This is a genomic window from Sorangium sp. So ce1335 (assembly GCF_051521615.1).
Lineage (GTDB): Bacteria > Myxococcota_A > Polyangia > Polyangiales > Polyangiaceae > Sorangium.
The window spans coordinates 12,190,509-12,246,660 of sequence record NZ_CP150363.1 but is presented as its reverse complement, the minus strand read 5'-3'; the positions used below and the strand labels follow the sequence as shown (position 1 = coordinate 12,246,660).

At 70.1% G+C, this 56,152-nt stretch carries 52 protein-coding genes (2 of these 52 only partly in view); 23 read left to right on the top strand and 29 right to left on the bottom strand.

The window, feature by feature from the left end:
• Positions 1–839 carry the 5' portion of an extracellular catalytic domain type 1 short-chain-length polyhydroxyalkanoate depolymerase gene (locus WMF24_RS45705; RefSeq protein WP_437733776.1) on the bottom strand. It extends 478 nt beyond the left edge of the window, so only the first 839 of its 1,317 coding nucleotides appear in the window; its start codon is at positions 837–839; the stop codon falls past the left edge of the window.
• A gap of 939 nt (positions 840–1,778) precedes the next feature.
• Here WMF24_RS45705 and WMF24_RS45700 point away from each other — a divergent pair.
• Positions 1,779–3,101 (top strand): right-handed parallel beta-helix repeat-containing protein, encoded by a 1,323-nt coding sequence (locus tag WMF24_RS45700; protein WP_437733775.1) that lies wholly within the window; start codon positions 1,779–1,781, stop codon positions 3,099–3,101.
• Positions 3,102–3,160: 59 nt separating this feature from the next.
• Here WMF24_RS45700 and WMF24_RS45695 read toward each other — a convergent pair whose 3' ends face one another.
• The 4 genes from WMF24_RS45695 to WMF24_RS45680 all read right to left on the bottom strand — a co-directional run bounded on the left by WMF24_RS45695 (position 3,161) and on the right by WMF24_RS45680 (position 7,365).
• A complete protein-coding gene (locus WMF24_RS45695; protein WP_437733774.1) occupies positions 3,161–4,231 on the bottom strand; it encodes a carbohydrate-binding family 9-like protein in 1,071 nt (356 codons plus the stop codon).
• A gap of 41 nt (positions 4,232–4,272) precedes the next feature.
• Positions 4,273–5,916 carry a signal recognition particle protein gene (gene ffh / locus WMF24_RS45690; protein WP_437733773.1) on the bottom strand — a complete coding sequence of 548 codons (1,644 nt, stop codon included), beginning with the start codon at positions 5,914–5,916 and terminating at the stop codon, positions 4,273–4,275.
• 242 nt (positions 5,917–6,158) lie between these two features.
• A complete protein-coding gene (locus WMF24_RS45685; protein WP_437733772.1) occupies positions 6,159–6,809 on the bottom strand; it encodes a hypothetical protein in 651 nt (216 codons plus the stop codon).
• A gap of 10 nt (positions 6,810–6,819) precedes the next feature.
• Positions 6,820–7,365, bottom strand: a complete 546-nt coding sequence (locus tag WMF24_RS45680; protein ID WP_437733771.1) for a hypothetical protein — start codon at positions 7,363–7,365, stop codon at positions 6,820–6,822.
• A 179-nt stretch (positions 7,366–7,544) separates the two neighbouring features.
• Here WMF24_RS45680 and WMF24_RS45675 point away from each other — a divergent pair, with 179 nt between their 5' ends.
• Positions 7,545–8,234, top strand: coding sequence for a hypothetical protein (locus WMF24_RS45675; RefSeq protein WP_437733770.1), 690 nt, complete (start codon positions 7,545–7,547; stop codon positions 8,232–8,234).
• 160 nt (positions 8,235–8,394) lie between these two features.
• A complete protein-coding gene (locus WMF24_RS45670; RefSeq protein WP_437733769.1) occupies positions 8,395–9,579 on the top strand; it encodes a hypothetical protein in 1,185 nt (394 codons plus the stop codon).
• Positions 9,580–9,675: 96 nt separating this feature from the next.
• Here the strand turns inward: WMF24_RS45670 and WMF24_RS45665 are convergent, their stop codons facing one another.
• Positions 9,676–10,104 carry a type II toxin-antitoxin system VapC family toxin gene (locus tag WMF24_RS45665; protein WP_437733768.1) on the bottom strand — a complete coding sequence of 143 codons (429 nt, stop codon included), beginning with the start codon at positions 10,102–10,104 and terminating at the stop codon, positions 9,676–9,678.
• Positions 10,092–10,364: a hypothetical protein gene (locus WMF24_RS45660; RefSeq protein ID WP_437733767.1), complete on the bottom strand. Its 273-nt coding sequence runs from the start codon at positions 10,362–10,364 to the stop codon at positions 10,092–10,094. The genes WMF24_RS45665 and WMF24_RS45660 overlap by 13 nt, the downstream gene beginning before the upstream one ends.
• A gap of 726 nt (positions 10,365–11,090) precedes the next feature.
• Between WMF24_RS45660 and thiO the strand changes: the two genes are divergently transcribed.
• The 3 genes from thiO (at position 11,091) to WMF24_RS45645 (ending at position 13,368) form a co-directional block, all read left to right on the top strand.
• The gene (gene thiO, locus WMF24_RS45655; RefSeq protein ID WP_437733766.1) at positions 11,091–12,200 is read left to right on the top strand and encodes a glycine oxidase ThiO; all 1,110 of its coding nucleotides are present in this window, start codon (positions 11,091–11,093) and stop codon (positions 12,198–12,200) included.
• Positions 12,201–12,373: 173 nt separating this feature from the next.
• Positions 12,374–12,859, top strand: a complete 486-nt coding sequence (locus WMF24_RS45650) for a hypothetical protein (protein ID WP_437733765.1) — start codon at positions 12,374–12,376, stop codon at positions 12,857–12,859.
• 323 nt (positions 12,860–13,182) lie between these two features.
• Positions 13,183–13,368 carry a hypothetical protein gene (locus WMF24_RS45645; RefSeq protein WP_437733764.1) on the top strand — a complete coding sequence of 62 codons (186 nt, stop codon included), beginning with the start codon at positions 13,183–13,185 and terminating at the stop codon, positions 13,366–13,368.
• A gap of 679 nt (positions 13,369–14,047) precedes the next feature.
• On the opposite strand, the gene WMF24_RS45640 is transcribed toward WMF24_RS45645, so the two are convergent.
• Together WMF24_RS45640 and WMF24_RS45635 are read right to left on the bottom strand one after the other, a co-directional pair.
• Complete coding sequence (locus WMF24_RS45640; protein WP_437733763.1) at positions 14,048–14,275, bottom strand: ATP-binding protein; 228 nt, start codon at positions 14,273–14,275, stop codon at positions 14,048–14,050.
• Positions 14,276–14,563: 288 nt separating this feature from the next.
• The gene (locus WMF24_RS45635) at positions 14,564–15,469 is read right to left on the bottom strand and encodes a LysR substrate-binding domain-containing protein (RefSeq protein ID WP_437733762.1); all 906 of its coding nucleotides are present in this window, start codon (positions 15,467–15,469) and stop codon (positions 14,564–14,566) included.
• A gap of 356 nt (positions 15,470–15,825) precedes the next feature.
• Between WMF24_RS45635 and WMF24_RS45630 the strand changes: the two genes are divergently transcribed.
• Together WMF24_RS45630 and WMF24_RS45625 are read left to right on the top strand one after the other, a co-directional pair.
• Positions 15,826–16,281 (top strand): DUF6640 family protein, encoded by a 456-nt coding sequence (locus WMF24_RS45630; protein WP_437733761.1) that lies wholly within the window; start codon positions 15,826–15,828, stop codon positions 16,279–16,281.
• A gap of 106 nt (positions 16,282–16,387) precedes the next feature.
• Complete coding sequence (locus WMF24_RS45625; RefSeq protein ID WP_437733760.1) at positions 16,388–16,930, top strand: HupE/UreJ family protein; 543 nt, start codon at positions 16,388–16,390, stop codon at positions 16,928–16,930.
• A 162-nt stretch (positions 16,931–17,092) separates the two neighbouring features.
• Here the strand turns inward: WMF24_RS45625 and WMF24_RS45620 are convergent, their stop codons facing one another.
• The gene (locus tag WMF24_RS45620; RefSeq protein ID WP_437733759.1) at positions 17,093–17,827 is read right to left on the bottom strand and encodes an SDR family oxidoreductase; all 735 of its coding nucleotides are present in this window, start codon (positions 17,825–17,827) and stop codon (positions 17,093–17,095) included.
• A gap of 70 nt (positions 17,828–17,897) precedes the next feature.
• Between WMF24_RS45620 and WMF24_RS45615 the strand changes: the two genes are divergently transcribed.
• The 4 genes from WMF24_RS45615 to WMF24_RS45600 all read left to right on the top strand — a co-directional run bounded on the left by WMF24_RS45615 (position 17,898) and on the right by WMF24_RS45600 (position 22,911).
• Positions 17,898–18,818 carry an AraC family transcriptional regulator gene (locus tag WMF24_RS45615; RefSeq protein ID WP_437733758.1) on the top strand — a complete coding sequence of 307 codons (921 nt, stop codon included), beginning with the start codon at positions 17,898–17,900 and terminating at the stop codon, positions 18,816–18,818.
• 81 nt (positions 18,819–18,899) lie between these two features.
• On the top strand, positions 18,900–19,583 hold the full coding sequence (locus tag WMF24_RS45610) for a response regulator transcription factor (RefSeq protein WP_437733757.1): 684 nt from the start codon (positions 18,900–18,902) through the stop codon (positions 19,581–19,583).
• On the top strand, positions 19,576–21,003 hold the full coding sequence (locus tag WMF24_RS45605; protein WP_437733756.1) for a HAMP domain-containing sensor histidine kinase: 1,428 nt from the start codon (positions 19,576–19,578) through the stop codon (positions 21,001–21,003). Before WMF24_RS45610 ends, WMF24_RS45605 begins: the two co-directional genes overlap by 8 nt.
• 228 nt (positions 21,004–21,231) lie before the next feature.
• Complete coding sequence (locus WMF24_RS45600; protein ID WP_437733755.1) at positions 21,232–22,911, top strand: hypothetical protein; 1,680 nt, start codon at positions 21,232–21,234, stop codon at positions 22,909–22,911.
• A gap of 199 nt (positions 22,912–23,110) precedes the next feature.
• Here WMF24_RS45600 and WMF24_RS45595 read toward each other — a convergent pair whose 3' ends face one another.
• Positions 23,111–23,248, bottom strand: a complete 138-nt coding sequence (locus WMF24_RS45595; RefSeq protein WP_437733754.1) for a hypothetical protein — start codon at positions 23,246–23,248, stop codon at positions 23,111–23,113.
• Positions 23,245–23,379 carry a hypothetical protein gene (locus WMF24_RS45590; RefSeq protein ID WP_437733753.1) on the bottom strand — a complete coding sequence of 45 codons (135 nt, stop codon included), beginning with the start codon at positions 23,377–23,379 and terminating at the stop codon, positions 23,245–23,247. Before WMF24_RS45590 ends, WMF24_RS45595 begins: the two co-directional genes overlap by 4 nt.
• A gap of 535 nt (positions 23,380–23,914) precedes the next feature.
• On the opposite strand from WMF24_RS45590, the gene WMF24_RS45585 reads away from it, so the two are divergent.
• Entirely contained in the window at positions 23,915–25,222 is a 1,308-nt protein-coding gene (locus WMF24_RS45585; RefSeq protein WP_437733752.1) for a hypothetical protein, read from the top strand.
• A 687-nt stretch (positions 25,223–25,909) separates the two neighbouring features.
• Here WMF24_RS45585 and istB read toward each other — a convergent pair.
• The 4 genes from istB to WMF24_RS45565 all read right to left on the bottom strand — a co-directional run bounded on the left by istB (position 25,910) and on the right by WMF24_RS45565 (position 29,455).
• Complete coding sequence (istB, locus tag WMF24_RS45580) at positions 25,910–26,716, bottom strand: IS21-like element helper ATPase IstB (RefSeq protein ID WP_437730019.1); 807 nt, start codon at positions 26,714–26,716, stop codon at positions 25,910–25,912.
• Entirely contained in the window at positions 26,703–28,202 is a 1,500-nt protein-coding gene (gene istA, locus WMF24_RS45575) for an IS21 family transposase (protein WP_437730020.1), read from the bottom strand. The genes istB and istA overlap by 14 nt, the downstream gene beginning before the upstream one ends.
• Positions 28,199–28,570: a hypothetical protein gene (locus WMF24_RS45570; RefSeq protein ID WP_437730021.1), complete on the bottom strand. Its 372-nt coding sequence runs from the start codon at positions 28,568–28,570 to the stop codon at positions 28,199–28,201. Before WMF24_RS45570 ends, istA begins: the two co-directional genes overlap by 4 nt.
• A 579-nt stretch (positions 28,571–29,149) precedes the next feature.
• Entirely contained in the window at positions 29,150–29,455 is a 306-nt protein-coding gene (locus WMF24_RS45565) for a cupin domain-containing protein (RefSeq protein WP_437733751.1), read from the bottom strand.
• A gap of 290 nt (positions 29,456–29,745) precedes the next feature.
• On the opposite strand from WMF24_RS45565, the gene WMF24_RS45560 reads away from it, so the two are divergent.
• Positions 29,746–29,955 carry a hypothetical protein gene (locus tag WMF24_RS45560; protein ID WP_437733750.1) on the top strand — a complete coding sequence of 70 codons (210 nt, stop codon included), beginning with the start codon at positions 29,746–29,748 and terminating at the stop codon, positions 29,953–29,955.
• 44 nt (positions 29,956–29,999) lie between these two features.
• Here WMF24_RS45560 and WMF24_RS45555 read toward each other — a convergent pair whose 3' ends face one another.
• Positions 30,000–30,662 carry a glutathione S-transferase family protein gene (locus WMF24_RS45555; RefSeq protein WP_437733749.1) on the bottom strand — a complete coding sequence of 221 codons (663 nt, stop codon included), beginning with the start codon at positions 30,660–30,662 and terminating at the stop codon, positions 30,000–30,002.
• 92 nt (positions 30,663–30,754) lie between these two features.
• On the opposite strand from WMF24_RS45555, the gene WMF24_RS45550 reads away from it, so the two are divergent.
• A complete protein-coding gene (locus WMF24_RS45550; protein WP_436613942.1) occupies positions 30,755–31,255 on the top strand; it encodes a winged helix-turn-helix transcriptional regulator in 501 nt (166 codons plus the stop codon).
• Between the two features lie 254 nt (positions 31,256–31,509).
• Here WMF24_RS45550 and WMF24_RS45545 read toward each other — a convergent pair whose 3' ends face one another.
• The 5 genes from WMF24_RS45545 to WMF24_RS45525 form a co-directional block, all read right to left on the bottom strand.
• The gene (locus WMF24_RS45545) at positions 31,510–31,833 is read right to left on the bottom strand and encodes a hypothetical protein (RefSeq protein WP_437733748.1); all 324 of its coding nucleotides are present in this window, start codon (positions 31,831–31,833) and stop codon (positions 31,510–31,512) included.
• Between the two features lie 41 nt (positions 31,834–31,874).
• The gene (locus tag WMF24_RS45540; protein WP_437733747.1) at positions 31,875–32,024 is read right to left on the bottom strand and encodes a hypothetical protein; all 150 of its coding nucleotides are present in this window, start codon (positions 32,022–32,024) and stop codon (positions 31,875–31,877) included.
• A gap of 148 nt (positions 32,025–32,172) precedes the next feature.
• Entirely contained in the window at positions 32,173–32,589 is a 417-nt protein-coding gene (locus tag WMF24_RS45535) for a VOC family protein (protein WP_437733746.1), read from the bottom strand.
• Between the two features lie 696 nt (positions 32,590–33,285).
• On the bottom strand, positions 33,286–33,546 hold the full coding sequence (locus WMF24_RS45530; RefSeq protein WP_437733745.1) for a hypothetical protein: 261 nt from the start codon (positions 33,544–33,546) through the stop codon (positions 33,286–33,288).
• Positions 33,547–33,723: 177 nt separating this feature from the next.
• On the bottom strand, positions 33,724–34,776 hold the full coding sequence (locus WMF24_RS45525; protein WP_437733744.1) for a LacI family DNA-binding transcriptional regulator: 1,053 nt from the start codon (positions 34,774–34,776) through the stop codon (positions 33,724–33,726).
• Positions 34,777–35,436: 660 nt separating this feature from the next.
• On the opposite strand from WMF24_RS45525, the gene WMF24_RS45520 reads away from it, so the two are divergent.
• The 4 genes from WMF24_RS45520 to WMF24_RS45505 all read left to right on the top strand — a co-directional run bounded on the left by WMF24_RS45520 (position 35,437) and on the right by WMF24_RS45505 (position 42,411).
• A complete protein-coding gene (locus WMF24_RS45520; RefSeq protein WP_437733743.1) occupies positions 35,437–37,059 on the top strand; it encodes a GMC oxidoreductase in 1,623 nt (540 codons plus the stop codon).
• 70 nt (positions 37,060–37,129) lie between these two features.
• A complete protein-coding gene (locus tag WMF24_RS45515) occupies positions 37,130–38,653 on the top strand; it encodes an MFS transporter (protein WP_437733742.1) in 1,524 nt (507 codons plus the stop codon).
• Positions 38,654–38,942: 289 nt separating this feature from the next.
• A complete protein-coding gene (locus tag WMF24_RS45510) occupies positions 38,943–40,412 on the top strand; it encodes a glycosyl hydrolase family 8 (protein ID WP_437733741.1) in 1,470 nt (489 codons plus the stop codon).
• A gap of 130 nt (positions 40,413–40,542) precedes the next feature.
• On the top strand, positions 40,543–42,411 hold the full coding sequence (locus WMF24_RS45505) for an amidohydrolase (RefSeq protein ID WP_437733740.1): 1,869 nt from the start codon (positions 40,543–40,545) through the stop codon (positions 42,409–42,411).
• Positions 42,412–42,454: 43 nt separating this feature from the next.
• On the opposite strand, the gene WMF24_RS45500 is transcribed toward WMF24_RS45505, so the two are convergent.
• The 4 genes from WMF24_RS45500 to WMF24_RS45485 form a co-directional block, all read right to left on the bottom strand.
• Entirely contained in the window at positions 42,455–43,849 is a 1,395-nt protein-coding gene (locus WMF24_RS45500; RefSeq protein ID WP_437733739.1) for a serpin family protein, read from the bottom strand.
• Between the two features lie 115 nt (positions 43,850–43,964).
• Positions 43,965–45,437, bottom strand: coding sequence for a pyridoxal phosphate-dependent decarboxylase family protein (locus WMF24_RS45495; RefSeq protein ID WP_437733738.1), 1,473 nt, complete (start codon positions 45,435–45,437; stop codon positions 43,965–43,967).
• Positions 45,438–45,579: 142 nt separating this feature from the next.
• The gene (gene smpB, locus WMF24_RS45490; RefSeq protein WP_437733737.1) at positions 45,580–46,065 is read right to left on the bottom strand and encodes an SsrA-binding protein SmpB; all 486 of its coding nucleotides are present in this window, start codon (positions 46,063–46,065) and stop codon (positions 45,580–45,582) included.
• A 449-nt stretch (positions 46,066–46,514) separates the two neighbouring features.
• Complete coding sequence (locus WMF24_RS45485; protein WP_437733736.1) at positions 46,515–46,877, bottom strand: hypothetical protein; 363 nt, start codon at positions 46,875–46,877, stop codon at positions 46,515–46,517.
• Here WMF24_RS45485 and WMF24_RS45480 point away from each other — a divergent pair.
• Both WMF24_RS45480 and WMF24_RS45475 read left to right on the top strand, forming a co-directional pair.
• Positions 46,876–47,451, top strand: a complete 576-nt coding sequence (locus WMF24_RS45480) for a glycoside hydrolase family 11 protein (protein WP_437733735.1) — start codon at positions 46,876–46,878, stop codon at positions 47,449–47,451. The genes WMF24_RS45485 and WMF24_RS45480 overlap by 2 nt on opposite strands.
• A gap of 404 nt (positions 47,452–47,855) precedes the next feature.
• Positions 47,856–49,415, top strand: a complete 1,560-nt coding sequence (locus tag WMF24_RS45475; protein WP_437733734.1) for a hypothetical protein — start codon at positions 47,856–47,858, stop codon at positions 49,413–49,415.
• 510 nt (positions 49,416–49,925) lie between these two features.
• Here WMF24_RS45475 and WMF24_RS45470 read toward each other — a convergent pair.
• Complete coding sequence (locus WMF24_RS45470; RefSeq protein WP_437733733.1) at positions 49,926–51,086, bottom strand: glycoside hydrolase family 11 protein; 1,161 nt, start codon at positions 51,084–51,086, stop codon at positions 49,926–49,928.
• A 971-nt stretch (positions 51,087–52,057) separates the two neighbouring features.
• Here WMF24_RS45470 and WMF24_RS45465 point away from each other — a divergent pair.
• Positions 52,058–52,963 (top strand): hypothetical protein, encoded by a 906-nt coding sequence (locus tag WMF24_RS45465; RefSeq protein ID WP_437733732.1) that lies wholly within the window; start codon positions 52,058–52,060, stop codon positions 52,961–52,963.
• Positions 52,964–52,994: 31 nt separating this feature from the next.
• Here the strand turns inward: WMF24_RS45465 and WMF24_RS45460 are convergent, their stop codons facing one another.
• Together WMF24_RS45460 and WMF24_RS45455 are read right to left on the bottom strand one after the other, a co-directional pair.
• Positions 52,995–54,179 carry a cytochrome P450 gene (locus tag WMF24_RS45460; protein WP_437733731.1) on the bottom strand — a complete coding sequence of 395 codons (1,185 nt, stop codon included), beginning with the start codon at positions 54,177–54,179 and terminating at the stop codon, positions 52,995–52,997.
• A gap of 78 nt (positions 54,180–54,257) precedes the next feature.
• A complete protein-coding gene (locus WMF24_RS45455) occupies positions 54,258–55,664 on the bottom strand; it encodes a hypothetical protein (protein WP_437733730.1) in 1,407 nt (468 codons plus the stop codon).
• A gap of 307 nt (positions 55,665–55,971) precedes the next feature.
• Between WMF24_RS45455 and WMF24_RS45450 the strand changes: the two genes are divergently transcribed.
• Positions 55,972–56,152: the beginning of an RNA polymerase sigma factor gene (locus WMF24_RS45450; RefSeq protein WP_437733729.1), read on the top strand. Its footprint extends 404 nt past the window's final position; 181 of the gene's 585 nt are visible here — the first part of the coding sequence; its start codon is at positions 55,972–55,974; its stop codon lies off the right edge, out of view.

Below are 56,152 nucleotides of genomic sequence, written 5' to 3'. Positions count from 1 at the left end.
CCACATTCGTCCTTCCAGAACTGGCGCTCATAGGTGGTCCTGTTCGCGGTGGTCGTGCTGTCGGTCGAGGTCGGGGTCTCGCTCAGTCCCAGGACGTTCGTCCATTCCTTGATCGCCTCGGCCTGGTTCTTGTAGTTGATCGTCGCGTCGGCCGTGCCGTGGAATATCTGGAGGCGCGGGCGATGTCCCGTGTAGCCAGGATACATCGCGCGAACCAGGTCTCCCCATTGCTGCGCCGTCTTGCTCGTCCTGCCGCCCGCGCAGTTGCCGCTCCACTGGTTGCTCGGGTCGAAGCCGTCCGCCCAGCACCCTGCTGCCACGCCCGCCCTCGCCGCGCCCGCCCTGAAGATGTCCGGGTACACGGCCAGCATGGCCTGGGTCATCATCGCGCCGGACGAGCCCCCCATCACGTAGACCCGCTCCGGGTCGCCGTTGTACTGCGCGAGCGTGTACTTCACCATCTGAGCGACGGCCTGCGTGTCGCCGCCGCCGTCGTGGGTCAGGGACTTCATCGAGCCCACGTCCCAGCAGTTCCGGCCGGTGGCTTCCGGCAGGATGATGATGAACCCGTTCTGGTCGGCCCCCGCGCGGATGCCCGAGATGCTGTTGAAGAACCCGCTCACCGGCGTGCTGCAAGAGTGGCAGGCCACCACGATGGGCGGCTTCTCCGCCAGCCGGTCCGGGACGTAGATGTTCATGTTGACGTACTCAGGTACGGCGCTCGCTCCCCACGTTGCCCGGTTCACCGTCATCACGGACGCCGCGTGCACCGGTGTGGCCGCGAGCAGCCCCGAGGCGATGGACGCGACCACGAAGACGCGACACTGAAATCGACGCATATCGAGCACCTCTTGAGCTGACGTCGCCGACGACGGCGCGCACCTGGCACATTAGGCGACAGAAGACCTCCGGCGCAAGCCACGTGAGGCTCTTCCATTCCGGGGAAATTGATCACGCCCCGGCGCACCGCAGGGCCTCTCCACGATGCAGGTGGCCGTGAGCCTGCGGTCTCGCGGCGCTCCGTGGCGCGGAGCCGGGTACGACGAGGGGGAGCAACGGACGCGCGATCCTGCTCCGCCGACGCGCTGCTCGACGGACCGGCAGCGAGCCACACTGTATCAATGCAATGAGCGCGTGACGTGGGCGGCTCGATCACGAGCGCATCCCCTCGTGATCTCTTCGGCCTCGACGCGACGGGCGCACGCGGCGCCCTTGAACCCGCGCCGCTCGCGCGCCCCGCATCGCCGGCTCGAGCTCGCTCCCACTCCGAGGTTCGTGGCGCCTCGGCGCTCGCGAGAGGGCCGTTCGAGGCGCCTACGCCAGTGAACACCCCTCCTTCCGGAGCGCGCACCACGGCCGGACGCGCTCCCGCTCACCCGCCGTCGCGCACGAACCGATGCGCGTCCAAGACGTCGTGGCCTCCGCCGCGACCAGATGCATTTGCGCATTGCGACCATCCTTGCCCGGGTTTATCCTCTGCCCGTCTTTCGGCAATCTCAGGAAATTCGCACAAGAGATCTTCGCGCAGGACCGACGCGGGCGTCTCCCGTCAATGTCCCCGGCGGCGTCGATGACCGGGCTTGCGAGCCACCGTGGCGCGACGTCACGGCGGAACGGCTCGGACAAAGCGACTTCGGACGCGCTGGTCGCTCTCCGAGAGCAACGCCGATGGCGCCCAGCGCGCCGCAGGACGTCGGCGCCCCGGGACATTCATGAGAGCTCGCGCGTGTGTGTGCATTCGTCCGTGACGGCCAACATCCTTCACAAGGAGCTTGGAGATGGGTATCAACGGTGCTCTATCCCTGTTGACGTTCGCCGCGGTCGCCCTGATCCACGGGCCGGCGGCAGCGAGGACGTTTTATGTCGACGACGTCGGCAACGACGCAAACGACGGCCTGACGGCCAGGAGGGCGTGGGCGACTCTCCAGCACGCGGTCGACACCATGCGTCCTGGCGACACGACCATCGTATTGCCAGGAGTCTACGCGGGGTGTCGCATCGAACGCTCGGGCGAGGCCGGCCGGCCCAAGACCCTGCGGGCCGTGCCACCCTGGGGAGCCGTGGTGGCCACCGCCGGGCCGAACAACCAGCACGGCAGCAACATCGAGGTCGAGATGTTCGACGGCGTCGTTCGGCACTGGGTGATCGACGGCTTCGATATCCCTGGCGCTGACAGATCCGGCGTCGACCTGCGCGGCACGCGCGACATCACGGTCCAGAACTGCCACGTCCACGACAGCGGGAGAACCGGGATCTTCACGGCGTTCAGCGATTTCGTGGTCATCCAGGGCAACGAGTCCGAGTCCAACGGCGAGCACGGCGTCTACACGAGCAACAGCGGCGACTTCCCCGTGGTTCGCGGCAACCTCCTCCACCACAACCAATCGGCCGGCGTTCACATGAACGGCGACAGGAACTTCACGCCCGGCGACGGGCTCATCAGCTTCGCCACGGTCGAGGCCAACGTCATCTGGGAGAACGGCGCCGCGGGCGCCTCGGCCATCAACTGCGACGGCGTAAGCGACAGCGTCATCCGGAACAACCTGCTCTTCAGCAATCACGCGAGCGGGATATCTCTCTACGCGATCGACGGCAGCGAAGGCTCCAGCCGCAACAACGTCTACAACAACACCATCGTGATGGCGGAGGGCAGCCGCTGGGTGATCAACATCCCCGCATCGCCGGACGGCATCAAGAACCCGAGGTGCAACAGGATCGTGAACAACATCCTCTACACGCCGCGCCTCAACAGGGGCTCCATCCTGATCTATCCCGGCGGCGCGGAGGACCCTTGCTTCCACAGCGATCACAACGTGGTCGTGAACCGCTTCAGCAGGGATGGGGGGGAGACGATCATCAGCCTCGCGGCGTGGCAACGAGCTACAGGGCAAGACAGGCACTCGTTCGTCGTGGCGCCGGAGGCGCTGTTCGTCGACCCGGCGAGCGACGACTATCGCCTGAGGCTCGGCTCGCCAGCGATGAACCGTGGGGCCTTCCTCGACCTCGCCGTGCCGGACGATCTGGACGGGACCCCTCGTCCCGTCGGTGGTGCGGTTGACATCGGTGCCCACGAGGTCGACACCTCGGCCGCGCCGGATTGATCGCGGCGTGTTCGTCGCCGCGAGGTCGTCGCCGCGGGACAGGGAAAACCAGGCGCCGCTCAGCGGTCGGGCGGATCGGCCCGGTAGCCCGGCTTCGGCCCGGGCGCCGCGGAGGGCGCCGCAGCGCCCGGCCTTTCGCCCGCGGCGCTCGTCGCGCCGGGCGGCTTCGCGGACGGCGCCGCCGCGGGCGCCGGGCCCGCGTCGCGCGCGGGCGCCCCCGCACCGCCCGCCTCGCCCCCGGCCCCGACGAAGCGGACCCGACCGAACCGCCGCGCCCGGTGGAAGTTCCCCTCGCCCAGGATCGGCGACCACGCCGTCCCACCGTTGTTCTGCATGGCGTAGAAGTTCATCCGCCACGCATCCCCCGGCGACGGCGGCGCCGCCTTCGCCTTCGCGAACGAGCTCCACGGGATCTTCGCCTCGACAACGTAGCCTCGGTCCTCGTCCGAGTCGTCGTCGATCGTCCCCCTCAGCTCCACCGCGCTGGTGAGCCCCGCGCTCCATTCCTGGTGACCGAAAGGCCCGCTCGGGCCGCCCCGCGGAGCGTTGTAGCCGTCGAACTGCGAGTCGAAGACGAGGTTCTGGGGGCTTATCTGGATCTCGTAATAGTCCTTGTTGTCTCCGTCGCCGTCGGGGTCGATCATCACCTCGACGGTGTCCCGCTCCCAGAGGTGCGGATCGCGCGCGTCCACGGGGAACCCGCCGGTGATCGTCCCGTCGATGACGTCGAATCCCACGTAGAGGAACGCGTCGTCCCAGAGCAGCCGCGCCTCGCCCTGCGTGGGCAGCGACCGGTCCTCGCGGCCCGTGCCCACGTTGACGAACGGGCCTGTCCTCGCCGCCCCCTGCCACGCCGGCTCGTCGAGCCGGCCGTCGATCGAGATCGCCGCGCCCGGCGCGAGCTTGCGTACCGCGAGCTCCTTCACGGCGGCGAGCTGCCTCCGCGCCGCGGTGTCCGCGCCGCGACCCGCGCCCCCGCTGGCGGACGTCGCCGGCGCCCTCCCGGCCGATCCGGCAGGCGCGGTCCCCTGCTCGCCCCCGCCGCCCCTGGAGCACGAGGCCGCCGCGAAGGCCGCGCCGGCCAGCACCAGGGCCCGCGCGTGCGCCCGCGCCTCGCGCGCACCGTCCACAACGCGCCGCGGGCTACCGGGCCGGCGCACGCGGGCCGCCGCTACTTCCGCCCCTTCTTGCGGGCGTCGCGCTCGCGCTTGCGCTGCGCCTTCTTGGCGTTGCGCTCGCTGGCGCTGAGCGTCTTCATCTTCGTCAGGTTCGGGCCCGCCGCGCCGGCGCCGGGGAAGCCGCCCATGCCGGGCATCCCCATCCCCGGGAAGCCCATCCCCGGGAAGCCCATCCCCGGGAAGCCGCCCATGCCGGGCATCCCCATCCCGGGCATCCCGCCGCCGGCCATCATCTGCTTCTGCATCTCCCGCATGTTCTTGGCCATGGCCATCTGCTTCATGCCGGGGATCTTGCCCATCAGGCCCATGTTCTGGCCGAGGCCGCTCATCATCTGGCGCATGAAGAGGAACTTCTGGACGAGCTCCGTCACGGCCTCGGGCTTGGAGCCCGAGCCCTTCGCGATGCGCTCCACCCGCTTCGGCTCGCGGACGAGCGCGTAGGGGTCGCTCTTCTCCGTGCGGGTCATCGACTGGATGATCGCCTGGATGCGGACGAGCTCCCGGTCGTCGAGGTTGACGTCCTGCGGCAGCCCGCCCGGGAACATGCCGCCGAGGGGCAGCTTGTCGACGAGGTCCTTCAGCGACCCCATCTTCTGGATCATCCGCACCTGATCGAGGAAGTCGTCGAGCGTGAAGTCGCCCTGGAGCATCCGGGCGGCGTCCTTCTCGGCCTTCTTCTGGTCGACGACCTCCTCGAAGTCCTGCATGAGGCCGACGACGTCGCCCATGCCGAGGATGCGGCTCGCCATGCCGTCGGCGCGGAACGGCTCGAACTTGTCGGCCGTCTCGCCGATGCCGCTGAAGAGGACCGGCGCGCCGGTGACCTCCTTGATGCTGAGCGCCGCGCCGCCGCGCGCGTCGCCGTCGAGCTTCGTCAGCACGACGCCGCTGATCGACAGCCGCTCGTTGAAGCCGCGCGCCGTCTTCACGGCGTCCTGGCCGATCATCGCGTCGACGACGAGGAAGATGTTGTCCGGCGTCGTGGCGTCCTTGATCTGCGCGAGCTCCTGCATGAGCGGCTCGTCGATCGCGAGGCGGCCGGCGGTGTCGTAGATGATGACGTCGCGGCCGGTCCGCTTCGCCTCGCCGCGGGCCGCGGCGCAGATGGCCACCGGCGACTCGCCGGGGATGTTGAACACGGGGACCTTGAGCTGCTCGCCGAGCACCTTGAGCTGCTCGACGGCGGCGGGGCGCTGCATGTCGGCCGCGACGAGCAGCGGCTTGCGGCCCTGCTTCTCGAGGTAGCGCGCGAGCTTCGCGCAGCTCGTCGTCTTACCGGAGCCCTGGAGGCCGACCATCATGATGCCCGTGGGCGCGCCGTCGGCCCAGGCGATCTCGTCGCCCTCGTGGGTCATCATCGCCTCGAGCTCGTCGTGGCAGATCTTGATGAAGTGGTCGCTCGCCGAGACCTGGAGGACCTCGCCGGCGTGCTTCACGCGGGTCTCCAGCGTGCGGCCGAGCGCGGCCTGCTTGACGCGGGCGAGGAACGCCTTGACGACGCCGATCTCGACGTCTGCCTCGAGCAGGCTCAGCCTCACCTCGCGGAGCGCGGCGTCGATGTTGCTCTCGGTGAGCTCCGTGAGCCCGGCGAGGCGGTTTCTGGCCTGACGAAAGCCCCGTGTCAGCGTGTCGAACATGGCAGGGCGGTCTTAGCACAGGGGACCGCGAGCGCGGATGCCTTGCCTCCTTGAAGCGCACGTCCATGTGGACCGGCGCGGGCCCGCGGGGCGCCGGGGCGCGGGGCGGCCACCGCGGCGCCCGGCGCGGCGCGGGCGCGGCGGAGCGCCGGGGCGCGGCGGAGCGCCGGGGCGCGGCGGAGCGCCGGGGCGCGGCGGAGCGCCGGGGCGCGGCGGCCGGCGCGGTGCCGGCGGCTTCCGGGTTACATCCCGCGCCGGGCGGCGCGGCGGAGGTCCGCGAGCGCCTCGGCGCACCTCGGCATGGTCGCGGCGCTCTCCTTGATCTTGGCGTCCGCCGCGGCGAGGTCGGCGAGATCCGACAGCGCCCCGGGACCGGCGGACCCCGCGGGCGCCGCGAGCAGGGCGCGGACGCGCGCCTCGGCGGCCGTCGCGTCGAGCAGCAGGCGGTAGGCCCGGGCGCAGGTGTCCCTCGCGTTGACGGCCGGAGGGGTCGACGCGGGGTGCCGCTCGAGCTCGGCGAGCAGCGCCTCGCGCGCGGCGCGCGGCTCGCTCGGGGCGTCGCGCAGCGCGTCGATGGCGTGCAGGAGCGCGTCCGCCTCGTGCTGCTCGGCCGACCGGCCGCACCCGGAGGCACCGTGGACCGCCACGAGCGCGGCGAGCGCTGCCGCGATCCGCCGGGCGGCCGTCCCTGCTGCCGCGGCGCTCGCCGTCGCGCCGGGCGGCCTCGCCGCGTCCGACGGTGCCGCCGCGCCGGGCGGCCTCGCCGCGTCCGACGGTGTCGTCGCGCCGGGCGGCCTCGCCGCGTCCGACGGTGTCGTCGCGCCGGGGGGCGTCACCGCTCCGGGCGGCCTCGCCGCTCCGGACGGCCTCGCCGCGTCGAGCGGCCTCGTCATGGCGGGGGCCTCAGTCCGAGGCCTTCGCGGGGGGCGGGCCCATCTGGATGCGCTCGCCCAGGTAGGCGCCGATCAGCGTGAACAGCACGCCGATGAGGGCCATGATCACGTACATGAAGAGCGGCATCGTCCGCACGGTCTGGCTCTGCAGCAGGTAGAAGACCGTCGGGATCGCGACGAGGAACGAGGCGACGACCGGCTCCAGGAACGTCTTGCCTGGCGAGATCATGCCGAGGAGGACGCCGCCGATGAACCACACAGGGATGGCGACGATCATCCCGTTCGACCCCTCGAAGTCGAGCTGCTGCACGATCATGGGCAGGCCGCCGACGAGCGCCGCGGTGAGCACGCTCTGGAGGACCAGGGCGATGAGGCACCAGAGCAGGGAGAAGCCCTCCTGCTGGTAGCGGCGGTGGCGATCGAGATCGGCGTCGCGGAGAGGCTGCAGAGAGCCCATCCGGGCGCCGCATGCGACGCAGCGCCCGCTCGCCGTCACCGAGGCGTTGTTGGCGCCGCACGACGGGCAGACGATGGAGCTGTCATTCTTCGAGGCCATCGCGGCTAGGCTAGGCAAGCCGCCGCGGGCGGGCAAGCGCGCGCCGACCGGAACCGCTCCGGGGCCGGGTTGTCTCTGGCGGGGTGGGCCGTCGAGCGGCCCTGCCGCGCGCGGCGTCGAAGGGACGCGGCGCGGCTCGTGCACCCCGGCCGGCGCTCCGGCTATATACTCGGCGAAGCGTGCCCACCGACCCGACCTCGACCCTGGAATCCTTGCCGCGCGGCCCGGGCGGCCCCGGCCTCGACCTGACGGGGCCCGATCCGGAGCTGCTCGCGCTGCCCGCGCCGCCGCGGCAGGAGCGCACGGTCACGGTGGTGCTGATGGCGGTGACCGCGATCGCCGCGCTGTGGATGGCCATCGCGCTGCTCGGGGAGGCGCGCTACGCGCTGTCGCCGGGCCGCCCCGTCGACGTGGGCGAGCTCGCGCCGCTGCGCCCGGCGGCGGACCTCGAGAACCGCTACGTGCGCGCCGCGGGTCTGCTCGGCACGCGCGGCGCGATCCGGTACGGGCGGGCCGCGGAGGGCGACTCGTTCCGGCTGGCGCCGGTGGCCGGCAACCCGGGGCTGTGGGTGGAGATCCGGGTGCCGGAGGGCTTCGAGGGCCCGCGCTTCGTGCCGCCGAGCGCGTTCGCCGGGCGGCTCGTGCCGTTCAGGAGCGCGGGGATCCGGCACGCGCGGCTCGCCGCCGAGGTGGAGGAGCAGACGGGGACGGCCGTGACGGACGACGCCTGGCTGCTCATCGACGGCAGCTCGCCGCGCGCCTCGCGCTGGGCGGTGGCGCTCGTGGCGCTGTTCCTCGGGTTCGCTGGCTGGAACCTGTTCGGCATCGCGCGGGTGCTCCACCGCGTGCGGGACGCGAAGCAAGCCTGACGGACGCGGGGCGAGCGTGCGCGGCGCGCAGCGAGCGTGCGCGGCGCAGAGCGCGCAGCGAGCGGCGCGCGGAGCGGGGCGAGCGTGCGCGGCGCGCGCTCGGGTTGCTCCTGTTCTTGACGCGCTCGCCGCGGGGGAGCAGGACGCTGCCCGTCCAGCGATGCCCAGGGTCACCTTCGTCAACGAGCACATGACGGTCGAGACCGAGCCGGGACGGCTCCTCAGCGAGATCGCGTCCGAGCACGGGATCGCGGTCTGCCGCGAGACGTTCCGGGGCACCGGCATCGGCGACTACACGTGCTGGGTGAAGGGGGAGCCCGGCGCGACGTCGCCCCCGACGTTCGTGGAGCGGCTGCTCGGCGCGAAGGGCCAGCGGCGGATGGCGAACAGGGCGCGCGTGCTCGGCGACGTGCAGGTCTGGACCCAGGCCGGCCCGGGCAACCGCCTGCGCGCGCCGCGGCCGATCGCGCCGCCGCCGAGCCCCGCGACGGATCCGGAGGCGCCGCGCAAGCCGATCGACGCGAGCGGCAGCGCGGCGTTCCCGTACGGCGATCCGCGCGCGGTCGGCAAGGGCACGCGCGAGCCGATCGCGGCGGGCGCGCTCGAGGCGAAGGCGGCGAAGGAGAAGAAGGCGAAGGCGGCGGGGGCGCCGGCCAAGGCGACGGAGGCGGCGCCGGCCAAGGCGACGGAGGCGGCGCCGGCCAAGGCGACGGAGGCGGCGCCGGCCAAGGCGACGGAGGCGGCGCCGGCCAAGGCGACGGAGGCGGCGCCGGCCAAGGCGACGGAGGCGGCGCCGGCCAAGGCGACGGAGGCGGCGCCGGCCAAGGCGAAGGCGACGGGCGCCGAGCCGGCTGCGGCGGCTCCGGAACCGGAGGCGAAGGCGCCGAAGGCTGCTGCAGCGAAGGCGTCCAGGACCGCGGCAGCGGCGACGACCGCGGAGGGGGCCGCGACGGCGGCCGCCGAGGCGACGCCGGCGGCCGAGGGGAGCGCAACGGCGCCGAAAGCCGCGACGCCTGCTGCGCCAACTGCCGCAGCAGCCGCGCCCCCTCCCACCGAGGCTGCGGAGACCGCCTCAACGGCGGGGCCCCCTCCCACCGAGGCTGCGGAGACCGCCTCAACGGCGGGGCCCCCCACCTCGGCTGCGGAAACCGCCTCAGCGGCTCAAGAAACCGCCACCGAGGCTCCGAAGACCGCGTCAGCGGCTCAAGAAACCGCCGCCGAGGCCCCGCAAACCGCCTCAGCGGCCACGGAGATCGCGACAGAACCGTCCGACGCCGATGCCGACGCGAGTGCGAGTGGCCCCACAGCGACAATCAAGGAGCGCGACGGAGGGGCGTCGGCGTAGCCTCGTCGCGACGCCAACTCCTCCCTGACGCACCGGCAAACGCGGAGAACGTACGCGGGCCGGTGGCCTCGTACCAGGGCTCTCTGGGTCGTGTCGTCAGGGCTGCGAGGAGGGCTCGTCAAAAGGATTGATGAGCTTCACCCCGCTGCGCGCGACGTCTCGGACATTGCGAGTAACGAGGGTCAAATCGTGGACAATGGCCGTGGCGGCGAGGAGGCCATCGACGATCGGCAACTTGTCTGGTACGGACAGGCGACCCCAGACCTCTGCTATCTCCTGGGTCACTGGCAGAATCCGTCCGCTAAACGCAAGGAGGATGCGAGCCAGCCAGGCTTCCAGGATCTGTGCTTGTACAGTGTCCTTGCGACGCAAGCTTTCGATGCCGCGTCGGATCTCCCCGACGACAAGCACGGAGAGGAACATGGCGCTCTGTTCCACGCGCGTCGACCAGGCGATGAAGCGCGGGTGCGCCGCTCCCGCCTTGCGCAGCTCGGAGGCGACGTTCGTATCGATCAGGTACCCCACTCGGGCAGCTCCCGCCCGTGCTCGACGGGTCGCTCGAAGTCGGCATCGTCACCCACGTTGGGCCCCTGCATGAGCAATTCGTACAACGTGCCCTCCTTCTCGGGTGCGGACGGCACGGCGATCTCGTTCACCGCTTCCGGCGCCACGTCCCCTCGAGCGACCCAGAACACAGCCGCCGCCTGCCGCATCTCGTCGGCGACCTGCCGCGGGCTCTTGGGCGTACGGAACGCGTCCTCTCGGATTTCCATGACGATCCGCATACGGTCCTCTCCTCTTGCTTCCTGCTTCAGACCCCTGGAGCGACAAACGCGTTGAACCCGCCTGAAACGCGCGGGATATCGAACCGCCAAGGCGCCAAGATATCGTCTTCTTGGCGTCCTCGGCGCCTTGGCGGTTCATTTCTCGCTCGATCGACGTGATCGGTGTTCTAGCCCGTTCTTCCGCGCGAGCACACCGTTCATCCGCCGCCTCCCGCCCCGCCGACCCCCGGCAGCGCTTCCCCCTGCCGGACGCCCGCAGCGCTTCCCCCCTTGCCGGGCGCCCGCAGCGCTTCCCTCCTGCCGGGCGCCCGCAGCGCTTCCACCACCCCCTGCCGGGCGTCCGCAGCGCTTCCACCACCCCCTGCCGGGCGTCCGCAGCGCTTCCACCACCCCCTGCCGGGCGTCCGCAGCGCTTCCACCACCCCCTGCCGGGCGTCCGCAGCCTTTCCCCCACCCCCTGCCGGGCGTCCGCAGCCCTTCCCCCCACCCCTGCCGGGCGTCCGCAGCCCTTCGCCCCACCCCTGCCGGGTGCCCCCGACGCTGACCTCTGGCTGCTGCGCCTCTTCCACGCGCGGCAGCAGCGGCCGCTGGCCGCGCCGATCTCCCCCGACTGAGCCCAGCGGCAGCGGTGATCGGGCCATGCGTCGGGCGGCTGATCCCGGCGCCAGCCCCCCGCAGCGCTCCCGCTCGGCTCCCCTCCGCCCCCGGCGTGCTATGCACGCGCCGATGAGCGACGTGGTGGTGATCGGCGGCGGCGTGGCCGGGTGCGCGTCGGCGCTCGCCCTCGCGCGGCGCGGGCTGTCCGTGCGCGTCCTCGAGCGCAACCCGGGCGAGGGCGCCTCCTGGGCGGCGGCGGGCATCATCGGCCCCCAGCTCGAGGCCGCCGGCGACGGCCCCCTCGCGCGGCTCTGCCTCGCGAGCCGCGACCTCTACCCGGAGCTCGCCGCCTCGCTCGCCGAGGCGACGGGCATCGACGTGGGCTTCCGGCGGTGCGGCGCGCTGCGCGTGGCGCTCTCCGCGGCCGGGCGCGACGAGATCGCGCGCGAGATCGCCTGGCAGCGGGAGGCCGGCCTCTCCGTCGAGCTCTGCGACGGCGGCGCGGCGCGGGCGCGCGCGCCGGCGCTCTGTGACGAGGTCGCCGGCGGCGTGTGGCTCGCCGACGAGGCGCGGATCGATCCGCCGTCGCTCATGCGCGCGCTGCGCATCGCGGCCGAGCGCGCCGGCGTGCAGTTCCGCAGCGGGGCGACCGTCCGGCGCGTCCTCGTCGAGCGCGAGCAGGCGTGCGGCGCGCAGCTCGAGGACGGCACCCGGGTCGAGGCGCGCTGGACGGTGGTCGCCGCGGGGAGCTGGTCGTCGCTGCTCGAGGCCTCGAGCCTCGCGCCCGCCGCGGTGCGCCCCGTGCGCGGGCAGATCGTCGAGCTCACGCCGGCGTCGCCGGTGCTGTCGCAGGTGATCTTCGGGCCCGGGTGCTACCTGTCGCCGCGCGACGACGGGCGCGTGCTCGTCGGCGCGACCATGGAGTTCGCCGGCTACGTCACGGCCGTGACGTCGCGCGCCGTGCGCGATCTGCTGACCGCGGCGCTCCGCCTCGTGCCCGCGCTCGGCGACGCGCCGATCGGCAGGACGTGGGCCGGGCTCCGGCCGCACACGAAGGACGATCTGCCGATCCTCGGGGAGGGGGAGATCCCGCGGCTCGTCTTCGCGACGGGGCACTTCCGCAACGGCGTGCTCCTCGCCCCCGTCACCGCGGCGATCGTCGCGGCGCAGATCGCGGGCGAGCAGCCGCCGCTGGATCTGTCCCCCTTCTCCCCCGGACGGCCCGGCCTCGCCGGCTGAGCGCGCCGACCGCCGCCGTCGCCTGGCCGCCGCGCGCGCCGCGCCTTCCGATCTCACCGCGGCGCGCGCCGCGCATTCCGATCTCGCCGCCGGTCGTGCCACGTCTTCGGGCAACCACGCCGATGCTGGTCGGCGTGCGTTCGCCGCGCGGAGCGCCTACGCTGGGCGCCGCCATGGCGCCCACCTGCGAGATCATCCCGATCCGGTTCTACTTCCATTGTGGCTGGGCCATCCAGGTCGATCCTTCCTTCGATTCCGAGCTCCTGTACGGCGGGGAGACGCTGCGGATGTTCGATCCGGGCGAGCGCCGCGAGGTCTCGCTCTCGTCGATGATCTACCGGCGGCACGACGGCGCGCCCTTCACCGCCAAGGAGGTGCTGGACACCTTCCCGCCGCACGAGATGTCGGGGCTGCGCTACGAGCACGAGGCGGGGCCGCTCGCGGGCGCCGCGCTGTGGATGCACGGCGAGAGCGATGACCAGCCCGAGCCGTGCTGGGTGCTCATGGCCATCATGGTGTGCCCCGAGGCCGGCCGGCTCGCGCGTTGCACCATCGTCTGCAAGGACGAGTCGGACCGGGACTGGGCCGTCGACACCTGGCGGAGCATCACGCGGACGCCGCCGCCCGTGCAGGCCAAGCCTGGCGCGGCAACGAGCTAACTCCGCGCGTCAGAAATCCCGCCAGGAACACCGGTCGATGACGAGCGGTCGCCGGAAACAGTAGGAATTTTAATGGTTTCCGCGTGTTTCGCCGCCGAGGGTGGCTCCGAGGTGGCCCAACGGGGCGCCCTGCGCCGCCGCGTCGCCCGCGGTGAACGGCTCGCGGCATCACCGGTCCCACCGTATAGCCACGCTGCACGCCCTGGTTGACATAGAGAACGTTTCGCGATCCGCATTCCTCCTTGAAAAGGGTGACGCTGTATCAGCAACTTATCCATGCACCGAAGGGCCGCGTTCACTCCACTGCCCACGGTGCGAGCGAGATGATGGCGGCGGACGCGCCGCCGAGGCTCACGCTCGTGCACCTGTTCGCGTCGGGGTCGTCCCGCGCGGGCGGCGCCGAGCACCGGGTCGCCACGCTCCTCCTGGAGGCGCTCGCCGGCAAGAAGCTCCGGCTCGGCGCGCGCGAGGTCGCTCCGGAGACGTACGCGCAAGCGTTCGAGGAGTAGGTCAGCCGCGGCGACGACGCGCCGCGCCTGGCCGCGCGGCGCGGATACCGCGAGCACTTCGGGGTGCACCTGCACGAGCCGGTGCGGGAGTAATCGCGCCGTCTGGGGGCGTGGCTCCGACGCGTCTCGGCAGGTCTTGCCTAGTCGCAACGAAGCGCCTTCCCACGCGATCCAGCTCCGAACGTCGAGGATCTACTCCGGGATTCCGTACGACTTGCAGTCGCTCTCCCAGACGGAATTCACATGATCTTTGTTGGTCCAGGTGCTAGTCCCGTCGCCCCTGTCACAGCACCGAATCCAAGCAGGATAGTGCGGATCGCCGGGCCGAAGATTGCGACAGAGAGCGCTTTGAGCCTCTCCAGTCTCCTCTGCGCCGCTTTGGTCGCCCCCGACGCACGCACCGAACGCAAACATTGACACGAGAACAACAACCACGCCCACTGCTCGCGAATCCATACCCGCCTCCCGTTCCACGATCGCTGGTCAGCATCCAGCGTGCACCGCCGCTTATCTGGCACCTTGTGCCAAGCGGGTCAACTACAGCCGAGCAGCTTCACACACAGACCCAAAGCTCTTCACATCTCGCGTCAATCGACCCCACTACAAGTATCAGGGTGGGAACTGGAACATGGGAGAAGGACGTCCAAAGGGAGAAGGAAGTCCAAACATTTCGGAGACGTCAAGCCCAAACTGCGGGACCTGCCCTGGGTGGGATCAGCAGCGACGGGGACGTGTATTTCCGTATCCGCCGCTCCAGGGCCGGCAACGACTCCTGCTTGAGCAGATCTGCGAGCGCGGCCGACAACGTCGTGAAGCGCACGGTGTAGCCGCGCTGGAGCGCGAGCATGCCGAGGTTCTGGGCGAGCATGGTCTTGCCGACGCCGCTCGGAACGCCATCGTTGGGCATCGTAGGACTCCAGGTCGTGGGGGATCACGTCGCGATCGGGGACGTGGCCTCCGAGATCGATGTCGATGGGGACAGGGCCGTCGGCGGCGCGGCGGCGCTCCTCGCGAAGCACGGCGAGGGCGCCGGGATCGTGGGTGCCGCGGGCGATGGCCTCGCGCGCCGCAGCGCCCAGGATCTCGACGCCGTACAGGTCGAGAAGGCGCAGGGCCTTGGCGGTCATGAAGCCGACGTCGCGACCGGCCGAGGCGCGCGGCCCGGGAGGCGACGCGGACATCGACGAAAGGGAGCTTACGACCGTGATGTGGCCCGATCCGAGGAGCCGGATGCCAGCTTCACGAAGGCGCGTACAGCGCCGGCGGTCTCGTCAGCGCGGCCGATCAGGAGCAGCTCGGCGAAGATGTTCTTCGGCGCGACGAACGGACGATAGACGATGCGGGGAACCTTCACCTGAATCAGCGGTTTTGGAGCCAGCGCCACGCCCAGGCCTGCGCCGGCCAACGACAGCATGCTCAAGGTGGTGTCGGCGCGGTGGACCCGGCGCGGCTCGCGTCCTATCATGAGAATCAATCTCTTCATCACGTCGCCACCGGCCTCTTCCGATGGGAACATGATGAGCGGCTCTCCGGCGAGCATCTTCGGCGTCACGCGCCTGTGCGCCGCGAGCGTGTGCTCCTCTGCCATCGCGACCACCAGCGGCCAAGCGCCGATCGGTTGGACGCTCAACCGCGGATCTACCTTGAGAGCGAACGCCGGGCAGTAGCCGACGTCAACCTCGCCGGTCAACACGGCTTCCGCCTGCCTCGAAGGTGGCATCTCGCGCAGCTCGATCTCCGCGGCAGGATGGGCTCTGCGGAACGCTCGCAGGTGGTCCGTCATCTTGCCAGTGAGGATCGCGTTGCCCGCGTAACCGATGCGAACGTTGCCGATGTCGCCGCGCAGCGATTGCTGGACGATCGCCTTGGCCCGCTCCGCCTGCGCGACCGCCCGCTGCGCCTCGACGACCAGCAATGCGCCGGCTTCGGTCAGCTCCACGCGCCGACTCGTCCGCACGAACAGCGCGCCGCCGATCTCGTCTTCGAGCGCCCGAATCTGCATGCTCAGCGCCGGCTGAACGATGTGCAGTCGCTGCGCGGCGCGGCCGAAATGGCGTTCTTCGGCGACGGCCAGGAAATAGCGAAGGTGTCGTAGGTCCACGACATTCGACCGTACCATGGATCAATCAGAGGATCAAATCGATCGATTGGATCAATATATTGTTATCTTGGCGAATGGGCGGCTATGGTCTTCGTGATCCACCGCGGAGAGCCCATGAATAATCATGTGCGGAAGGAAAAGCTCGGGCTCACGGCCATGTCGGTCGCATCCCCGGGAACATCATCAGCTCCACCGCATCCCCGTGCGAAGCGGTCCAAACCGCGCAGAAGCAAGAGACCATGGGGGCTGGCCTTATCAAGATCGGCAACGCCGACGGGGCCGATCCGCTCGCAACATGGCCGCGCTGATGAGGGAAGCGGGCTATTTCAACCAACGAGAGTCAGGAGCCTATCACCATGAACCGCAGTACCCTGGGAAGAGTCGTTCTCACGTTCGTTCTGGCGAGCGGCGCCATCGTCGCTGTCGGCGTGGACTGGAATGAAACCCACCTGTTCAACCCTGCATGGCATGAGCATGCGCGCTTTCATGACGCCCTCATGCTGCTCATCCTGTGTGGCGTGACGATCGTCGGATTGTGGATGATGTGGCGGCGGTCCATGGAGCCGCAGGTCGGGTTCAACGTGGCGGCCTGGATCGTCGTCATCATCTGGACGCCCTTCTTCTACATTACGTGGCTCATCCCGGGGACCAGCCTGCTCGCGGGACCCGACGTGCCGCTCCCGGTCGTCGCGGGCGTGCCGCTCTACCCGAACGTGCTCATCGCAGGTACCGAGCTCTTGCTCGCGGCGCTCGCCTACAAGCTCTTCCACAGCGATCCTGCATCGGCGGCAGCGCGCGTGGCGAACGCCTGACGAGGAGAGGCGCTTCATGAACTCCACGATCCAAAAGACGATGGGATGGGCTTCATGTCCCGGCGCGCGCGCCCTGCTCGTCGCCACGCTCGTCTCGTGGCCCTCCGTGACCTGGGCGCACCCGGGCGGCGCCGACGCGGGATTTCTGAAGGGCCTCTTCCATCCGGTGTTCGGCGCGGACCACCTGCTCGCGATGGTGAGCGTCGGTGTCGTCAGCTCGCAGCTCGGCGGAAAGCACCTCCTCCGGATCCCCGCCACGTTCGTCGCCGCGATGCTGGTCGGCGGCCTCCTGGGAATGGCGCAATGGCCCATGCCCCTGGGCGAGCTTTGCATCGCGGCGTCGGTCGCGGCGCTCGGTCTCGGCATCGTCACCACGACCCGTGGCTCCTCACCGTTCCTGCTCTCCGGATGCGTGGCGATGTTCGGTGTCTTTCACGGACATGCCCACGGCCTGGAGATGCCTCATGCGGTCAGCCCGGCGCTGTATGCCATGGGCTTTCTGCTGAGCACGACCGTGCTTCATCTCTGCGGTCTCGTCCTCGGCGAGCTCGCCGCTGGTCGAGAGTCCCTGTCGCGGGGGCTGCGCTATGCCGGCGCCGCCGTGATGGGGACGGGGATGGTCCTTCTGGTGCGCGGGGCCGGCATCTGACTGGAAGCGGCTCGCCACGACGGATGCGGAAGGCGAAGAGACGGGCATCGCGACGAAGTGGGCGCGCGACGCTTCTTACTGGCGGCATCGAACCTGCTCGGGTTCCCGGGGACTTCGCTGTTCTTCCGCGTGCACGAGGGCCGTCACCCCCTCGTCCTGTCCTCAGCCCTGCGCCGTAGGCCACACGACGACGCTTCCGACGTTGACCTCGGGCGGCTGCTCGATCGCGAAGGCAATGGCGCGGGCGATCGAGTCCGCCGGGATCGCGATGGAATCGGCGGTCGACCGGATCGCGCTCCGCGTCGCCTCGTCGGTGATCGTGTCCGCGAAATCCGTCGCGATCATGCCGGGGGAGATCTCGGTGACGCGCAGGTTCGGCCCGGACTCCTGGCGCAGCGCCTCGGTGATCGTGCGGACCGCGTTCTTGGTGGCGCCGTAGACGCCCATCGTGGGCACGACCTTGAGGCCGGCGACGGAGATGACATTGACGATGTGGCCGCTCTTCTGCCGACCGAAGACGGGCAGCGCGGCGGCAATGCCGTAAAGAACGCCCTTGAGGTTCACGTCGATCATTGCGTCCCAATCATGGACGTGCAGCGCGTCGAAGCGCGAGATCGGGGCGATGCCCGCGTTGTTGACGAGGACGTCGAGCCGTCCAAACCGGTCGCAGGCGAAGTCCACCAGCCCTTGAAGGTCCGCTCGCTTGGTGACGTCGGTGATTCGATGAATCGCACGCCCCCCGGCCGCCTCGATCTCTCCCGCGACCGCCGCGATCTCCGCTTCGCGCCGGGCGCCGATCACGATCCGCGCGCCGCGCGAGGCCAGAAGAATCGCTGTGGCCCGGCCGATCCCTCTGCCGCCGCCCGTGATCGCGACGACCTTGCCCTCGATGGTCATGTGATGCCTCCTGGGTTGCGTTCGAATAAGGCTAGTCGGGCGAGGCCGGTCGCTCCAGGATTGTTCGGCCATGATTTTGTCGCGATCGTCCAGAGAGACGCAGGATCCCCTCTCCCATGTGCTGTCGGCCCTGGGCGTGCGCAGCGTCAGGTCCACGCGGTTCGAGGCGTCGGGCGACTGGGCGCTCGCCTTTCCCGGCAAGGCGAGGCTGAAGTTCGTCGCGCTCCTGCGCGGGCGGTGCTGGATGCTCCTGCCCGACCACCCGCCGGAGGCGCTGACCGAGGGCGACGTGTTCCTGATCGGCGATACTCCCTATACGGTAGCGAGCGACCCTGCGGTCGAGCCTGTGGACGGCGCGCCGTTCTACGCGCAGCCGGGCCGTGACGTCTTGCGCCTGGGCGACGGCCTCCAGACAGGGCTTCTGGGCGGGAGCGTCGACTTCGCCGATGGCGATGCGGCCTTCATCCTGGAGGCGCTGCCCGCGTTCCTCCGGGTCGATCGTGCCTCGCCCGGGGCGGGAGCCGTCGCGCGGACGTTGGCGTGCCTGGAGGCGGAGATCGGCGAGGACCGGCCGGGGGCCCCGCTCATCGCCGACCGTCTGGCGGAAATCCTCCTGGTCGAGGCGATCCGTGCTTATATCGCGATGGGTGCCGAGGATCGCGTCGGCTGGATCGGCGCCCTGGCAGATCGGCAGGTCGGCGCGGCGCTCCGGCTCATGCATAGCGAGGTGGCCGAGCCCTGGACGGTGGCCCGGCTGGCAGCGCGTGTCGGCATGTCGCGCTCCGCCTTCTCGGCCCGCTTCGTGGCGCGCGTTGGTCGGCCGCCGCTCGATTATCTCACTCATTGGCGCATGGTGCTGGCGCGACGATTGCTGTGCGAAGGGCGGGAGCCCATCGCGAGCGTGGCGGCCGAGGTCGGCTATAGCTCGCAGAGCGCCTTCGCCCATGCGTTCAAGCGCACGTTCGGATATCCGCCGCGGAGCGTCGCTTGAGGAGCGCAGCCCGGAGCTCACCTCTTGCCGAGGCCGAGTTCTCAGGAAGCTCTCAGGATCTTCTGGCATCCTGGGGGGGCCATGCGCGTGCTGTTGGTGGAAGACGAGGAGCGGCTGGCGGAGGCCATCGCGAGCGGACTCGCGGCCGAGGGCTTCGCCGTGGACGCGGTGCGGAGCGGGGCGGACGGGCTGTGGCGCGCGACCGAGGGCCAGTACGCGGCCGTCATCCTCGACATCCTGCTGCCAGACCTGAACGGGTACGAGGTGTGCGCGGCGCTGCGCGAGCGCGACGTCTGGACGCCGATCCTGATGCTCACGGCGAAGGACGGGGAGTACGACGTCGCGGAGGCGCTCGACACGGGGGCGGACGACTTCCTCTCGAAACCCTTCTCGTACGTCGTCCTGGTGGCGCGGCTCAGGGCGCTGGTGCGCCGCGGAGCGGCCCCGCGGCCCGCCGTGCTGCGCGTGGGCGATCTGGAGCTGGATCCAGCGACGCGCAGGTGCCGGCGCGACGGGCAGGACATCTCGCTCACCCCGCGCGAGTTCGCGCTGCTCGACGCGCTCATGCGCCGCCGCGGCGAGGTCGTCCCCAAGCAGCGCATCCTCGATGTGGTCTGGGGCCTCGATTTCCCGGGCGATCCCAACGTCGTGGAGGTGTACGTGCGGTACCTCCGACAGAAGATCGACGCGCCCTTCGGGCGCCGCAGCCTCGAGACCGTGCGCGGCGTGGGCTATCGGTTGCGCGAGGAGCGGCGGCATGGCTGACGCGCGGCGCTCGCACCGCGCAGGCATGCTCGCGCGGGCCGGCTCGCTCCGCGTGCGGCTGACGGTCGCGGTCGCGGTCCTGTCGGGCGCGGGCCTCACCCTGGGCGGCGCCCTGCTCGTGCGCGCCGTCGAGGCGACCGTGCTCCGGGCCGTCGAGGACGCGAACCGCGCCGAGCTGGAGGCCCTCCGCGCGCAGATCGAGCTCGGCGTACCCGTCGATGGGCTGAAGATCGAGGCGCCGCCGCCCAGGTTCATCCGCCTCTTCCGGCAGGACGGCACGGAGGTCACCCGGGAGACCGCCGCGGAATTTCCCCCGCCCCTTACCTTCGGCTTCGGCCTTGCCCCGACGGACCCGCCAGCGCTGCCTGCCCCACCGCCGGGGCTCGGTCGGCGCGCGCCGCCGTGGTCCGTCGTCGAGATGCCGATCGTGTCACCGGCCGACGGGCCGCTCACCGCCATTGCCATGAGCCCGCTGGACGACGTCCTCCGCAGCACGAGGACGCTGACCCGGGTGCTCGCGGTCGGCATCCCCGCGCTGGTCCTTCTCCTCACGGCGGCGGCGTGGGTCCTGATCGGCCGCACGCTCCGGCCGGTGCGCGCCATGACGCTGCGCGCCGCCGGCATCGCCGACGCGACCACGGGCGAGCGGCTCGCGGTGCCGCCGACGTTCGACGAGGTGGCCGAGCTCGGGCGCACGCTGAACGGCATGCTCGACCGGCTCGCCGACGGCGCGCGCCGCCAGCGGGAGTTCGTGTCGGACGCCTCGCACGAGCTGCGCAGCCCCATCGCCGCCGTGCGCACCTCGCTCGAGGTCTCGCTCGCGCACCCGGACCGGGCGGATCCCTCGACGGTCCAGCGCGGGCTGCTCGCCGAGATCCTGCGGCTCGAGGCGCTCGTCGCGGATCTGCTCGCGCTCGCGCGCCTCGACGAGCAGCGCGCGCCGCCTCACGACGAGATCGATCTCGACGACGTCGTGCTCGAGGAGGCCGCGCGCGCCCGCGCCGTCCCCGTCGACACCCGCGGGGTGAGCGCGGCCAAGGTCCGCGGCGACCGCCGCGGCCTCGAGCACCTCGTGCGCAACCTGCTCGACAACGCGGCGCGGTACGCCGCGTCCCGCGTGATCGTCACCACGGAGATCGACGATCGCGAGGTCGTCCTGCGCGTGGACGACGACGGCCCCGGGATCCCGGAGCAGGACCGCGCGCGCGTGTTCGAGCGGTTCACGCGGGTCGCCTCCAGCCGATCCCGCGACGCCGGCGGCGCGGGCCTCGGCCTGGCCCTCGTGCAGCGCATCACGGAGCAGCACGGCGGCGCCGTGCGGGCGGGCCGATCGCCGCAGGGCGGCGCCCGCCTGGAGGTGCGCCTCCCGGCGCTCGCCGCGTTCTGCGGATCGGCGAGCGCGGAGCTCGGCTCCGCGTGAGAGGTGCGCCCCCCGGCGCTCGCCGCGTTCTGCGGATCGGCGAGCGCGGAGCTCGGCTCCGCGTGAGCTGAGGAGCCTCTCAGCGACGCTCAGCCGTCCCTCAGCTTCGCCCGGCATTCTCTGCCCCGCGCCTGGGCACGCCGCGCCGCGCGCGTGCCTCCGTGGAGCACGACGGAGGCGGCGAGGAGGCCTGCCCTGTGTCCGAGCGCCCGGAGAGGAGATCTATTCATGAAGACCGATCGATCGAGCATGGCTCACGGCATCCGCCTCGCAGGCGCGGCCTGCCTCGTCACGGCCGCGCTTGCCTGCACGAGCGCGAGCCCGAGCCCGAGCACCGAGCCGCCGCCCACCGCGTCCTGCACTACCCCTGCGCCGGAGGACTTCGACGCCCTCATCGAGGCGGCCAACGACGCTCGTCCCCCGGGCGATGGTCCCCCGGGCGATGGTCCCCCGGGTGGTGGCCCTCCGGGCGGTGGCCCTCCGGGCGCCGGAGGGGCCGGGGGGTTCATCGGGAGCGAAGGCGGCCCGGTCGGCGCTCCTGGAACCGGTGGCGGCGGCGGTGCCAGTGGCATCATTTCCTCTGGCCCTTCCCACGTCTCCAACGAGTACGGCGAGGGACAGAACGGCCCCTCGTCCCTGCGCGTGCTCACCGGGCTGGCCAAGGCGTTCGGTACCAACGGCCGCCACTGCGAGTCGTGCCATCACAACGAGGGCGGGTGGAGCCTCCGGCCCGAGAATGTCGTGGAGCGCTTCGAGACCGGGCTGGCGTTCGTCGAGCTCTTGGAGCGGCACGCGACGAACGAGGACGCCGCCACGAACGACGACCTGGAGCCGATCTTCCGCGTCGTCGATGGAACGAACAGCCCTTTCGCCGATGTGTCGACGCCCGAGGCGAGGCGCGAGGCCTACTCGCTGCTCCTCCACCGGGCGGTCTTCCGCACCAAGCTCCCCGTGCCCGAAGACGCCGAGCTGGAGCTCGCGGAGGTGGACGACCCCTACGGGTTCGCCTCGTCGAGGGAGCTCTCCCTCTTCCGCCGCCCCAATCACATGGCCAACCTGCGCTTCAACACCAGCGTCATGTGGGATGGACGAGAGACGGCGCCTTGCGAGCCGCTGTCGTCCCATCTCGGGAGCCTCGCGCACAACGCCACGCTGGGGCACGCGGAGGCCGCCGAGGAGCTGTCCGAGGAGAATCGCGCCCGGATCGCCGTCGAGCAGCTCAGCATCTATTTCGCGCAGACAAAGGACAACGAGGCCGGACAGCTCGACGAGGACGGCGCGCGCGGCGGTCCGACGTTCCTCTCCGCTCTGCCCTTCTATGTCGGCATCAACGCCTTCGAGAAGACCGACCCGCAGGGCAAGCCCTACACCCCGGAGGCGTTCAATCTCTACCGGGCGTGGCGCGACCTCCCCCCCGACACGCCCCAGGACCAGGCGCGCGCCCGGATCGCCGCGGGCGAGCACCTCTTCAACACACGGGAGTTCGTCGTGCGAGGGGTGTCCGGCTTCAATGACGAGCTCGGGCGCGCCGAGGTCGTGGCGACGTGCACGAGCTGCCACAACACCCCGAACGTCGGGACCAACTCGGAGGGTCGGCTCATGGATATCGGCGTCAGCGACGCGTCGCGCCGGACCGCGGATCTGCCGCTCTACACGTTCCGGGAGAAGAGCTCGGGCGCGCTCGTGAAGACCACGGATCCAGGCCGGGCGCTCATCAGCGGCCGCTGGGCGGACATGAACCGCTTCAAGGTCCCGGGCCTGCGCGGCCTGGCGGTCCGGCGCCCCTATTTCCATGATGGTTCCGCGGCCACGATCGCCGCCGCGGTCGATCACCATGACCAGCGGTTCGGCATCGGGCTCGACGCCTCCGAGAAGGCGGCGCTCGTCGCGTTCCTCTCGGCGCTCTGAGACCCCGCGCCGGCGCGGGCCGCGTGAACGAAGCAGCCTGCGTGGGGATGCTCCTGGGCGATCGCGGAGGACCGCGCGGACCTCGGGGATCGACTCGGCCCTGACGTAGAGCGAGTTGAAGGACGAGAACCGGTCCGTGTCCCGCAGGACGGCCACGATGTCGGCGTGCCTGGTGACGACCCACACGTCGAGCCGAGGGCTAAAGAAGACCGGCTCCTCGTGCCGCGCGCGCATAGATTGGATAAGGGTCCTCGATCTGCTCGGGGAGGAAGGGGTTGAAGAGCTCGCCGAGGGAGCCCCTCGGCGGCGGCGGGATCTGCTCCGGAGCCGCCTTCACGATGTCGCCTCCTGGACGGCCCTGGGGAGGAGCGGGCCGAGCCCGGACGACACCTCATCGCTGACGCCCTCCGGGAGCGGCGCGCTCACCTGCTCCAGGCGGCGCGAGCGCTGGCACGGGAACCGGCACATGCCAGCTCAATCCGATGGGCACGCTGCCCTTGCTCGTCGACGGCGACACCGTCGTCACCGCAACGGCAACCGTCCGTGCCAGCGTGCCACCGTGCCGGGGTGCCAGCGTGCCACGGCGGCCTGCGCGCAGCGCGCTCTCGCTGCGCTCGCGGAAGAGCCCATTCGTCGGGACGCCTCTCCTCTCCGCACGATTCCGCACGATTCCGCACGATTCCGCACGACTCCGCACGACTCCGCATGACTCCGCGTGACTCCGCGTGACTCCGCGTGACTCCGCGTGATTCCGCGCGATCCGCCACGGTGGGGCTCCGGTGCGCCCTCCCGGGGCGTCAAGGGCCGGACGAGACATCCGCGGCGCATCGCCCGGCATGCGCGTTGCCTGGATGGCCGGGGAGCGCGGAAGCGCCAAGGAGCGGCAGCCCGTGCCGCAACCGTGAGTCGGAAGGCGCGCCGACGCGGCCCGATGCAGGGGAGAAGGCACGAGGCCCGCCGTCCCGGAGCCGGCCATCAAAAGAAGGCGGCAAGGAGAGAAGAGATGAAGACCGTCGTTCTGTTGAAGCGCGCGATGCTCGCGGCGGCGCTTGCTGGCTGCGTCTCCGAGACCCCGGAGACCGAGCGCTCCGACGCCGCGGGCGTCGAGGAGGTGCAGGCGTCTCAGCTCGCGCTGGACCTCGGCATCGCCGGGAGCTTGTCAGGCCGCGTCGGCCGCTGGAGGAGAGATGGCGCCAACTATTGTTCCGCCGTGTTCCTCCCGGACCATCTGCTCGAGGCCGACAGCGACTCGAACTGGGTCCTGACGACCGAGGACTGCGCCTATGACATGAACGCGACCTACTCGGTGGTCGCCACGACCGGCGTCGTCGCCAACGTGGACAAGATCTACAAGCACCCGCTCGCCGACTGGCATCTTGCATATCTCGAAGGTTCGGGCAAGGTCAACATCGCGCTCGCTCACCTCGCGACCACCGTCCACCTGGACACCCCTCCGATGGCTTTCTCGTACTTCAGGGCCGAGCGGAGCGCGATCCAGGAGAGCGCGCTGGACGACGAGGTGTGGGGCTTCTCGTACGACAACACGGCGACCGTCAAGCCGGATCCCACGCACAAGGCGTACATGAAGGTGACGGGCGTGGTGTGGGACCCCATCGTCGGCGATGAAGGCGGCCCCGTCTGGCAGAGCGCGCACCCGAACGGCGAGTGGACGCTCGAGGGGCTCTACGCGGTCGGCCTCGGGAGTATCCACACCTCCAGCTTCGCGGCATGGGTCACGGGCGCGCTCACTTGCGGGCCGTTCGACCCCAGCGAGCCCGATCTTGTTTTCTGCTCGCCGACCTGCAAGTGCGGCGTCGGCGAAGGCGACTGCGACTCGGACTTCGATTGCAAGTCCGGCCTCGTCTGTGGCAGCAACAACGGCCTCCTCGCGGGCCTGCCCGCCAGCTACGACGTCTGCGTCGAGCCCGGCGCTCGCCAGTCGAGCAGCGCGAGCGGGTACTGCGCCTCGATCGGCGGGTGCCAGATCTACGAGGGGAACTGCAACAAGCAAGCGGACTGCAAGGAGGGCCTGGTGTGTCGTCCCGACGTCGGGTTCGCCATCGGCGAGAGCGACACGACCAACGTGTGCGACCTGCCGTGGACGCCGGGGCTCAAGGCGTTCAACGTCGACCGGGTCTCGACACAGGGGCGGTGCACGGTGGACGAGCCGTGCGCTCTCGGCGACGGCGACTGCAACATCAACGATCACGCGACGTGCCGCGGTTTCCTGAAGTGCAAGGAGAACGTCGGCCACCACTTCGGCTTCGCGAACAACGGGGTCGACGTCTGCGTGCACCCGGATTTCTACTAGAGCAACAGACGGGTTGAACCCGCCTGAAATGAGCAGAGCTTCGAACCGCCAAGACGCCAAGGACGCCAAGATCTTGTCTCCTTCTTGGCGTCCTTGGGTCCCGGTAGGGACGACCCGCGACTGACCTACCTTCGGTCCGTCGGGGCCGCCCCCCGGACAGAACCCGGCGAGCGGATTTCCCGCACCGGGCTCCCACCTCGGGTCGACGGACCGGCTCGCGGTAGAGACGCCCGAAACCCCAGGGGCTCCGACGGATCGCGACGGTTCGCGCCCGCGGAAACGTCCCGCCAGAGAAACGGCCGATGACGGGCGTCCGCCGAAAATATTAGCAATTTCAATGGCTTCCGCCTGTTTCGCCGCCGAGGGCGGCTCCGGTGTGGCCCAACGGGGCGCCCTCCGCCGCTGCGTCGCCGCGGTGAAGGGCTCGCGGCATCACCGGTCCCACCGTACGGCCACAGAGCGCAGGCGTGTCTACTGGAGCCTGTGGAGCAACTCCGTGTCCTGGTCGCCCAGCAGGTAGGTGGCGATGAAGGTCGCGGGGGCCGTGTAGATGGCCTCGAAAATCCGCAGGAATCTGACCGCGACAATCCGCGGAAACGTGACCCTCGCGTCCGCAGAGAAATGACCGCGGCGCCCGCGGGAATCTCACCCTGGGCGCCGCGGAAATCTGACCCGATCTCGCCCGGGTCAGCGCCGCTTCGTTGCCGCGGGCGCAGGCGGCTCTGCGGCCTCCGCCCTCGGCCTGGAGCGCGCCTCGCTCATGGCCAGCGACTCCTTCTGCCGCCACGAGTCGGCATCGATGTCGAGGATGTGGCAGTGCTGGACGAAGCGGTCGATCAGCGCCGAGACGCACGCCGCGCCTGGAAACACCGTGCTCCACTGCTTGAATGGCAAGTTCGTCGTCAGCACGAGCGAGCGGCTCTCGTGCCTGCGGCTGATGATGTTGTAGAGCAGGTCGGCGGACTGACGGCTGCACGGCAGGTAGCCGATCTCGTCCAGGATCAGCAGCGACGGGGCCGTGTATTTCCGCAGCCGCCGCTCCAGGGCCGGCAGCGACTCCTGCTTGAGCAGATCGGCGAGCGCGGCCGACAGCGTCGTGAAGCGCACGGTGTAGCCGCGCTGGAGCGCGAGCATGCCGAGGTTCTGGGCGAGCATGGTCTTGCCGACGCCGCTCGGACCTCGGAGCAGGACGTTGTGCCCCTTGGCGATGAAGTCGAGGGTCATCAGCTCCTCGACGAGCTCACGCTGGATCGTGCGCGGGTGGTTCCAGTCGAAGCGTTCAAGGGGCTTGAAGGCGCCGAGGGTCGCCGCCTTGGCGCGCGCGGCGAGGTTGCGCTCCGCGCGCTCGCGGCGGGCGATGGCGGCGAGCTCCTCGAAGGTCTGCACCGGCGACAGGCGCGCCGTGGTGGCGTGCGCGATGAGCGCGAGCAGCGCCTCGCGCGACACGCGTACGCCGAGAGAGCGAATCAGCTCGGCGACGTCATCGTTGGGCATCGTAGGACTCCAGGTCGTGGGGGATCACGTCGCGATCGGGGACGTGGGCTCCGAGATCGATGTCGATGGGGACGGGGCCGTCGGCGGCGCGGCGGCGCTCCTCGCAGAGCACGGCGAGGGCGCCGGGATCGTGGGTGCCGCGGGCGATGGCCTCGCGCGCCGCAGCGCCCAGGATCTCGACGCCGTACAGGTCGAGAAGGCGCAGGGCCTTGGCGGTCATGAAGCCGACGTTGCGACCGGCCTCGACCCAGCGCGCTTGCAGGATCTCGAAGCCGGGGATCGCGGCGCCGAGCCGATCTCGCCCCTTGGCCTCGCGCGCGGCGCGCTTGTGGTCGAGCAGCTCGGCACGATGCTCGGGCGCCTCGATGATCTGGCGTCGTCCCCAGCAGCGCGCGTGCCGCGCTACCTCGGTGCTGCCGTCCGAGAGCCGCACGGTCCTGTCACTGGCGACGAGCGTCAGCGTCTTGCCGTGGTGGATCGACGGCGCCGAATAGCGGTTTCCGTCGAAGTGCACGAAGGCGGTCTTGTCGACGGACACGGGCTCGACGAGGTCGGTCTCCGGCAGCGGGTCGGGCAGCGCGAGCAGCCGCGTCCTTTCCTCCGCGAGCACCTGGTCGACGCGCCGCTCAGGCCACCGCGGGTGCGGGCGCACGTTGGCGATCTCGTCGAGGAAGGCGAGCAGCTCGGCGTTGCCCTGATCGAGGTCACGAATCGTCCGCGCGGCGAAGAAGCGGTCGCGCAGGAAGCGGATCGCTCGCTCAACCTTGCCCTTGTGCTGCGGCTTGCGCACGGCGCAGAGCCGCGGCGCGACGCAGAGCTGCCCGGCGAGCGAGAGCAGGTCCGGGTGGAAGCGCACCGCGTCGCCGTGGCGCTCGATGACAACGGTCTTGGGGTTGTCGAAGAGCCACTGTCTGGTCGCGCCGCCGAAGTAGCAGCACGCGCGCACGAGCGAGCGGCGGAGCGAGCTCGCGGACAGATCGAGCACGAGCTCGCCCCAGATCGCGCGCGAGTACGACAGGACCATGACGAAGGCCCAGAGCTGACGCGTGCCTCCCGCGACGCACAGCTTGCCGATATAGGCCCAGTCGATCTGGGCCTGCTCGGCGATGAGCGGCTCGACGCGGAGGAAGGCCTCGCTCTGAGGCGCCGGGCGCACGAGCCGGACATGCCGTCGCACCGTGCGGATGCTGCCCTCGTAGCCGCGCTCCACCAGCATGTCGTACAGGCGCGTGGCGCGGAGCCGGGGATACTGCGTCAGCGTCTCGATGACGAAGGCCTCGTAGCCGCGCAGCGGCAAAGGCACCTCGCTCATCGCGGCCTCCGCGTCGCGAACGATGGGCAGCGAGCGCGCCCCCTTGCCGAGGCCGAGCACGCGCTCGACGGTGTCGTGGTGCAGACCGAGCTGCGTCGCGATGGTGCCGACCTTCCAGTGCTCGGCGAAGTGCAGGCGGCGGATCTCCGCCTCCTTGGCCTGGTCGATCGTCATCGACCGAGGCTCCTGCGAAGGCGATGCTCGCCACGGAAGTTACCGATCCCCGGCAGCCGTTGACCACGGCGGGGCGGGGCGTCCATGAACAGAGGCTCGACAACGTAGTGAAGCGTCGCGCGCGCGACGCCGAGGCCGTCGCACAAACCCAGGGCGAACAAGACGTCCTCGGACTCCGCAGAAACGACAGCGCGGACCCTCTGATCGTGCCAGAGCGCCATCGACTCGCACAGCATGGGTCCGGCGAACCGATGCGCCGGCGTGGCCACCGACCGCAGCCGGGCCTTCATCACCTCGTCGGGCCCCTGCGTCAGCAACACCCGCGTCTCCCGCGGCGTCGCGGAGATCGTCATCACCAGCTCGTCCATCCCTCGACTCCTGCGGGCCGGCGACGGCCACGTCGTCCCTCGACGTCGGCGCGCCGGCCCGCGGGCACACGCTGGCGGACGGGGGCAAGTTATCGGAACCCGTATCCATCACGCGCCGGCCTTGTCGGGCGCGGTAGGCACGCTGGTGATCGCGGTGATCGAGGCGCCCCTCGGGGGAGCGCTGGTGCCGCAGCCGCGCCGCGCGCTGGGCCCGCTGGCGAGCCGCGTCGCGGCAACCGCTGCCGCAGTACATCTGCCCTCGATCACACCGCCCGCAGACGAAGAAGATGGCGGCGCAGAGCCCACAACGGGCGAGCCGGAAGCTGCCTTGCACGAGTCCCCGGACGAGCGCGCCGAGAAGTTGCCCTCGGCGGCTGGGTCGTGCGAGACAGGCCGAACATCGGTCTGTCGCCGATCCCCGGAAGGCCCTGGTCGCTACCCAGGGCCTTCGTCTTTTCGGCGCGCTGCTTGGGCGCGATCTCTACCGCCGCCCCTCGCGCTGGCGAACTTCCCGGCCGCCGGCGCTCGCCCCAGGCGTAACGACGCGAGGGTCACAAATCTGCGGATCGGGGTGGCCGTCTACAGGGCCGAGCTGGAATCGTTGTCGAAGCGCTCGATGGGCGTGCTCGCGGGCTCGAAGATCGTCTGCCCCGCCGTGTAGTACCTGGCCGGTTGGCCTTTCACCTGGAACAGAATACGCCCTTCGGTCACATAGCAGACGACCGGGCCGGGGTGCGTGTGCGGCCCGGCCTTGAACCCAGGGGGCAACGTCAGCCGCTGCACCTCGACGCGGGTCACGGCCTTCCCGCCCGCGACCGCGTGAGTCCCGAGCGAGGCTCGCTCCAGGACCGAGTCCCGCGCACATCCCGCGCCGGCACAGAGCAAGGCTGTCGCTATCGCGAGCGCAGCCCGGGAGAGGCGGCGCCCGCTCCCAGGGAGCGCTCTCCCCGGACGCCGCGTGCGACGATGGCTGTCGGCGAGATCGCGAGGGAGGTCCCCTTCGCGCAGCGGCGGCTCGCCATTCCGCGGTGAGACGTGAGCGAAACGCATGGAATGTGGTCCCTGTGCTCTGTGTCAGGCGGCTCCGGCTCGCCTTGACGCCACCAGCATGACGGAGCACCATCGAGCGGGTCACGTCGGGCCGGCTCGAGCTCGCGCTCGCGTGGGGCGACGGGATGGGGGCGCCGCATGGCGAGCGTCTGGCCGAGCTGCCGATGCGCTGGATCGGGTCGGCCGGGCTGCCGGCGCTGCCCGCGCTCCCCCTGGCTCTGCACCAGGCAACGGCGGAACCGGAGCTCCCGACCGCCCGCCTCGCGGCCCTCGTGGTGCAGGCGCTGCAACGTCCCGTCGAGATCGCTCGTGGAGTCCAGCCGATCGCCTCGTGACGCGAGGTGACGCGCAGCTGCGCCGGCGCTTGCGGCGCAAAGCGTCAGTCCCGGTCTGGCGCTCCCAGGGGGAAGAGCGGCCGGAACGGCCGCGCGTCCTCCACCGCGCGGGCGAAGGACGGGCGCGCAAGCAACCGCGCGCGGTAGGCGCGCAGCACGGGGAAAGCCTCGGAGATCCGGTGCGTCCAGTCAGCGTAGAACAGCGAAGGCGCGGCCGCGCAGTCCGCCATCGTGAAGTCCGCGCCAGCGGCGGCCCAGGTCCTGCCGGCGAGCTGCCCTTCGAGCCAGGCATAGGCGAGCTCCAGCTTCGTCGCAGCGAGGGCCAGTCCTTCCTGGCGCTTCACCGGATCACCCGTCAGCGCTCCCTCTACCGCGTGCTGCACCGGGCTCATGACGTGCAGGTCGAAGAAGCGGTCGAGAAAGCGCACGTCCAGCGCGGCCATCGGCTCTGCGGGCAGCAGGCGCGCTGGCCCGGGATGCATGAGCTGCAGGTACTCGATGATGATGCTGGTCTCGACGATGTTGCGCTCGCCGTCCACCAGCAGCGGAAACTTGCGCAGCGGCCAGCGCCGCAGCCACTCGGCCGAGTGCTGCGGGGTATCCGGCCCGAGGCAACGGAACTCGAAGGGGGTACCGATCTCGTACAGCGCAATGAGTGCTTTCTGCGTGTACGAGGAGAAGGGATGACCGTACAGCACGAGCGACATCGTGGGGCTCCTGGTTCGGACCGATTGCATTTTGCAAGTGGTAGGGACCCTACCCCTACCGCTTGCAATATGCAAGTAATAGTCTCAGGAGAATGGCCGTGCCGCAGACAGGACGATCCGGCTGCCCGATCAACCTGACGCTCGAGCAGCTCGGCGACCGCTGGAGCCTGATCGTCATCCGCGACGTCATGTTCGGGAACAGGCGCAGCTACGGCGAGCTGCTCGCGCAGAGCGAGGAAGGCATCGCCTCGAACATCCTCGCAGACCGGCTGAAGCGCCTGACCGCGTCCGGCCTGCTGACGCGACGCTCCGATCCGAAACACCGGCAGAAAGGGATCTACAGCCTCACGGAAGCGGCCATTCAGCTCGTGCCGCTGCTCGCGCACATGGGCGCCTGGGGCCGCCGCCATACGCGCCCGAGCAAGGAGCTGTCCGTGCGCGCGGAGCTGCTGGAAAAGGGCGGCGCTCCGCTCTGGAACGCCTTCATGGACGAGCTGCGCCACCTGCACCTCGGCGCGCCGCGTCCGGCGCGCTCGGTGTTCGGCGAGCTGCAGGCCGCCTACGAGAAGGCACTGGCGCACCGCGCCCGCTGAGGAAGCCCGTGCGGCGATCGCGTGGGGCGAAGCGCAGGCTCGGGCGCTCAGCAACCGCCCTGCGTGTCCACCACGTTCACGAACGGCTCGCCCTGCACACAACGCTGCAGGTTCGAGAGGAAGAGCTCCTTTCCCGGATGCCTCCGGGGCGCTGCGGCACGCAACCGCTGCGCGTGGGCGACCTCAGCAGCGCCTGCGGGCGCTGGCGACCGGCAAGGCTGCGGCAGCGAGTCGACGCGAGCGGCGGTCTGGAGTCAGGCGCCCGGGGCGCGCACGAGCTGCTCGTAGACCTCCTGCGCATCGCCATCGCACGACCCGCTTTCATCCTCCTGGGTCGTGTACCGGGGCGAGAAGCTCCGCTCCCCGAGGAGGACGCCGTCCCGCCGCTCCGTGACGTCGATGCGCGCCGGCGTGCGGCCGATATGCACCACTTGCTCGAACTGCCCTGGAACCTGCTCACAGCGCTCGCTCGCGGGGTCCCCCGCCTTCGTCTCCGTACATTCTATGACCGGATAGAGCGTGAGCTCGACCGTGGCAGGCCGGGAGGCCGGGCAGTCCTCGCCCCCGCAACGCACCATTCCCGCGCGGAATGGAGGCGGCGATGCGGCTTCGGGCAAGCTCATTCCTGCGGTGCCACCGGCACCCCGAGCAGCCGACCGATCGCATCGTGAATGACCCGGGCTGCCACGTCATCGCCGACGGCGACGGCGCTGCTCAGGGTGCTGGCGAGCGAGGCGACCAGGGCAGCTCGAGCCGACGGATCGGTCACCGCGAGCTCCCCAAGCCGGGGGCTTGGCCCTTGGGCCCGGGTTGCGCCGATGCCTTCCGAGGGGGTGCGATCGGTCGTCTCACCCTCCTCAAGCTCACGCGCGTGCACGCGTGCGTCTTCGCACGTCGCGTGCAGCAATTTGTTGGGCTCACTCGGACCATTGCGGATTCCAGACAACCTCCCAGAGATGACCATCTGGGTCTTGGAAGTAACCGGAGTAGCCGCCCCAGAATGTGTCGTGCGCAGCCTTGATGATGGCGGCTCCCGCTGCTCTCGCCTTTGCCATGACGGAATCAACCTCCGCTTTCGATGTGACGTTATGGCCTAGCGTCATCTCGGTCGGGCTAGCACGACCTACGGAGAGCCCCGTGTCATGCGCGATGCTCGTGCGAGGCCACAAAGCCAGACGCAAGCCAGGCTGAAGCTGGAAGAACACAACAGCGCCGTATTCAAATTCTTTGCCAACAATGCCTTCGGTCTGGAAGCCGAGACCGTCCCTGTAGAAACGCAACGACACTTCGAGATCGTCGACGCCGATAGTGATGACTGTGATTCGTGGCTTCATGTTCTCTGCATTTCGTCGGACCCAATTGTCGATTGGTCGACCGAAGCCGCCGGACCAGGTCCGTCTAGCTCGTCGCCTTTTGTGACCTCCCACGGAGAGTCTCATGGTTCGGCTCTGCACCGCAAGGCCCGAATGCTGTCCAGCGCCTGGGGTAGCAGGTGTTTCCCTCGTCAAGCCGTCTCTGCCGGACGGGCGAGGCGCGGCGGGCTCCACGGGCGCTGGTCGTGCGGATGTCCTGGTCAGCTTCCAAGAGGTGCGTGGCGAAGGAGTGACGCAGGGATCGCCAGCGATTCAGCACCCACAGGTTCGCGACACGTGCACGACCCGGCGTCGAGCGCGAGGTCGCGCGACGCGTCGAGATCGTGCCGAGTAAGATGTCTCGACGGCCGCTATCTCGACATGGCCCCGCAGGCGTTTCATCAGATCGGCAACCTCGACATGGGCTCCATCCCGGTCGATGTCGAGATCATCAACTGCCCTTATCCGAGCCCCCGAGCGCCGAGCGCCGGGCGGGGACGATGCACGCGCTTCCCGCCCGGCGCGACCCGAGCGGCGGGCTCGACGTGCGGCCCAAGCTTGCTCACCCCTCTGGTGCGACCGGCAGTCCGAGCAGCCGGCCAATCGCCTCGTGAACGACCCGAGCCCCCACCTCATCGCCGAGGGCGACGGCAGGACACGGCGCCGCCGCCGGGGCGTTCAGGGGGCCATCGTGGCGACGAAGACGTCGGTGCCGGCCGCGTACGGTATGGACCCGCGCCCGAAGTCGGTGGCCCGCTCGACAGCGTCGGTGAGGGCGATCGTGCCGTTCGGGGAGAGGGCGATGTCGTTCGCGGTGGCGTCGAAGCTGCTCGTCCAGAGGGCCGTGCCGCTGGGGTCGAGCCTGGAGAGGCCGTCGCCGGCGATGACGATGCTGCCCGAGGGGTCGAGGGCGAGCGCGTCGCCAAAGGGGATCAACAATCCGTTGCCACGCGGATGGGTTCCCAAGGCGGACAGCAACAAGGCCAAAGCCCTCTATACCCCGATGAGGATACGCGCCTCATGGCTGCGGTTGATATTTCACTGCCTCATCGGATCTATTACGGGTTTCTGATCCGTGAGGGGATGCGTGCAGCCGAAGCTGGCAGGCTGGAACGCTCATCGGTTCCGGGGGACCGCGGCGGTGCTCTTGCGCAAGATCAGCTCGGCCTCGACCACGATGCGCGAGCAGGAGCGACGGCCGCTCTCGATCTGCCCGAGCAGCACGTGGAGGCACCTGCGCCCCAGCTCGGAGAAGTCCTGGCGGACGGTGGTGAGCGGAGGCGTGAAGTAGGCCGCCTCCGGGATGTCGTCGAAGCCGACGATGCTGATGTCCCGCGGCACCGCGCGTCCGATCTCGTGGAGGTAGCGGAGCACGCCCAGCGCCATCTGGTCGTTGGCCACGAACACGGCGGTGACGCCTGGCGTGCGCGCCAGCTGCGGGGCGAGCTCGTAGCCCGAGCGCGCGCTCCAGTCGCCGCGCAGGAGAGGCGGCGGCTCGACGCCCGCGGCCTCCAGCGTCGAACGCCAGCCTTCGATGCGCTGCTCGGCCTCGAGCGAGTCGAGCGAACCGGCGATGTGCCACACCGTCCGGTGACCCAGGTCGAGGAGATGGCGCGTCGCGGCCGCCGCGCCGCCGTGCTGGTCGACGGCGACCACCGGGACCGCATCGTCCGGTCCCCCCTCGACGGCGACCACCGGCACGTCGGAGGTGACGTGGCGGAGCGCGTCCACCGCCGACCGCAGCGGGGCGATGACCATGATGCCGTCGGCGCGCTGATCGCACAGCCCCTTGACCGCATCCACCACCGGCGCGCGGCTGAGCGCTTTCAGGCTGACGACGCTGACGCCGTACCCGGCGTCGTGCGCCGCCGTCTCGAGCCCGTGGAGCGTCGACGCCGGGCCGTAGTGCGTCGTGTCGAAGCTGACCACGCCGAGCGTCCGCGAGCGCCCGGTGACGAGCGCCTGCGCCACGGAGCTCGGGCGGTAGTCGAGCTGGCGGATCGCGTCGAGCACGCGCTCCCGCGTGTCCCGACGCACGTGGGGGTTGTCGTGCAGGACCCGCGAGACCGTCTGGTACGAGACGCCGGCGAGCTTGGCCACATCGACCATGACCGCAGCCCGGCGCCCGCCTCTCTTGATGCGCCGCTCGGGAGGAGAGTTACCGTCCATCGGGGCCAAGCTTAGTCGCGCGCGGCGGGATTGGTATCAACATCCGCCACGACCGCGCCCCGGCGCGCCAGGGCGGCGACCGCGCCGCCGGGGAGCTGGGCCCCGATTCGACCCGGCAGGCGCGCCCGCCCTCGTCCTCGCTGGCGTCGTCCGCAGGGGCGGCGCCAGCGTCGCCCGTGGCCATGGCGCCGGCCGGAAACACCGTCGCACCACAGCGCGATGATGCCATGGTGAGAACCTTACGTTGGATCGATATTGTGCTCATCACCATTCTTCGACCTCGCTGCTCTCCCGGAGCTTCATCGGCGTGCCGTGGGCACACGTGTCCGTCCGGGCGTTGGTCTAGCCCGGGAGGCGCGTCGCGAGACGCTACACGGCGTCACCGAGCACCTTGCGGCGCACAACGGTGCTTTTCCAGTACGGTGGTCCCCGGTTGGGAGAGCGTGCTGGAACATTGGTCGGCGCGCCGAGCGCGGAGAGGAAGCGGACGATGTTCCGGGGCTCGGTGGCACCCAGCACGTTTCGGGGCTCCTGCTGTACCGAGCGCGCGCGGCGACCGAGCGCTCCTCGGGCGCGCGCCCGCGCGGCGGGACGGACCTGCGTCCGCCGTGGGCGCCGGAGGCCGGCTGGACCATACTCCGCTCCGAGAAGCAGGTGGGCATGGACTTCGACGTCGACTTCGCGATCGTGGGCTCCGGTTTCGGGGGCAGCGTCTCCGCGCTGCGCCTCAGCGAGAAAGGCTACAAGGTCACGGTGCTCGAGTGCGGCAAGCGCTGGAGCAAGGAGGATTTCCCCAGGACCAACTGGAATCTACGGAAGTTCCTCTGGGCGCCCAGGGTGCTGTGTCACGGCATCCAACGGCTGACCCTGCTCCGGGACACGCTCATCCTGTCGGGCGCGGGCGTGGGCGGCGGGTCGCTGGTCTACGCCAGCACCCTCCTCGTGCCTCCCCCCGAGGCCTTCTCGGGCCCGGGCTGGCCCGCCGGCACGGACTGGCGCGGCGAGCTGATGCCCTTCTACGAGACCGCGAAGCGCATGCTCGGCGTGACCGCGAACCCGAAGCTCTGGCCGGCCGACCGGCAGCTCCGGCAGATCGCCGACGAGATGGGCCGCGGGGACACGTTTCACGTCACGAACGTGGCCGTGCTCTTCGCGAAGGAAGGCGAGCAGGAGGGGCAGCGCGTGCCCGACCCGTTCTTCGGCGGCGAGGGGCCGGAGCGCGCCACGTGCGTCCACTGCGGCGGCTGCATGGTGGGCTGCCGCTTCGGCGCCAAGAACACGCTCGATCTCAACTACCTTTACCTGGCCGAGAAGAAGGGCTGCACCATCCAGCCCGAGACCATGGTCACCGCCATCGACGCCCTCCCGGGCGGCGGCTACGAGCTCACCCTGGAGCGCTCCACCGCGCTGCTCTACAAGCGGCGCCGCCGGCTCCGGGCGCGGGGGGTGGTGCTCAGCGCCGGCGTGCTGGGCACGGTGAAGCTCCTGCTCAGGGCGAGAGCCGAGGGTCGTTTACCGAACCTCTCCGCGCAGCTCGGCAATTACGTGCGCACCAACAGCGAGGTCATCCTCGGGGTGACCGCGAGGGACGACCGGATCGACTACTCCCGCGGCATCGCGATCACGAGCGGCATCTACCCGGACGCGCGCACGCACATCGAGCCGGTGCGCTACCCGGCGGGCTCCGACGTGATGGGCGCGCTCGGCACGGTGCTCACCGACGACAGGCCGGGATTGCCGCGCTGGCTGCGCTGGCTGGGCCGGCGGCTGCTTCACCCGATGGACCTGATCTTCGGGCTCCTGCCGTTCAAGTTCGCGAGGCGCTCCACGATCCTCCTCGTGATGCAGACGGTGGACAACTACATGCAGCTCGTCTGGAAGCGCGGCGGCATGACCACCCACAGGCCGCCCGGGCAGCCGAAGCCGCCGGCGTACATCCCCATCGCCAACGAGGTGGGCAAGCGGCTCGGTGTGCTGATGAACGGCACCCCGCGCAACGCCATCAACGAGGCCGTGCTCAACGTCCCGACCACCGCGCACATCCTCGGCGGCTGCGCCATCGCCGACAGCCCGGAACGCGGGGTGATCGATCAGCACCATCGGGTGTTCGGCCACGAGAACCTGTACGTGGTCGACGGCTCGATGGTGCCCTCGAACCTGGGCGTGAACCCGTCCCTCACGATCACCGCCATGGCCGAACGGGCGATGAGCAAGGTGCCCCTCAGGAGCGACAACCCCGCCTTCGCGAGCCCGCTGCAGAGGAAGCCACAGGCGGCGCATTAGCGGGATGTGTGCGCCGCCCTCGGCGTGGTACGAGGGCTCGCCCGCGGCGCGGGCGCGCGAGGAGCATGAAATGACGAACTCAGGCGTGAGCGAGCCCGCCGTCGGGGAGCCGCCGAAGCTCTCCTTTGCCCGGACCATCAGGAGCCTTCCGCACTCCTTCTGGATGGGCTGCATCATGGAGATGTGGGAGCGGCTCGCCTACTACGGCGTGCGGGTCGTGATGCCCATCTACATCGCCCAGGCCGATGAGCCCGGCGGGCTGCATTTCAGCCAGCAGGACAAGGGCACCATCTACATGGTCTGGAACCTCCTCCAGTCGCTGCTGCCGATGGTCACGGGCGGCTACGCCGATCGCTACGGCTACAAGCGCACCATCTTCGTCACCGTCTGGCTCAAGATCATCGGCTATCTGCTCATGGCGACGCAGCGGAGCTTCACCGGCTTCCTGCTCGGCGTGGCCGTCCTGGCGACGGGGACGGCGCTCTTCAAGCCAGGGATCCAGGGCACGCTCGCCCAGTCGATGAGTAAATCCAACTCCTCGGTCGGCTGGGGTCTCTTCTACTGGCTCGTGAACGTGGGCGCGGCGATAGGCCCGCCGCTGGCCGGCTATCTCCACGGCAAGGGCTGGCCGTGGGTGTTCTACGGCTGCGCCGCGATCATCTCGCTGAACTTCCTGATGCTGTTCACGTACAAGGAGGTCGACTCCGGCGCGAACAAGACGTCGGACGCGTGGCAGGTCTTCCAGGACACGATCAAGAACATCTGGGACGCGCGGCTCATCACCGTGATCCTGCTGCTCTCGGGCTTCTGGCTGATGATGTACCAGCTCTGGGACCTGATGCCGAACTTCTACACGGACTGGATCAGCAGCACCTCGTTCGTGCAGAACAACCCGTGGCTCCCGACCTCGTGGCTCGACACGACCGACCCGCGCGGCGTCCAGCTCAAGCAGGAGAACGTGCTCAACGTGAACGCGGTGTGCATCGTCCTCTTCCTCGTGCCGTTCTCGTACCTTGTGGCGAGGATGAAGGTGCTCTCGGCGATGTCGCTGGGCATCCTCGTGGCGATCGGCGGAGTCCTCGTCTCCGGGACGACGACGTCGATTTACGCGCTCTTCGTCGGCATCCTCCTCTTCTCCATCGGAGAGATGCTGACCGGCCCGAAGAAGAGCGAGTACTTCGCGCTCATCGCGCCCCCGGGCAAGAAGGCGCTGTACCTCGGGTACGTCCAGATCCCGGCGGCGCTCGGCCCTGCCCTCGGCGCGCAGATCGCGGGGATCCTCTACGGCACCCGGGGCGAGAAGGCGACGCTGGCCCTGCGCTACCTCGCCGAGAAGACCGATCATGGCGGCGGGGAGGCGTGGGACGGCGACGTGTCCTCGCTCCCGGAGGTGGTGGGGGTCTCGCGGCAGGAGGCGTTCAGGGAGCTGCAGGAGGTGCTGAACATCGACGCCGTCGAGGCCACGCGGCTGCTCTGGGAGACGTATCGCCCCTACGAGATCTGGTACACGTTCGCGGCGATAGGGGTGGCGTCTCTGGTGGGGATGCTGATCTTCACGCACCGGTCGAGGCGGTGGAAGGACCTCGACGTCTAGGGCCCCGCCTTCCGCCGCCGGCCGCGGCTTCGCTTTTCCAGGAGTACCGGATCGCAGGGACGACGGCGCTGTCCCCCCGGGGCAGGTCCCGCAGTTGGGGCTTGACGTCACCGGAGCGTTTGGATTTCCTGCTCGCGCAGCAGCCTCAGCCACATCGCGGTGTCCTGCGTCGCTCGAGATCGGGATCGTCAGCCCGAGCAGGATGACCGATAGAACACACGTGGACTGTCGACGATGTCCACGACGAGCGCGCCTCCCGCAGGGGGCGCGCTCGGTAACGAGGGCAGTGATGAACTTGCGAAAGCTAACGTTTCCGGTCGCATCGTCATGGTTTGCGCTCACGGTGATCGCCTGCGCGCCCAGCAACCAGGGCGCCCAGGTTGGCTCTCCTGCTCAGGCGAGCACGGCCGATCAGGCCAGCAGCGCCGCTCCTGCAGGCGCCGCGGCTCCGGCCGGCACGGCCCAGGCGTCGCCCGCGGCGGAGCCTGCGCCCCAGCGCCCGCCGCTCCAGCCTGCTGCCAAGGGAGCGTACTTCACGGGTGAGTACCGCAACCTGTTCGCCGAGCTCGGGCACAAGCCCGCCGAGATCGACGCCAAGGTCGCGAAGGCGTACGCGCAGCTCTTCCACGGCGATCCCAAGGAGCAAGCGGTCATGTTCGCGGCGGGGAAGAACGCGAACGGCCCCAAGGCGTACATCATGGACATCGGCAACAACGACGTCCGCTCCGAGGGGATGTCGTACGGCATGATGATCGCCGTGCAGGTCGATCGGAAAGACGACTTCGACGCCCTGTGGAACTGGGCGAAGTCGCACATGTACCACGCGAGCCCGCGCCACCCCGGCTTCGGCTATTTCTCGTGGCAGATGCGCCCGGACGGCACGGCCATCGACGAGAACCCCGCTCCCGACGCGGAGGAGTACTTCGCCACGGCGCTGTTGTTCGCGTCCCATCGCTGGGGGAACGGCAAGGGGATCTACGACTACCGGAAGGAGGCCATGGGCCTGCTCGACGCGATGAAGAACCGCAAGTCCATCACAGGACAGGTCAACGCGGACAAGCGCAAGACCACCCTGGGCTCGCTCTTCAATCCCGAGCACAAGATGGTGCGGTTCACGCCCGACACGGACAACTTCGCGAAGAACGGCGATCACACCGATCCATCGTATCACCTGCCTGCGTTCTACGAGCTCTGGGCGGCCTGGGGCCCCGAGGCGGATCGCGCGTTCTGGGCCGACGCGGCCAAGGTGAGCCGCGACTTCTTCGTCAAGACGACCCACCCGAAGACGGGCCTCTCCCCGGACTACGCCAACTTCGATGGCACGCCCAAGGCCGCTTCCTGGGACGCGGGGACCGCCAACTTCCGTTACGACGCGTTCCGCACCGCGATGAACTGGTCGGTGGACGCGGCGTGGTGGGCGAAGGATCCGCGGGAGACCGAGCTGAGCGATCGGCTCCTCGCGTTCTTCGAGTCCCAGGGCCCCAAGTACAAGGCCAACTTCACCCTCGAAGGCAAGCCCCTCGTCGAGCACGATTCGCTCGGGCTCGTGGCGATGAACGGCGTCGCGGCCCTGGCTGCTACCCATCCGCGGGCCTGGCGCTTCGTCGAGGACCTGTATCAACGCGAGCCGCCCACAGGCAAGTGGCGCTACTACGACGGCATGCTGTACACGATGTCCCTGCTGCACCTGAGCGGGAAATTCCGCGTCATCATGCCGCCGGCGCAGCCCCCGGCGCCCACGGCCGCAGGCAAGGGCTAGTTCGCCAGGTTCGTGGGTGGTAGTGCACGGGCGCCCGGATCACCTCGGTGATCGCGGGCGCCCGATGCGGATCTTGGCAGCCACGGCGACGCGGTGTCGCAGGTGACGCTGGATGGCCACAGGAGCACTCATGCGGAACAAGTCTCTGGCTGCAGGCGGCAGCCGCGTTCCTCCCCGCCGTCACCGCGCGTTCGGCGCCGCGTGCGTCGCGTCGCACGCCCTTCTCTTGATGCAGGCCGCCTGCGGTGCCTCCATGCCGCAGCCCGCCGACACGGTCCTGCGGAACGGCTTCGTGTACACCGTCGACACCTCGGACTCGGTGCACCAGGCGGTCGCGGTGCGCGCCGGCAGGATCGTCTATGTAGGCCCTGAGAGCGGCGTACAGCCTTACGTGGGCGCTCGGACCGAGGTCATCGATCTGACGGGTCGTATGCTGATGCCCGGGCTCGTCGACGGCCATCTGCACGTGATGTCCGGCGGGACGCAACGCCTGATGTGCAGCCTCGACTACAAGACGCTCACCATCGCGCAGATCCAGGAGAAGATCCAGGCCTGCCTCGACGGCGAGCCGGCCAAGGGTCCCGATCAGTGGCTCGAGGTGACGAGCTGGGATCGGCAGGGCACGGTCTCTGTGGACGCCGACCCGACCCGGGTCGCGCTCGACGCGCTGAGGACCCAGCGGCCGATCCTCGTGCACTCCACCGATCATCACAGCGTCCTGACCAACTCGCGCGGCCTGGCGCTGGCAGGCATCACCGCTGAAACGCCCGATCCGGCCGGCGGCAAGATCGATCGCGCCCCTGGCGGCCAGCCGACGGGCATCTTCGAGGATGCCGGCATCGGGCTGATCTCGGCCGCCATGCCGGCGCGGACGCACGAGGACGACGTGCGCAGCGCGAAGGCGGCGCTCGACGCGATCCGCCGCCAGGGCGTCACCACCTTCATGGACGCGTCCTCGGACGAGCGCGCGCTGAAGGCGTTCACGGCCGTGCAGCGCAGCGGCGAGCTCACGGCGAGGGCGCTGTTCGCCATGATGATGGATCCTGACGCGGTGGCGAAGGGTCCGGAAAAAGCGATCGCCGCGACAAGGGCGCTGGCGGCCCCCTATGATCAGGCCGCCGTGGAGCCGACCCCTGGCATCGGCGCGCGTCACGTCAAGATCATGCTGGACGGTGTGCTGCAGGCGCCGGCCCAGACCGCGGCGATGCTCGCGCCGTACAACATCAACGTGGGCACGGAAGGCGCCCCGAAATGGGTCCCGGGCACGCACAGCGGCGACGTTTACTTTCCGCCGGACACGCTGAAATCACTCGTCCTCGCGGCGGTCGAGGCCGGCTTCGATCCCCACGTCCACGCGATCGGCGATCGTGCGGTGCGGCAGGCGCTCGACGCCTACGAGCACGTACGTACCCGGCTCCCGGGCAAGGACATCCGTCCGGCGATCGCGCATTGCGAGACGGTCGATCCGGCGGATTTCGGCCGCTTCAAGGCGCTCGGCGTGATCCCGGTCATGTCGTTCCAGTGGGCGCAGGAGGCGCCTTATTCCGTCAATGCGATGAAGGATCAGCTCGGGCCGGAGCGCTACGCCCGCCTGGAGCCCGAGGGCAGCCTTCACAACGCCGGCGCGAGGATAGCCTACGGCAGCGACTGGCCTGTCGATCCGTTCGCCGAGTTCCTGGCGCTGAAGATCGGCGTCACCCGCAGGGGGGACCCCACGCACCCGGCCAGCTTCGGTCCGGCCTATGCCGGCCGGCTCAACGACGACCCCCTCCTGCCGCGCAACGTCGCGCTGCGCGCGATCACCATGAGCTCGGCCTACCAGCTGCGGCTGGAGAAGGTCGTCGGCTCGATCGAGGTCGGCAAGCTCGCGGACATGATCGTCCTGGACCAGAACTTCCTTCAGATTCCCGAGGAGGATCTCGGGAAGATCCAGGTGCTGATGACCATGGTCGGGGGAAAGATCGTCCACACCGCCGATTCATGGCGACCGAAGGGCTAGCGACCGTGTCGCCCGAGGACGGTCCACGGGCGGCGGCGCGCCATCACCGCGCCGTCGGGTCGTTGACGCGTCCCGCGAAGAGGATGGCCCCCGTGGGCTTGTCGCTGATGAAGAAGAAGAACGGGCGGTCCAGGACGATCGCCACAGACTCGATCGCGCCGCCGCCGCCTGCCGAGCCCGAGGTGCTGAGGATGACCGCCGTCGCCGCCGCCGCCTTCGTGCCCTCCTCGTCCACGTCGATGACCGCCTCGTGAACGACCTCGTCGATCTGGAGGCTGGCGCTCTCGGGATCGGCGATGCCCGAGAAGTCGGCTTCTTCTGTGAAGGCGACCTCCATGCCGAGATCCGCGAGCGCGTCCTTGAGCAAGGCGGGCGAGCGGAACGAGAACTTCGGCATGGTGATGTCGACCGAACGGTACTCCATCGCGTCGAAGATCGCCTGGAGCGCCGCGCCGTCGAGCGATTCCTCGAAGGCGTCCGCCGTCCCCGCGGCGGGCAGCACGAGCTGCATCGCGACGGGGACATCGGCGTAGTGGATCTCCACCGCTTCCCAGCCGTCGCCGGATCCGTGGAGCGTGTCGTGCCTGCCGTACATCATCGGGACGGAGACGCTCGCGCCGTCGCCGCGCTTGAACATCCCGGGCGTCGTCGCGGACTCGCGGAACGGCGTGTGCCATGCGGCGTCGAAGGAGATCGCGTTCACGAGCACGACCTTCGTCCCCGGCTTCACGACGCCTTCGAGCAGGTTCGGGATCATCCCCTCCGTCCGGTCGTTCACCCAGGCGTTGATGAGGTCCTCCGAGGCCGCCGTCTGCTCCGCGAAGTCCGCGAGCCGCACGCGCGCCCCGTAGCTCTCGCCGAGCACCTTCAAGAACGGCGGCTCGATCGGGAGGCCGACCTGCGCCCAGACCGCGTTGGCCGTGTGGAGCCGGAAGCCGGCGCCCTCTCGGCCGGAGCCCACCTCGGCGTGCTTCTGGAGCTCGAGGTCCACGTGGTTGAACGCCGCGTGCAGCCGCGCCTGGGGCAGCTCGAAGCGCATCGCCCTGGCCATGGCCTCCTCGGTCGTGCCCCGCGCGCCCGCATAGGTCATCGCGAGCGCGGCCGAGACGCTGTAGGGCGAATAGACGACGTTCGCCGTGGCGCTGCGGAGCGCGCGCCCGAGGTCGAGCGCGAAGCTCGCGTTGTTTCGCGAGAGCGACTTCCTGTCCTCCTCCGGGACCTCCGGGGCCTCGATGCGCGTCGCGTCCGAAGCCAGCACGCAGCCGGGCTTCGGCTCGAAGCAGTCGGGCGCCGGGGCCGAGCCGCCCCCGCCGCCTGTCGCTCCCGCGCCCGCCGGGGTCGAGCCACCGCCGCCGCCTGTCGCTCCCGCGCCCGGATCCGGGCCGCAGCCCACCAGGATCGACAGGGGAAGAGCCAGCAAGCCGAGCGTTGTTCTCATGAGACCGCGCCTCATGCAGGCTGCGCGCCAGGCATTTTCACTTGTAAAACCAGTTACTTGCGACGCATGCGCCACATTGTGCGCGGTGGCCCAGCACGAGGTGCGCCAGGTTGGGTCATCTCCGCTGGTGGCCGTCGCCGAGCTCTTCAAGCACCTCCGCGAGGCTCGACGCGACGTCGGCGAGCGCCGCGTTCACGCGGTCCGCGTGCGTCCTGAAGCTCAGGATGCACATCCGCAGCAGGAACCGCCCCCCGGCAACGACCCCGGTGAGCAGCACCCGCTGCTTCGCGTTCACCCGCGCGAGGAGGCGCCGGTTGAGCGCGTCGAGCGCCGGCCCGTCGTCGACGCCGAGCGGGCGCGCCCTGAAGGCGAGGAGCGACAGCTCGGGCTCCGCCACGACCTCGATATGCGCCGTCTGCCGGAGCGCATCGGCCGCGGCGCGCGCGAGCGTGAGCTTCTCGTCGAGCTCGGCCCGGAAGACGGACGCCCCGTGCATCTTCAGCGGGAGCCACACCCGCAGCCCGCGCGCGTCGCGCGACAGCTCGGGGCTCATCGCGCAGAAATCGACGAGATCGTCCTCTGCCTGCATCGGCGGCATGTACGACGCGGAGAGCGCGTGCGCGCGCCGGAGCGCCTCGCGATCGCGCACGGCGAGGCAGCCCGTCCCGTACGGCAAGAAGAGGCTCTTGTGCGGGTCCAGCGTCACCGAGTCGGCGCGCTCGATCCCCCGCATCGCCGCGCGCCCCCTCTCGGTGAGCGCGAAGAAGCCGCCGTAGGCCGCGTCGACGTGCAGCCAGAGGCGCTCGGCCTCGGCGAGGCCGGCGAGGGCGGGCAGATCGTCGACAGCGCCGGTGCTCGTCGTGCCCGCGGAGGCGACGAGCAGGAAGGGCGAGAGGCCGCGCGCCCGGTCGCGCGCCACCGCCTCCGCCGCCGCGTCGGGCCGCATGCGAAAGCGCCCGTCCACGGGGATCTCGCGCACCGCTTCCGGCGGGAAGCCGGCGAGGAGCGCGGCCTTCTTCACCGAGTGGTGCGCTTCCTCCGAGGCATAGAGCGTCCCTCGCAGGAAGTCCGGCGGCAGGCGCTCGCGGCGCGCGGTGATCACCGCGACGAGGTTCGCGAGCGAGCCGCCCGTCGTGAGGATCCCCCCCGAGCCCTCGGGCAGGCCGAGCATGGCGCAGAACCAGGCGATCACGTTCGCCTCGATCTGCACGAGCAGGGGGGCGGCCTGGAAGACGCCCACATACCTGTTCACCGCGTCGCCGATCAGATCGGCCACCGCCGCGTGGAAGAGCCCGCCGCCCGGGATATACCCCATGTACCCGGGAGATGCGGTGTTCAGGCTCATCGGAATGACCTTGCCGAAGAGCCTGCGGAGGAGCTTCTCGTAAGGCACGCCGCGCTCCGGCAGCGGCTCGCGGAGCGAGCGCGCGAGCCGCTTTCCTCCCCGCGTCGCGTGCATCGGCTGCTCCGGCAGGCTCTCGATGTGCGGCACGATGCGGTCCATCGCGAGCTCGACCATCTCGCGCATGACGTCGCCCGGCAGCTCGAGCGGGTGCGGGCCTGACGGCGGGAGTTTCTGGCGGGCCAAGGCGCGCCATCCTACGTCATCGCGCGCTCCGGGTCGCGCGGCGCCCGGGCGAGGGCGCCCAGCGAAGCGCGCCGCCTGCTCTGGCGCGGGCGCCGGCTCGCGATCCACGCCCGCGCTCGTCCTCAGCGAGCTCGCCGGAGCGTCACGCGCGCCCGTACCATCGCTCTCCGTGCCTCGCCACGGCGCGCGCCTCGCGCTCGGCGTCCTGCGCCTTGATGGCCTCGCGCTTGTCGTGGGTCTTCTTCCCCCTGGCCAGCGCGATCTCGACCTTGACCAGACCGCTCTTGAAGTAGAGCCGGGTCGCGACGGCGGTCATCCCCTCGCGGGCGATCGAGAGGTCGATTCGCTCGATCTCGCGCCTGTGGAGGAGGAGCTTGCGCGCGCCCTTCGGCACGTGGCCGAAGGCGCCCGCCATCGCGGCGATGCTCACGCCGTGCAAGAACGCCTCGCCCCGGGAGATCGTACAGAACGAGTCGGTCAAGTCGGCCTTGCCGGCGCGGAGCATCTTCACCTCGCTCCCCTTGAGGACAATCCCCGCCTCGAACCGGTCGCCGAGGTCGAGATCGAAGCTCGCGCGCTTGTTGCGCGCGATGAGCGCCTCGCCCGGCCTGGTCTTCTCCTTCGGCACGAGGCGACCTTACCACGGCGCGCCCGTGCCCCCGCTCACACGCTTCGGGCCGGCGAGCTCCCCTCCACCAGCGAGCGCAGCGCCCCTCGGGATCCCGCCCGCGCTGCCGGCGCCGCCCGACAGACCAGGCCGGGCGCTTCGAGCCCGACGCCCGGGCGCGCTCCTCCCAGCAAGGGTCCCGGCAGCGCCTCGCGGGCGGCCACGATGCCTCCGCCCGTTCGGCCGCTTCGCGGCGGACTGCCTCGGCAGCTATTTGCAGGCCCACCGCAACCGGGGTGATCTCGCGACCTCGTTCTCAACCTGAACGGGTCGAGCCAGAGGGCTCCGGCGACCGGAACACCCCTCCGGGGGGGAGTGGCCACAGATAACGGGTGCGAGTAGTGATCACAAAGCCAACATCCGGGAATAAGCCCGGATAGGCAAGGAGGAGACGTGCGTACAACTTCACTTCAAAACTTCGCTCTCATCTTAGGCTTCGTTGCCTTGGGCTGCTCGGCGGCGGACGATTCTCCCTCGGACGCCGGCTCGGGGGGCGGCCCCGCTGGCTCGGGCGGCGTGACGACGAGCGGCGCGACGACGGGCAGCGGCCCCGGCGGCACGGGTGGCGCGAGCGGGTCGACGAGCGCGACAACGACGACGGGCGGACCGGCGACGACGGGGGCCGGGGGCGCGGACGCAACGTCGAGCTCGAGCACTACCTCGAGCTCGAGCACCACGGCGAGCTCGAGCGCCAGCACCACAACGAGCTCGAGCACCACAACGAGCTCGAGCGCGACCGGCGGCACCCCCACCGCGTGCAACGAGCCCGACATGGAGGTCTGCAGCGATCAGATCGGCACGCATTGCGGGCTCACCTTCGAGTACTGGAAGGACCGCGGGAACGGGTGCCTGACCAACACGGCTGACGGCTTCAGCGTGGAGTGGAACAACATCAACAACCTGCTGGGCCGCAAAGGCGTGAGGCCGGGCGGAAAGGACGTCATCGTCACCTACGAGGCCGATTACAGGCCCAACGGCAACTCGTACCTCGGCGTCTACGGGTGGACCAAGAGCCCGCTCATCGAGTACTATATCATCGATAGCTGGGGTACCTGGCGTCCGCCGGGCGGAGAAGGGTTCGTGGGGACCGTCACCAGCGACGGCGGCACCTACGACATCTACAAGACCCAGCGCGTCAACCAGCCGTCCATCGAGGGCACCGCGACCTTCTACCAGTTCTGGAGCGTCCGCCAGCAGAAGCGCACGAGCGGGACCATCACCGTCGCCAACCACTTCGACGCGTGGGGGCGCCAGGGGCTGACCCTGGGGAGCTTCTATGAGGTCTCGCTCGTGGTGGAGGGGTACCAGAGCAGCGGCAGCGCCGATGTGAAGGTCTCGATGCAGTGATCGCTCGGCCTTGAGCATCGCTCCTTGAGCATCGTTTCGTGCAGCAACCAGGAGACGTGAGCATTCACGGGCTGGGAGGGGCTCTGATCGCCGGCGCCCAGGACACATGAGCGGCGCCTTCCCGGAATGTCAGGTGGCGGGTCACGGCGCCAGCCGGCGCGCGGCGAGCAGCCGCGCGACCGGCGGCGCCGGCGCCCCGCGGGTTGTGGAGTGAGCGCTTTCCTTTCCCCTCGGCTCATCGCAGTCGGCAGCGTTCTTTTCGCGACGAAAGATTGACCCGCTTATCTGCTCGGAAGCCACGTTGCCGTGCAGTGCGACCAGCCGCTGGCTGACGCCCCGTCCGGGGCTCGCCCCGCGGCTGCGTGGGAGCACGCACCCGGCGTCCAGCGGTTACCAGGAGCACCATGCGAAACAACGATCAGGCAAGCCTGTCCACCGTGTCATTCGGCAAGATATCGCAGCGAACGTTCGGCCTCCTCTCGTGCGTCACGGCCTTGCTGCTGGGAGCATGCAGCAGCGAAGATCCCGACGCTGGGGGCACCGGCGGGGCCGGGGGCGTGGGCTCCCAGGAGCCTGGGCCGAGCGTCAGCGGGACCGGCGGCGGCGGGGCGTCCACTTCCATCTCCACCTCCGGCTCCGGCTCCACCGGGCCCACGGCCTCCTCGTCGACCGGAGATGCCTCCGGCACCGGCGGATCGAGCGGGACGGGCAGCGCCCACACGAAGGATCATTGCCTCGAAGGCTTCGATCCCCACCCCACCGACGCGATGATGAAGGACGGTCCGGAGGAGTTCGTCAAGAACGGCCAGGTCGATCTCACGGTTCAGCCGGAGGTCATCGCCTGGATGCAGGAGAACGAGTGGCAGGCCGCCCATTTCGAGTGGCACAGCATCCGGCGCTGCAATGGCGGTGGCCTCGGCGGCATGAGCAGGGTCAATATCTGCAGATCGTCGGTCCCGGTCCCGGCGGACCAGGAGTGCAAGACGACGGGCGATGGCTTCCAGTTCCTCGCCATGCACCGGCACATGATCGAGTCGCTGAAGCAGCTCTGGCCGAACCACACGGAGCAGTTCGAGGGGTTCAAGAAGTTCCCGACGACGGCGGAGGAGCTGCCCCAGCAGTGGAGGGCCGACTTCAGGCCCTGGAGCGCCACGACGATCGCCAACGCGAAGATCGCCGACGAGATCGACAAGCCGGAGAACCTGAGCCGTTTCCCCGACGAGGGCGCGCTCGGCATGTGGCTCCAGTGCTTCGCCGGCCAGGCCATCCCCGGTTCGAGCTTGACGGCCAGCGGCCTGCACGGGGAGCTCCACTTCAAGTGGGTGCGCAGCAACAACACCGACCACGGCCTCGGCAACCAGTTCACGAACATCGACAACTACATGTTCTGGAAGCTGCACGGCTGGATCGACAACGTCTGGGAGAAGTACCGCGTCGCCAAGGGCATGTCGCCGGACGACCCGGCGCTGAGGGACGCGGTCGCGGCCCAGTGCTACGAGATGGATGCGATCGCCCGGGTCATCAATCCTTCGTTGGACCCGGATCCGGTGGATCCCCTGCCCACGGAGTCCGGCGTGTTCCACACCTCGGTCCGTCCGATCCTCGAGAGCTCGATCAACAAGTGCAGCGGCTGCCACGCCGCGCCGTCGACGGGTCCGCAGGCAGGTCTGTCGCTCGGCGGCGACATCAGCTCGGCGGACATCGTCGCGGGCCTCGTCAACAAGCCGTCGAGGGGCGGTGGGCAGTTCAAGCTCGTGGAGCCGGGCAGGCCGGACCAGAGCTGGCTCTACCTCAAGGCCTCAGGCACGGCTGGCAACGCGGGGTGTAGGCCTTCCGCCACGGCGACCTGCAACCCGAGCGTCATGCCGCAGACCGCGGACAACAAGCCGACCCTGACGAGCGCCGAGCTCGCGACCCTCCGCCAGTGGATCCAGGACGGCGCGCCCGCGCCGACGCGGCAGTAGGCCCGCCCCGGACCGCCTCCTCCACGGGCCGCTCGTCCTGCGCACGGGCGGCCCGTGGGTGGCAGCGCGCGCGGCGCGCGAAACGGGCGCCCGCGACTCTCACCGAAAACAGGTCGCAGAAGATCGAACCGCCAGGGCGCCAAGAACGCCAGACGGTCGAGATCCCCTGGCGTCCTTGGCGCCCTGGCGGTTCCCAGAGGCCCGCACGCTTGGCGAAAGTACCGCACTACCCAGGCGCGTGCGGCGCGCGCGGCGCGTTCGGCGCGTGGGGGGTGAACCTGGTCTGGAGGGGGTTTGCGGGGCCGCGTGCCGACCGCGACGCGGATCCGAAGAGAGCTCGCCCGGGCCGCGCCCGCGCGGCAGACGTCGCTGCCGCGCGAGCGGACCAGGGTCGTTCATGGGATCGAGCGGCTGGCCGCCCGCAGGCGCACCTGGCGCGGCCGCCGCTCGTCGGGGCCTCATCGCGTCGCGCGACGCTCACCGCGGCGCGCGACGCTCAGGGCCCGGCGCTCAGCGCATCTGCACCTTCACATCAGCAGACCCGCTGCTCTGGTACCCCTCCACGACCATCGAGACTTCGTACAGGTTCCCCAGGTTCATCCCCAGGCGCTGCCACGCGTTGAAGTGGTTGGCCACGGTGATGGTTCCGCTCGTGCGCTTGTCCTTGCGGACGCTCCAGAACTGGTAGAACGTCTTCGTGCCTTCGATGGAGGGCTGGTTGACGCGCTGGGTCCGGTAGATGTCATAGGTACCGCCGTCGCTGGTGACGGTGCCCATGAACCCTTCGCCGCCCGGCGGACGCCAGCTGCCCCAGCTATCGATGATGTAGTACTCGATGAGCGGGCCCGTCGTCCACCCGTAGACGCCCAGGTAGGAATTGCCGTTGGGCCGGTAGTTGGCCTCGTAGGTGACGATCTGGTTCTTCGAGCCAGGCCTGATGCCCTTACGGCCCAGCAGGTTGTTGATGTTGCTCCACTCCACGCTGAAGCCGTTGGCGGTGTTCGTCTGGCACCCGCTCCCGTTGTCCTTCCAGTACTCGAAGGTCATGCCGCAGTGGGTGCCCGTTTGATTGGCGCAGACCCTCTGATCGGGTGAGTTGCACGAGCTGCCGCCGCCGCCGGAGCCGCCCGCGCCGCCGCTACCACCGGCGCCGCCCGCGCCGCCCGCGCCGCCGGCGCCGCCGCCGCCGCCGAAGCCGCCCGTCCCCGCGCTGCTGCTCGACGACGCGCTCGTGCTGCTGCTCGACGTCGTGCTGCTGCTCGACGAGGAGGAGGCGCCCGTGACGACGTTGCCGCCGTTGCCGGTGACCGACGCGACCGTGGGCCGCCCGGAGCCTGACGCGCAGAACCCCCACGTCGTCGACTGGCCCGCATCCAGCGCGCCGTTGAAATTTACGTTCGTGGCGGTGAACTGCCCGTTCCCCTCCGTGACGTTCACGTTCCACGCCTGGGGCCTCGTCGAGCCGTTGAGCCCGACGACGACGCTCCAGCCGCTCGTCTTCGAGCGGTTCTCGTTCTTGACGGTCACGTCCGCGCAGTAGCCCTGCCCCCAGTCGTTCGTGACCTTGACATCCGCCGACATGGATCCGTCCGCGCTCTTCACGGCGGAGTCCAGCACGTCGAAGTCCTCGCCCTCGATCGGCTCGACGCTGCACGCGAGCAGACCACACACGATCGAAGCGGAGAAGCAGCCAAGTAAGCCAGCGATGCGCATTTAAGTTTTCTCCATGATCGGACCGGTCGAGCCGCGGGTTTGCTTGCGATGGATCTGTGAACCATCGAGGCGCCAGCGAGCGCTCCGATCCATTGGTTAAAGTTCCAGTTTCCCGGCCAGCCTGCTCGTGATCCCGGTGACCACGGATGCACCCGCCGGCCTGCGCCGACCACATGCCTGGCAATCACGATGTTTGTCGGATAGACACCCACACACGAACACCCCCTATGATGGGGCCGGGCATCAACGCAGAAAAAGCAAGAACATCTCGGACGCGCAGCAACAAGAAGCAAGTCGACCCGGCAGTAGCCCCACCCGGAGTCGACCCTTGTGCGATCCTGCAACCAACTGCGGCGCCCGGTCGAGTACGGTCCGGACCGCCAAGGGGATTTGGATATTGAACCAGAGATGAGGAGTAAGTCAAGACTCTTTTCTTTGTCGCGGCCGTTTGGTTCTGCGGTGTCTTGAAAGCGCTTGCCCAATACAGTCACGTTGCGCGCATGGGCTCGCCCATAGAACCCAGAGTCGTTCACTCTCCTGGAAAAGCGACGATGTGTCGATAATCGACCCATGCCGCCTGCAGGTCCTCTCTTGAAGTGCTCCAGCCCACGAGCGCTTGTCCTCCTTCGAATCGGCGTCGCCTACGCGGCGCGGGCGGCCTTCCGTGCGCCGCCCGGCCTGCGGCGCCGGGTCATCCGGTGTTGCGGTGAAACTCCACGAGGAACCGCGCCGGACCGTCGGGGTCGCTCCGATGCAGCACCTCTGGCGCGAGGACCGATGGGCGCTCCAGGTCGAGGAGCGATCTCTCGATCGCCGAGCCCGTCCGTGGGGTGGTGGAGCCGCCCGGAGACAGTGTGGGTCACGACCTACACGCCGGGTTCTCTCTCCATCTGCCAGGTGGACGTGCGACAACCCGCGGAAGGATGTCGATGCGAAACAGGTACTCCGAAGGCGGCAGTTATGTGACGGGCCAGGCCAGCGGGCCCGACAGCGGTTGGATCGTGATGGCGATGGACGACATCGCCGCCAAGGGCATCGCCCACTCCGGCCTGTTCAGCTGGCGGCGGCCGACGCTGACGCCGGTGAAGATGAAGATGTTCCGGACCGCCTTCGCGGCGTGGCTGCCCGACAGCGAGGAGGCGGTCTTCGTCGGCGAGGACGGCCAGTGCGCCGTGGTGGGGCCGGGCGGGCAGATCGCCGACGAGCTCGTGACCGCGAGCCCGCGCGCGCCGCAGAACACGGGCCCGCTGCGCAGCGGCGCGCGGATCGGGGATCAGGTCGTCGTCGTCGGCATGCAGCGACAGGTGTACCGGCGCGAGCGTGCCGGCGTCTGGGTGGACCTGATGCGAGGTCTGCCCGACGCGGAGCCCGGCAAGGTGGCCGGCTTCGAGGCCGTCGCGGCGGTGCAGCCGTCGGAGCTCTACGCCGCCGGGTGGGACGGCGAGCTGTTCTGCTTCGACGGCCAGGCGTGGCGCAAGCTCGACAGCCCGACCGACCGCATCATCACCGGGCTCGGGGTCGACGCCGATGGCGCCGTGTGGGGCTGCGGACGCAACGGCCTGGTGCTGAGAGGCCGGGGGGACGATTGGCGGCTGGTCCCCGAGGCGGCCTGTCCCGACGACCTGTGGTCCATCGCGCCGTTCCAGGGGCGCGTCTTCGCCGCGAGCCTGCGCCGGCTCTATTGCATCGAGGGCGGGAAGGTCGAGCCGCTCGACCTCGAGACGCTCGGGGCCAGCTCGTTCGGCGTGCTGAGCGCTCTCGGCGACACGCTGTGGTCCGTCGGCGCCAAGGACGTGTTGAGCTTCGACGGGCAGCGGTGGAGCCGGGTGGCGTGAGCGCTGCAGCGTCCACGCCGCAGGGGGTCATTCAAAGCACGTACCGGACCCAGCACTCCTTCAGCCCTCGCAGCAGCAGGGAGAGGTTCCATTCGGGCTCCCTGCCGCCGACCCGCTCGAAGCGCCCCGGGAGGGACGCCAGCACCTCGATCCCGATCTTCGCCTCGGCGCGCGCGAGGGCCGCGCCGAGGCAGAAGTGGACGCCGTGGCCGAACGACAGCCCCACCTGCCGCTCGCGGTCGATATCGAACCGATCCGGGTCCGGGAAGACCTGCTCGTCGCGGTTCGCCGAGCCGATGAGCGCCGCGACGAACGCGCCCGCCGGCACCGTGACGCCCCGGATCTCCACGTCGGTCTTCGCCTGCCGCAAAGCGATCTGGCCGGGCGGCTCGAACCGCAGCACCTCCTCGAGGAAGGCCGGGATCAGCGCCGGGTCCGCGCGGATCCGCGCGTACACCTCGGGGTGATCCATGAGGAGCACCAGCGCGGCGTTGAGCAGGTGGGTCGTCGTCTCGAACCCGGCGGCCAGCAGCACGAAGAGGAAGCTCACGAGCTCGGGCTCGGTGAGCGCGGCGCCGTCGATCCGGGCCGCCAGGAGGTCGCTCACGAGATCGTCCCGCGGCGCTGCGCGGCGCGCCGCGATGACCTCCAGGAGGTACCGCTCGAGCTCGACGATGGTGGCGCGGATGCCCGGCCTCATCTCCGGCGTGGCCGCGGCGGTGGCGACGAAGTCCGCGGTCCAGCGCTGGAAATTGGCGCGCAGCGCCGGGTCGAGGCCGAGGAGATCGGCGATGGCCGCCGCCGGGATGGGCATCGCGAGCTCGGCGTAGAAGTCGAGCTCGCGCCCGGGGGTCAGCCGCTCGACGAACTCCCGGGTCACCGCGCGCAGCACGGGCTCGATCCGCGGGACCACGCGCGCGCCGAACGCGCGGCTCACGATGGCCCGGGTCTTCGTGTGAGCCGGCGGGTCCATGAGCAGCAGCGAGTCCGCCATGGGATTGCGATCGAGCCAGGGCGGGAGCACCCCCACCCGGCCGCCCTGCGCGGAGAACACGTCGGTGTTCTTGAGGGCGAAGACGACGTCATCGTAGCGGCTGAGCGCCCAGAGGCCTCCCGGGTCGACCTGGCACACCGGATCGGAGCGGCGCAGCTCCGCATAATACGGATACGGGTTCGCGCGCAGCTCCGGAGAGAGCAGATTCAATCGATGGCTCATGTGTCCTCTCTGGTGTCGGACAATCGGATGAAGCCCCTCATGGTACGCGCGTCCCGGAGCACGTCGCCAGCCTGGGCTTTACATTCCCGGACAGGATCGTGCCTCGGCCCATCCGGACAGCACGCGGCGGACGCGCTCGAGATAACCGCTCTCGCGCACGATCTCCTGGTAATCCGGCACGGCGCCGACCCACTGCCGCATGCGCACGTTCGGCGTGTCGGTGAGGTACATCGTGGGGAGCCCCAGGAGCGCGGGGCCATCCATGCCCGCGGTCGTGACGCCGAGCTGGCCGACGACGCCGTGGGCTCGCCTCAGGTGCTCGAAGAACTGGAGCTGCGCCCGACGCATGTCGAGCTGCCGGAAGGCGGGGTCCTTCCAGAAGAGGGTCATGTCCACCGCGCCCTCGGGGACCTGTCCGCCGCGAAGCGCGTCGCCGGTCAACACGGGCACGAGCCCCGTGCCTCGTACGAGGTCCGTCAGCTCGAGGAGCTCGGCGTGCGTCGTGTTGCGGTGCGGGTGGTGGAGCCCCTCGCGGATCCAGAGCAGCACCTTCTTCCGGCACGACGCTCCCGCCGGCGCCTCCGCGAGCCTGCGATCGACCCAGCCGGTCACCGATCCCGGGATCGGCGCGTCCCCGAGGAACGCCGCGCGGAGCCGCCGCTGGGCGGAGGACGGCCCGGCCTTGAAGGCGCGCGCGACGATCTCCGTCGTCTGCTTCATCGCGCGCGGGCGCGAGCGGTACGCCTGAAGGTGGTCGCCAAGGCCCGCGTCGCGCAGAAACGCCTCGGCGTGCGGTGTTCCGGCCTTGCCTGGCTCGACCTGAATGGCCGCGCCAGCGAGGACGGCGGCCGCGGCGACGTGCCATCCCTCGCCGAACGAGAAGCCGCTCTCGGTGTGGAACGTGTACGCGTGGTTCCGCTCCTCGATGATCCTGCGCGCGGCCCTGGCGGCGACCTCGGCCTTGTGGGCTGCCGCGCGCGCCGCGCGTGCGACCTTCGACCGGGGCGCGCCGGCCTCGAGCTCCGCGGCGCTGATCTCGGCAGCGCGGGCCGAGGCCTCGGCGCCGGCCACGATCGCCTCCGCGCGCCGCCAACCGTCGTCGCAGGCCTCCCGCGTCGGCGCGCGCTGGGCGCTCAACGAGAGCTGGACCGCCCCGTGAAGGGCGTCCTCCGCTCGGGCCGCGTGGGCTCTCGCCAGCGTCGACCGGGCGCCCATGCTCGTCGCCAGGGCTCGTTCTCCTCCAGCGGCGAGCTCCTGTTCCTGGAGGGCGGCGCGCTCCTCGTCGGCGGCGGCCAGCGCGCGATCCGCCCGCTCGATCGCGCGCTCGAGCAGACGTCGGTAGCGATCGCGCTGCCCCGGCGTGTGCAGCGTTGTCGCCAGGGCGAGCGCGGCGTCGAGGCTGTCCGCGGCGTCGCGCTCGAGGTCCTGCGCGGCGAGCACCTCGGCGACAGCCATGCACACCGGCTCGGGGCCCTCGGTCATCATGAGCTGCTCTATAGCGTCGCTTCTCCAGGGGGGTGCCGGATCACATCAGGGCCCAGGCCGCGCGACGGAGGGCCGCCGTCCGGCCCCCCTGCGCCGCCAGCCGCCGCCCCCCTGCGCCGCCAGCCGTCCACCCCGCTGCGCCGCCAGCCGCCGCCCCGCCTGCGCCGCCAGCCGCCGCCCACCGGTGGGCCAGGCCACATCGCCGTCAAGATCCCGCGGGGTCAGGAACTTTTCGCGGGCGTCGCCGTGTCCTTTGATTGTCCGGGGAACGAGGCAGCGTGAAGCCCCCGTCCTCCCGGCCCAGGCCATGCGCACGTTTCCCCACACCTCGTTCCTCGACCGGCTGCTCGCCGAGCTCCCGTGCCTCCTGCGGGCGGCGCGTCGCCTGACGCGCTCGGAGCAGGACGCCGAGGACCTGGCGCAGGCGACCGTCGTGCGCGCGATCGAGCGGCACGCCGACCTGCGCGACGAGGATCGCATGCGCGCGT

What these genes read in the sequence shown, in the direction of transcription:
- WMF24_RS45700 (WP_437733775.1), top strand. Translation starts at nt 1,779, where the DNA reads ATGGGTATCAACGGTGCTCTATCCCTGTTGACGTTCGCCGCGGTCGCC.
- ffh (WP_437733773.1), bottom strand. Translation starts at nt 5,916, where the DNA reads ATGTTCGACACGCTGACACGGGGCTTTCGTCAGGCCAGAAACCGCCTC.
- WMF24_RS45685 (WP_437733772.1), bottom strand. Translation starts at nt 6,809, where the DNA reads ATGACGAGGCCGCTCGACGCGGCGAGGCCGTCCGGAGCGGCGAGGCCG.
- WMF24_RS45680 (WP_437733771.1), bottom strand. Translation starts at nt 7,365, where the DNA reads ATGGCCTCGAAGAATGACAGCTCCATCGTCTGCCCGTCGTGCGGCGCC.
- WMF24_RS45670 (WP_437733769.1), top strand. Translation starts at nt 8,395, where the DNA reads ATGCCCAGGGTCACCTTCGTCAACGAGCACATGACGGTCGAGACCGAG.
- WMF24_RS45660 (WP_437733767.1), bottom strand. Translation starts at nt 10,364, where the DNA reads ATGCGGATCGTCATGGAAATCCGAGAGGACGCGTTCCGTACGCCCAAG.
- thiO (WP_437733766.1), top strand. Translation starts at nt 11,091, where the DNA reads ATGAGCGACGTGGTGGTGATCGGCGGCGGCGTGGCCGGGTGCGCGTCG.
- WMF24_RS45650 (WP_437733765.1), top strand. Translation starts at nt 12,374, where the DNA reads ATGGCGCCCACCTGCGAGATCATCCCGATCCGGTTCTACTTCCATTGT.
- WMF24_RS45645 (WP_437733764.1), top strand. Translation starts at nt 13,183, where the DNA reads ATGATGGCGGCGGACGCGCCGCCGAGGCTCACGCTCGTGCACCTGTTC.
- WMF24_RS45640 (WP_437733763.1), bottom strand. Translation starts at nt 14,275, where the DNA reads ATGCCCAACGATGGCGTTCCGAGCGGCGTCGGCAAGACCATGCTCGCC.
- WMF24_RS45630 (WP_437733761.1), top strand. Translation starts at nt 15,826, where the DNA reads ATGAACCGCAGTACCCTGGGAAGAGTCGTTCTCACGTTCGTTCTGGCG.
- WMF24_RS45620 (WP_437733759.1), bottom strand. Translation starts at nt 17,827, where the DNA reads ATGACCATCGAGGGCAAGGTCGTCGCGATCACGGGCGGCGGCAGAGGG.
- WMF24_RS45615 (WP_437733758.1), top strand. Translation starts at nt 17,898, where the DNA reads ATGATTTTGTCGCGATCGTCCAGAGAGACGCAGGATCCCCTCTCCCAT.
- WMF24_RS45610 (WP_437733757.1), top strand. Translation starts at nt 18,900, where the DNA reads ATGCGCGTGCTGTTGGTGGAAGACGAGGAGCGGCTGGCGGAGGCCATC.
- WMF24_RS45605 (WP_437733756.1), top strand. Translation starts at nt 19,576, where the DNA reads ATGGCTGACGCGCGGCGCTCGCACCGCGCAGGCATGCTCGCGCGGGCC.
- WMF24_RS45600 (WP_437733755.1), top strand. Translation starts at nt 21,232, where the DNA reads ATGAAGACCGATCGATCGAGCATGGCTCACGGCATCCGCCTCGCAGGC.
- WMF24_RS45590 (WP_437733753.1), bottom strand. Translation starts at nt 23,379, where the DNA reads ATGTGCCGGTTCCCGTGCCAGCGCTCGCGCCGCCTGGAGCAGGTGAGC.
- WMF24_RS45585 (WP_437733752.1), top strand. Translation starts at nt 23,915, where the DNA reads ATGAAGACCGTCGTTCTGTTGAAGCGCGCGATGCTCGCGGCGGCGCTT.
- istB (WP_437730019.1), bottom strand. Translation starts at nt 26,716, where the DNA reads ATGCCCAACGATGACGTCGCCGAGCTGATTCGCTCTCTCGGCGTACGC.
- istA (WP_437730020.1), bottom strand. Translation starts at nt 28,202, where the DNA reads ATGACGATCGACCAGGCCAAGGAGGCGGAGATCCGCCGCCTGCACTTC.
- WMF24_RS45570 (WP_437730021.1), bottom strand. Translation starts at nt 28,570, where the DNA reads ATGGACGAGCTGGTGATGACGATCTCCGCGACGCCGCGGGAGACGCGG.
- WMF24_RS45560 (WP_437733750.1), top strand. Translation starts at nt 29,746, where the DNA reads ATGGGGGCGCCGCATGGCGAGCGTCTGGCCGAGCTGCCGATGCGCTGG.
- WMF24_RS45555 (WP_437733749.1), bottom strand. Translation starts at nt 30,662, where the DNA reads ATGTCGCTCGTGCTGTACGGTCATCCCTTCTCCTCGTACACGCAGAAA.
- WMF24_RS45550 (WP_436613942.1), top strand. Translation starts at nt 30,755, where the DNA reads ATGGCCGTGCCGCAGACAGGACGATCCGGCTGCCCGATCAACCTGACG.
- WMF24_RS45545 (WP_437733748.1), bottom strand. Translation starts at nt 31,833, where the DNA reads ATGGTGCGTTGCGGGGGCGAGGACTGCCCGGCCTCCCGGCCTGCCACG.
- WMF24_RS45535 (WP_437733746.1), bottom strand. Translation starts at nt 32,589, where the DNA reads ATGAAGCCACGAATCACAGTCATCACTATCGGCGTCGACGATCTCGAA.
- WMF24_RS45525 (WP_437733744.1), bottom strand. Translation starts at nt 34,776, where the DNA reads ATGGACGGTAACTCTCCTCCCGAGCGGCGCATCAAGAGAGGCGGGCGC.
- WMF24_RS45520 (WP_437733743.1), top strand. Translation starts at nt 35,437, where the DNA reads ATGGACTTCGACGTCGACTTCGCGATCGTGGGCTCCGGTTTCGGGGGC.
- WMF24_RS45515 (WP_437733742.1), top strand. Translation starts at nt 37,130, where the DNA reads ATGACGAACTCAGGCGTGAGCGAGCCCGCCGTCGGGGAGCCGCCGAAG.
- WMF24_RS45510 (WP_437733741.1), top strand. Translation starts at nt 38,943, where the DNA reads ATGAACTTGCGAAAGCTAACGTTTCCGGTCGCATCGTCATGGTTTGCG.
- WMF24_RS45505 (WP_437733740.1), top strand. Translation starts at nt 40,543, where the DNA reads ATGCGGAACAAGTCTCTGGCTGCAGGCGGCAGCCGCGTTCCTCCCCGC.
- WMF24_RS45500 (WP_437733739.1), bottom strand. Translation starts at nt 43,849, where the DNA reads ATGAGAACAACGCTCGGCTTGCTGGCTCTTCCCCTGTCGATCCTGGTG.
- WMF24_RS45480 (WP_437733735.1), top strand. Translation starts at nt 46,876, where the DNA reads ATGGAGGTCTGCAGCGATCAGATCGGCACGCATTGCGGGCTCACCTTC.
- WMF24_RS45485 (WP_437733736.1), bottom strand. Translation starts at nt 46,877, where the DNA reads ATGTCGGGCTCGTTGCACGCGGTGGGGGTGCCGCCGGTCGCGCTCGAG.
- WMF24_RS45475 (WP_437733734.1), top strand. Translation starts at nt 47,856, where the DNA reads ATGCGAAACAACGATCAGGCAAGCCTGTCCACCGTGTCATTCGGCAAG.
- WMF24_RS45465 (WP_437733732.1), top strand. Translation starts at nt 52,058, where the DNA reads ATGCGAAACAGGTACTCCGAAGGCGGCAGTTATGTGACGGGCCAGGCC.
- WMF24_RS45460 (WP_437733731.1), bottom strand. Translation starts at nt 54,179, where the DNA reads ATGAGCCATCGATTGAATCTGCTCTCTCCGGAGCTGCGCGCGAACCCG.
- WMF24_RS45455 (WP_437733730.1), bottom strand. Translation starts at nt 55,664, where the DNA reads ATGATGACCGAGGGCCCCGAGCCGGTGTGCATGGCTGTCGCCGAGGTG.